Origin of the sequence: Bacillus sp. 105MF (assembly GCF_000374885.1) — a bacterium.
GTDB lineage: Bacteria > Bacillota > Bacilli > Bacillales > Bacillaceae_G > Bacillus_A > Bacillus_A pseudomycoides.
The window spans coordinates 230686-288356 of sequence record NZ_KB895568.1; the positions used below are offsets into that span (position 1 = coordinate 230686).

Consider the following 57671-nt stretch of genomic DNA (forward strand, 5'->3'; position numbering starts at 1 on the left):
CGCACAAGGAAACCCTTCGCCAATAAACCTAAATCATGCAGGTACGATAGAGCTGGCCATGGCTGCCGCATTTATATTGAGTATAGGGATCGTTTTCTTATTGGATTCCCTTGATGAAACAATTAAATCGGAACGTGATATTGAAAAGTTACTACCGATCCCTGTTTTAGGAAGTGTTTCCCAAATGAAAAAAAATAATATAGTAGATAAAAACAGTAAGAAAGAAAGTGTAATGGTAGGAGGAAAAACATTTGATTCTTAATAAAAAACAAAGTCGTCCTCTTGATAATAGTAATTTAATTGCGCATACAGCTCCGAATTCGAAGGTTGCTGAGGAATATCGAACAATTCGTACTAATCTTCAGTTTGTATCTGAAGCAGATAAAAAAAGAACTATAATAATTACTTCTCCTGGATATGGGGAAGGGAAAACCATTACTGTGGCAAATTTGGCGGTTTCTATGGCTCAGCAGGATGAAAGGGTCTTAGTCATTGATGCGGATTTAAGAACTTCAGAACTACATAAAATTTTTGGAATAGAAAATAGATCGGGATTAACAAATATCCTAGAGGGAAAAGTAACGCTAGAGAAGGCGGTAATTCAGACGGAAATCAAAAATGTACATGTTTTAACAAGTGGTTCTGAAGTTAATAATCCGGCTGAGCTGCTTAGCTTACTATCCATGCAAGATTTAATTAACAAAGTAATAGAACAATATGACGTTATTTTATTTGACTCTTCACCTCTTTTGGAAGTAACAGACACGAGTATACTAGCTAGTCAGTGTGATGGCGTATTGTTGGTATTAAGTTGCAATCAAACTGCTAGTGAAGCGGTAGTTGAAGCAGAAAGAGTGTTAGGTTTAAGCAACAGTAGGTTTCTAGGGGCTATTTTGAATAAAAAGGTATAAGAGATTTATTCAAATCAGTTATGCGGGCGATGCTCATACAGTACTTTTTAGCTCATAGGGTAAGGAGGAAGGACATTCTTCGGTACAGAATGAAAGGTCACCTATAAAAAAAGTATATGGTACGGTGATGTCTCCTTACCGCTATCAATGGAGGCACTCGATTATGCTGTGGGTTAAAACACCTTAGACGTTAGTCGTCAAGAGCGTGATGTGAGGGAGGGTTAAATGCCCGTGTTTATTTGAAGTTTCTGTCTAGAAAGTCTTTTTGAAGGATCTTGTAGACAGGAACTTTATATTAGTTAGTCATTTATTTCCTTCCTTAAATCTTTAGTTAGATATATAGATAAAAATATTAGTTACAAAAAATTGAGAGAGGGGCCTATTATGACGTATCATCAAAGATTGTTTCTATTAATTTTAGTAGATTCCTTAATTGTATTAACCACGATTTTCTTTAGTCGCTTTTTAGTAAGTGCTGATTTCCACGTTATAACATTGCCTATTGTAGCAAGTGCGATGACCTTGCTTCTTAGCCATCATATTTTTTCTTTTATTTATAAGCTATATAAAAAAGCATGGGAGTATGCAAGTATAGGCGAACTACTCATTATTTTGAAAGCAGTTACACTTTCTATTATCACAACAGCAGTAGTACAAAAAATATTACTCCATGATATTTATTTCCGTCTACTTGTTGTTACTTGGATGATCCATGTTTTATTGATCGGAGGATCACGTTTTTTATGGCGAATGTTCCGAGATGCTTATATCCAAAAGGGTGACAATAAAAAACGAACGCTAATTATTGGTGCAGGTTCTGCAGGTACAATGGTTGTACGGCAGTTGTTGAATAATAATGAAACAGAATTACTACCAGTTGCTTTTATTGATGACAATATAAAGAAACACGGACTGGATATACTTGGGATACCAGTGGTCGGGGGAGTGAATCGCATTGAATCTACTGTTCAGAAATTAGGCATCGACAGTATCATAATAGCAATTCCTTCACTTAGTAAGAAAGAATTAAATATGATTTTCCAAGAGTGTTCTAAGACAAAAATGAAAACACAAATTCTTCCGATGTTAGAGGATTTAGTGACTGGAAAGGTTTCAGTAAATGAATTTCGTGATGTTCAGGTAGAAGATTTATTAGGGCGTGAGCCGGTTGAATTAGATATTGAAAGTATTTCAGATTTTATAACTAATAAAGTTATTTTAGTAACTGGTGCAGGTGGCTCAATTGGGTCTGAAATTTGTCGTCAAATCGCACATTTTAACCCAAAACAACTGATTTTATTAGGTCATGGTGAAAATAGTATCTATTCCATTGAAATGGAATTAAAAGAGCTATACAGTGACACCGATATTATCTTTACTACAGAAATTGCTGATGTACAGGATGATATGAAAATGATGTCAGTCATGAGTCAATATCATCCTCAAGTTGTTTATCATGCTGCTGCACATAAGCATGTACCCTTAATGGAACGTAATCCTGAAGAAGCGATAAAAAATAATTTGATCGGGACAACAAACGTAGCAACAGCAGCAAGTTGGCATGGAGTTGAGACGTTTGTAATGATTTCTACAGATAAAGCTGTGAATCCTACGAGTGTAATGGGAGCGACAAAAAGGCTTGCTGAAATGGTAATCCAAAACTTAGATAAAACAAGTAGTACGAAATTTGTGGCTGTACGATTTGGAAATGTATTAGGAAGCCGTGGTAGTGTTATACCACTGTTCAAAAAGCAAATTAAGCAAGGGGGACCAGTGACTGTCACTGATCCAAAAATGATTCGTTACTTTATGACAATTCCAGAAGCATCTAAACTTGTAATACAGGCTGGGGCATTAGCTAAAGGTGGGGAGATATTCATTTTGGATATGGGTGATCCTGTCAAAATAGTGGATCTTGCGAAAAACTTAATTACATTATCAGGACATTCATTAGATGAGATACAAATAAAGTTCACTGGAATGAGACCTGGAGAGAAGCTTTTTGAAGAATTGCTGAAAAAAGAAGAAGTGCATGAGCAACAAATCCATCCTAAAATTTACATAGGTAAAACATCAAATCTTTATATAAAAGAAATTGAAGAAATTATTCAAACATACCCTAATCTTGAGAAATTAGAATTGAGAGAACAGGTATTGGCATTGGCAAATAACCGTATAGCTTCGCAAAATATAGTGTGAATGTCGATTTGAATACGTGCGTTTAGATACGTATTTTACTATTTAGAAAAATGAAGTATGTACAGGTTACAGACTGGTTAGACAGATTATAACGAGTGTAGGGTGATATATGTGGGAAATAAAGTATTGTTCTGTGCAACAGTAGATATTCATTTTAAAGCATTTCACTTGCCATATATGAAATGGTTTAAAGAACAGGGATGGGAAGTTCATGTTGCTGCTGCCGGCAACATGGATCTTCCATACGTGGATAAGAAGTATGAACTTTCTATTCAAAGATCCCCTTTGCAGCCCAAGAACATTAAGGCTTATAAAGAGTTGAAAGCTATCATTGATAAAAATGGATATAAAATTATTCATTGCCATACACCAATGGGGGGAGCCCTTACACGTTTGGCAGCAAGAAATGCTAGAAAATATGGAACAAAGGTTTTATATACTGCTCACGGATTCCACTTTTGTAAAGGTGCCCCGCTAATAAATTGGTTATTATATTATCCTATTGAAAAAGTAATGGCAAATTACACAGACTGTCTGATCACAATAAATCAAGAGGATTATGATTTGGCTGTTCAGCGGCGTTTCAAAGCAGTTGAAATTGAACAAGTACACGGAGTGGGAGTAGACACAGAATACTTTAAACCAGCTGATGAGATTCAAAAGCTTTGTCTGAGGAGTGAGATGGGATATAAGCCCACTGATTTCTTGATGTTCTATGCGGCTGAGTTTAATAAAAATAAAAATCAACAATTTTTGATTCGATCATTGGCTTTAATAAAGGATAGTGTCCCAAACGCAAGGCTTCTATTGGCTGGAAACGGTCCCTCACTAGAGGATTGTAAAGATTTGGCTAAACAAATTGGCGTATTTGAAATGGTGGACTTCCTTGGTTATCGGAATGATATCTCGAAAATTTTATCCGCCTGCGATATTGCGGTTGCATCGAGTCTTCGTGAAGGTCTGCCGGTTAATATTATGGAGGCCATGGCTTGTGGGTTACCGATAATTGCAACTGAGAACAGAGGACATTTGGAACTTGTAGAAGATAAAGTAAATGGCTATATCATTTCCAATCAAGATGCTCAAATGTTTGGTTTAAGAGTACTAGAGATGAACAAATCAAAAGACTTACTTGTAAAAATGGGTATTGAAAGCAAAAAGAAAATGCATAAATATTCGATTATTCAAGTTGAATCTGAATTGAGTTCTATTTATGGGAAATACATTCTGGAGGAAACAGATGAAACCGAAAATCAGTATAATAGTTCCTGTCTATAATGTTGAAACTTTATTAGGAAGGTGTTTAAACAGCCTAACGTCACAAACACTTGAAGATATCGAAATCATTATGGTAAACGATGGCTCAACAGATAAGAGTGCAGGTATACTTAATGAGTACGCAAAGAAAGATAAAAGAATTATAGTGATTGAAAAAGAAAACGGTGGTGTTTCTTCAGCAAGAAATGCAGGTATTCAAACCGCGAGCGGAGAATATATTGGGTTTGTTGATCCGGATGATTGGATAGACATGGACATGTATGAAACCTTGTATCAGGAAGCAGTTCAAGGTAAGGCAGACGTTGTTATGTGTACATATACTCGTGAATTTGGAAGTCATTCAAAAGAGAAGAAATTTGATCTTCCTGAAACAGTTTGTTATGAAGGCGAAGAAATTAAAGCAAACGTAATGAGACGTTTAATCGGTCCTATAAATGAAGAAATAGGAAATCCAGAATTCTTAGATGCTTGGGGAACTGTTTGGTCAAAGCTTTATCGTTCTGAAGTTATTAAAGAAAACGCGATTCAGTTTGTGGATTTAAGTTTTATTGGTACAAATGAGGACTCATTATTTAATATACAGACATTTTATTATGTTGATAAATTTGTTTTTTTAAATAAGCCTTTTTATCATTACTGGAAGACAAATGCAGCTTCCGTCACGTCTAATTACAAACCGGAATTGATGAACCAATGGTTTAACCTTTATGACATAATCGAGCAATTTTTAGAAGATAAGCAGCTATCAGGAAATTTTCGATTAGCCTTAAATAATCGTATTTGTCTTAATACACTCGGACTTGGCTTAAATACAATGAGTAAAAGTAATCGCATATCTCCATTAACGAAATTTAACAGATTAAGTAAAATACTAAATGATAATCGGATAAGGCGTTCTTTTAAACAATTAGAGATGAATCACTTCCCTATTGTTTGGAAGGCGTTTTACTTTTGCGTAAAATATAGGTTTACCGCAGGGTATTATTTTATGTTAGTGGCAATAGATTCACTCAGAAAGATGATGAGATAGGAGTGGTACTCTTGAAACCTATTCGTATACTTCAAGTAGTTACCGTCATGAATCGCGGCGGGCTTGAAACTATGTTGATGAATTATTATCGAAGAATAGATCGTAGTAAGATTCAATTTGATTTTATGGTACATAGAACAGATAAGGGACATTATGATGATGAAATAATGAAGCTTGGCGGGAAGATTTATCGAATGCCACAGATACGACCTGGAAATTATCGCTGTTATTTTAAATTACTCAAAGAGTTCTTTGCTACTAATCCTGAATATAAAGTAGTACATTCCCATATCAATGAGAACAGTAGTTTTGTATTAAGAGCAGCGAAAAATGCAGGTGTTCCATGCCGTATTGCGCATAGTCATTTAAGTGATTTAGGTATTGATATAAAACTTCCTTTTCGACTATATGCAAGATTTATGATGAAAGACAATCCGACTGCATATTTTGCATGTTCGAAAAAAGCAGGAGAATGGTTGTTTGGAAAGAAACAGACAAATTCTAATGAAGTAACGGTTCTAAATAACGCAGTGAATGTTGAAGAATTTAAATATAATGAAAGTAAAAGAAATAAAGTAAGAGGAGAAATTGGGGCAAATGATAATACGTTAGTTATAGGGCATGTAGGAAGATTTAATAAGCAAAAGAATCATGAATTCTTAATAGATATTTTCCATGCTGTACATAAAAAGAACCCAGAATCTATACTGACTCTCATAGGAGAGGGTACCCTACGTGCAAGCATTGAAAAAAAAGTCGCTGACTTAGGGTTGTCTTCTAAAGTCAGATTTCTAGGAACTAGAACCGATATCCCGCAATTGATGCAAGGATTTGATATTTTTCTTTTTCCTTCGCTTTTTGAAGGCTTGCCAGTTGTACTAGTGGAAGCACAGGCTGCAGGTTTAAATTGTGTGGTGTCTGATGCAATTACTAGTGAATCTAACTTGACTGACCGAATGAAATTTATGAGCTTAAAGAGTTCAACGGAATTATGGGCAGATTATATTCTTTCCTCATCATTGGAGCATGAGGATACAACAAATGTAATGCAAAATAGTGGCTATGATACGGCTACTATGGCAAACTGGTTGACAGATTACTATTATGCACATGCCCATAAATAATAAAAATTTGATGCAGGAGGGTTTGCAATGACGCCACTCTTAACCGTTTTTACGCCTACATATAATCGTGCATATACCCTTCATTTATGTTATGAAAGTTTAAAGAGGCAAAAATGTAAAGATTTTATTTGGTTAATTATTGATGATGGCTCTAATGATAACACAAAGGAACTTATTGATACTTGGATTGTAGAAGATGTCGTTCCCATTCGTTATCATTACCAAGAAAATCAAGGTATGCATGGGGCACACAATACCGCTTATGAATTAATTGATACAGAATTAAATGTGTGTATAGACTCGGATGATTATATGGCTGAAGATGCTGTTGAAAAGATTGCTTCATTTTGGAAGGCACATGGAAGTAAGAAGTTTGCTGGAATAGTCGGGTTGGATGCGAAACAGAATGGAGAAATCATTGGAACTAAAATGCCATCTAATATTAAATCTTCCACACTGTCAGGTTTGTATGGTCTTCATGGGGTCAGAGGCGATAAGAAACTAGTTTATCGTTCGGAATTGACAAGAAATTCTTTGCCATATCCTATATTTTCAGGAGAAAAGTACTGTCCGCTCAGTTATAAGTATATTTTAATTGATCAACAATGTCCTTTACTTATTATGAATGAAGTCTTATGCCATGTGGAATATTTAGATGATGGTTCGAGTATGAACATGATTAAACAATATAAGAAAAATCCGCGTGGGTTTTTATTCTTCAGAAAGGTTGCTATGCAGTATGCTCCTTCTTTTAAGGAGAGATTTCGAGAATCCATACATTATGTATCTAGTAATCTGATGATTAGAAATTATGCTTTTCTTAAAGAATCACCATGTAAGGGTACTACTTTCCTGGCGATACCTTTCGGGATTCTTCTCTATCTTTATATACAGAATACAAGTAATAAAACCGTTTCGAAGCGCCATTAAGAAGCTGAAGGTATACCGGTAATTGTTGTGTAAGCTTGCAATAATTGGCTAATGAATCTGTTAATATATTTATGTGTAAATATATCTATTTTCTTCAGTGCTTTTGCATGTCTAAGTTACTTGCTTGTTTGCTGTGTGGAAGGAGTTATGGAATGACTATATTATGGATAAACCTTTTTGTAGTTTACATTTTATCTTTTTTTTCAAGATATTCTGCAAAGAGCATGAGCAATGGGATCGTTCCAGTTCAACCAAATAAAATGCTTAGTTTCTTGGCAATGGCATCGCTTGTTATTGTATCGGGACTTAGAAATAATATTGGTGATACTTATTTTTACATGTATTCCTATGCCCACAATGAATTCAGTTGGAGCAATATTGATTTCTCAGGGGATTTTGGGTTTGATCTTTTACAGATGTTTCTGCAACACTTCTCAAAAGATCCGCAGATAATGGTATTTTTTGTCGCCTTAGTGACAAATGTATTAATTGTAATAACTCTTTATAAATACTCCCGGATGCTTGAATTAGCCTTATTTGTATATATTACAGGTGGAATGTATTTAGTATCCATGAATGGAATCAGGCAGTTTTTAGCAGCATCTATTGTCTTTCTGGCCACAAAATATATTTTTAATGGAAATTGGAAAAAATATATTTTAATTGTACTTTTAGCAGCTATGATTCATAAGTCAGCGCTTGTTTTAATCCCAATTTATTTTTTGGTTAGGAGAAAGGCTTGGGCATGGGATACGTACGTATTGCTGTTCTTCTCGGTCATTATAGTAATTGGATTTAACCAATTCTCATCAGCTTTGTTCTCGGCATTAGAATCAACTCAGTATGGACACTACAAGGACTTTGCAGAGGGAGGAGCAAATGTATTACGTGTTGCAGTTAGTGCTGTGCCAATAGTTCTTGCATATCTTGGAAAAGAAAAATTAAGAGAAGTCTTTCCGAAAAGTGATTACATTGTAAACATGTCTTTAATTGGTTTAGTGTTCATGATTATTTCAACGCAAAATTGGATATTTGCAAGATTCACCATTTATTTCAGTTTATATCAATTAATTTTAATTTCATGGATTGTTGTATTATTTTCTAAAAAGGATAGGAATTTCGTATATTACGGACTTTTATTGTGTTATCTCATTTATTATTTTTACGAGAGTGTAATAAGTTTAGGTATCATTTATACAAGTAAATATCTATCTTTATAGATTTTTCAGTAACACTACTTCTAAGTATAAATTTAAGCATATCGGGGGGAGCGTGTATCAATTGGAGAACGTGAGGAAAATTCCATCAACCATACATTATTGTTGGTTTGGTGGTAGAGAGAAACCTGAGATTGTACAAAAATGCATAGATAGCTGGAAGAAGAACCTCCCAGAATATGAAATTATTGAGTGGAATGAAAATAATTTTGACATAGAATGTAACTTATATGTCAAAGAAGCCTATGATTCGAAAAAATTTGCATTTGTAAGTGATTATGTAAGGGTATATGTTCTTTATAAGTTTGGAGGTATTTATTTAGATACCGATGTAGAGGTATTCAAACCTTTTGATAATATGCTCCATCATGATTCATTTTGGGGATTTGAACAAGAAAATTACATAGCGACAAGTACTATAGGAGCAATGAAAGGAAATAAGCTGATCAAAATGTTTTTGGATTCATATGAAGGAAAAGGATTCATCAAAGAGGATGGAAAACATGATGATTTAACCAATGTGGCGGTTGTAACTAATATACTAAAAAATGCAGGATTGAAATTAAATGGAGAATATCAAGAAATAAGCGGTATGGGAGCTTTTTATCCACAAACTTATTTTTCCCCATATGATTATATCAATTGCAGAAAATTTATAACTGAAAATACATATGCAATGCATCATTTTTATAAAAGTTGGTTGCCTCCTAAAGTAAGAATCAAGAGTAATATAAAATTGATTTTAGCGAAAATCATAGGTGGAAATAACGTTGCTAGGCTAAGAAAATATGTGATGGGAAAAGAAGCTTTTAAGGAGAATACACATGATTAAGGTATTCAAGAAAATAGTTCAAACGATAGTTGCAGAAAGCCGTAATAGAGGACTGTACTTTACTATACTAATGAATATTTCGCATGTAATTGGTGCATTAAGAGGTGCCTTCTATAAGGTAATATATTTTCGTAATATAAAGTGTTCAATCTTTTTTCTTCAAGCAAATAGCAAGATTGAGATTTTCAATAAGCGTTCAAAAGTCAATATTGGAAAGTTTGTATTTGTAAGAAAGAATGCCAGCATTAGACTGGATTTTGACGGAGTATTAGATATAGAAGAAAAAGTATTTATTAATGATAACTGTAATATCAACTGTGTAAATAGAATATCGATTGGAAGAAGTACAAAAATAGGGCCAAATGTGAGTATTAATGACCACGATCATAATTATAAAAACCCTGCAGATAGCCATCTGGTAAAAGGTGAGGTAAAGATAGGGAAGAATGTTTGGATTGGTTCTAATGTAGTTATATTGAAGGATACTGTTATAGGTGATAATACCGTAATAGCCGCCGGAAGCGTTGTAAAAGGGCATATTCCTTCTAATACGTTATTTGTGAATAAAAGAGAGAATATGTGTATTGATCGCACTAGTTTAAGCAGCTAATAAAAAGTTTATTCCATATGAATTCATATACTGCGATTGCTTTCATTTACTTACATCAAAACAAAACATGAACGTGAGGAAGCGTATGAAAAAAAATGTTTTAATCTCTATCTATGATATGGAAATTGGTGGAGTAGAAAGAAGCTTAATTAATATGCTGGAAAGCTTCGACTATGATACATACAACATAGATTTATTGATATTTAATCATACTGGAGAGTTCTTAAATTTAGTACCTAATAAAGTTAACGTACTACCACAGATAGGTGGATATACCGTCTTTAGGAAGTCAATTGTGCAATGTATACGTGAAGGATATTTTGGGGCAGGAATCACAAGAATAATAAGTAAGTATATGGCAGGGAGAATATCGAAAAAAAGACAGTTAAAGGAAGGTTCGGGATATATTCAGATGCAGCTTGTGTCAAAGTATGCAGCATATTTTTTGCCTAAACAGAAAAAAAAGTATGACTTTGCGATTAGTTACGCATGGCCACATAATCCTTTAGCTGATACTGTAAGTGCTGATAAGAAGATAGCTTGGATTCACACAGATTATAGCACACTAGAAATTGATAATAAAATTGACTTTGCTATGTGGAATAAATTTGATTACATAGCATCTATATCAGATGAATGCACAAAAGCGTTTTTAACTGTATATCCATCGCTAAAAGATAAAATTTTACAAATAGAAAATATTACTTCACCCAAATTTATTGAGAAGATGGCTGAAGATACTGTAAGTTTTAATAAACAAAGTAACAGTGCTTTTAATATTTTATCGGTTGGAAGGTTGTCATATGCGAAAGGGTTTGATGTTGCTATAAAAGCCCTTAAAGCATTACATAATAAGGGGTTAAACAATATAAAATGGTATGTCATAGGATACGGATCGGATGAATCTAATCTTAAGGAATTGATAAAGGAACAACAGTTAGAAGACAGTTTTATACTATTAGGCAAACAAACTAACCCATATCCGTATATGAAGTTATGTGATTTATACGTTCAACCGTCCAGATATGAGGGAAAGGCAGTTACGGTTACGGAAGCTAAAATCCTTGAAAAGCCTATATTGATAACTAATTATCCTACTGCAGCCAGCCAATTGGATGATGGAATTGAGGGCATTATATGTGATTCAAGTGTAGAGGGGTTAGTCGAAGGTATCGAAAATTTATATAGAGATGATGAACTAAGGAAAACATTAATTAATAATTTGCGAGATAGAGATTACAGTAATAACGCTGAGTTGAATAAGCTATATAAAATTATCCCGCATTAACGGGTAGTAAGACCTCCACCTCAAAGTTCGGCGAAAACAAAGGAGTTAGGTGGGGGATCAACTGCTCGTAAAAGCCCGATTCGTTCAACTAATTAAAGTTTCACTTTATAGGCGCCTAAACAATCAATACATCAAGTATAGGAGACAACAATAAAGGTGTATTTATGATGATAGCGTAAGAGATTTCTCGTAAAGGTGTGATTTAGGCATGAGCCAAAAAGTAAGTGTAATAATACCAGTTTATAATGCAGGGAAATATATCACTCGGTGCATAGAGTCACTTTTAAATCAGACACTCCAAGAGTGTGAGTTTATATTTATTAATGATGGCTCGATAGATGATAGCAGAGAAATCATTGAGGGATATAAACAAGTAGATGACAGGATAATACTTATAAATCAAGTAAATCAAGGTGTAAGTATTGCAAGAAATAAGGGCTTACATTTAGCCGCTGGAGAATATGTGGGATTTGTTGATGCTGATGATTGTATAGAAAAGGATATGTATGAAACACTATATAACTCAGTAAAACAAAGTAATTGTGATGTAGTTATATCAAATTTTAAGGGCGAGACGGAAGAGCATAAGGTAATTACAACATATCCATTTCCTATAGATATTGTTCTTGAAAAAGATTATATAGAGCAAGAAGTATTACCTTATTTCCTTAAGGCAGATAATTTAAATACTGTTGTAAATAAGATCTATAGAAATAATTTAATTAAAGAAAATAACGTTAAATTCCCAAGCGGAATTGCATTGGGGGAAGATGGAATGTTTAACGTTGCATTCTTTAGTGGTGCAACTCGTATGAAATATGTAGATTATGTAGGTTACCATTACAAGGAGGTAGCTGGTAGTGCTACCAGAAACATATCCGAAAAAGATTATTTTCAGAGGGCTGTAGAAGTATATACTATGGAATTACCCCAAATATATACTGATAAAATTGATAGAGTAAGAATAAGTAAATTAAGGTCAATAAAGTTTATTAATAGTGTAATGTCCTATATACATGTTTATTTTACACCATCTAAAGATGTAAGTTTCAATAAGCGGTATAAATACGTAAAAAGTATGATACGAAATAAACATGTGAGAGAGGCACTACCTATATATTATAGTGAAATTTATAACAAGCTAGGAAGATATGAGCGGTTAATAATAAATTTAATAAAGAGACAATCAACTGTTGGGCTGTATTGCGTTACAGCTTACAGTAGATTCAGAAATAAATAATAGTGAGGGAGTTTAAGTATGAAAATTATGATGTTTGCCCATGGTGGAAGTCTTAATAGGGGATGTGAGGCTATTGTTCGTTCCTCTACTAATATCATAAAAGAAAAGGTAGATGAAACAAAGATATATTTGGTATCAAGTAAGCCTGAAACAGATAAGATTATAACAAAGTTAGATGGAATATATGATGGTTCTACTAAGAATATAGCGAAGTACTCATACGATTGGTGGATGGCTTTACTTAAAGTAAAATTGTTTAATGATGAATCTTATGCAATAGCTAAAATGGAAGATAATATAATTAAACATATAAAGAATATGGATGTATGTTTATCTATAGGTGGAGATAATTATTGTTACGGGGAACAGCCTGCATTGTATGAAATAAATAAAAAAGTAAAAGCAGCAGGAAAGAAGTTAGTGTTATGGGGATGTTCTATAGGTGAAGAGGATATGTCTGAGAGAAAGTTAGGAGACTTAAAACAGTTTGATTTAATATTAGCTCGTGAAACTCTTACCTATAATATGTTGAAAAACAAGGGACTTAATAACGTTAAATTGTGTGCAGATCCTGCATTTACCATGGAGAAAGAAGAGTTGGAATTACCTAAAGGATGGCAAGATGGCAATACAATAGGTCTTAATTTTAGTCCACTTGTATGGAATAGAAACAAGGATTCACAAGTTGCAGTAAGAGATTTAATTAACCATATACTAGATACTACAGATTCAACGATTGCTCTCACACCGCATGTTATGCAGGATGGGAATAACGATTATGAAGTTCTGTATACATATTATGAGGAATTTAAAAATACAGGTAGGGTAATTATATTACCAAACAATTTAAATGCAATACAATATAAAGGGTATATAGCTAGGATGCGATTCTTTATAGGAGCTAGAACACATGCCACGATAGCGGCTTACTCAAATTGTGTTCCAACTATGGTATTGGGATACAGTATAAAATCGAAGGGAATAGCTAAAGACTTATTTGGAGAAGAGAAATTAGTCTTAAATATAGAAGAAATATCTAATAGTAATAAATTAAAAGCTAAATTCGATGAGATGGTAAGAGAAGAAGATCAATTGAAGAGCAAACTAGAGCAAACTATGCCTAATATTAAAAAAATGTCATATAAAGCGGTAGAATACTTACAAGAATTAGCTAAGTAAATCGAGGTATATTATGAAAAAAAATTTATTATTTGTTATGCCTAGTCTATCTGCTGGTGGTGGAGAAAAGAGTCTAGTAAACTTATTATCTCAAATAGATTATCAGTTATATAATGTAGATTTATTTTTGTTTAACCATGAAGGTATATTTATGGAATTTGTACCAAAAGATGTACAAATTTTACCTATACCAGAAACATATAAGACGTTTACTTTACCTTTGTTTAAATCGGTCAAAACGTTTTTATTAAAAGGAGAAATATCGCTAGCCTATAATAGATGTATGTTCACCATAAAGAATAGAGCAGGAAAAAATACATCGATAAAGGAACAATACAGCTGGAAATATATCGCTAAGTCTTTAAATGAAATTGAGAAACAGTATGATGCTACTATAGGGTTTTTAGAAAAAACCGCTACATATTTTTGTGTAGATAAGGTGAAAGCACATAAGAAAATAGGATGGGTACATATTGACTATAATAAATTAGGGATGGATTCGAACTTTGATGCTTTGTACTTCAGAAAGCTAAACAATATAGTTACAGTATCGGAAGAGTGTGCCAATATTCTAAAAAACAGATTTCCTAATCAAAAAGATGAGATAAGCGTTATTTATAATATTGTATCACCGACAATGATACATAAAATGGCTAACCAGGAAAATAAGGATGTTTATACTAAGAAAGATAATGAAATTATTATACTTTCAGTAGGTAGGCTGCACTACCAAAAAGGCTTTGAAATGGCTATAGAATCCTGTAAGAAACTAATAGATAAAGGGTATAAAGTAAAATGGAATATTATAGGAGAGGGCGAGGAAAGAGAACAACTGACTAATTTGATAAAAGCAAATAAATTAGAAAACAATTTCAAATTGTTAGGATTAAAATCTAATCCTTATCCGTATATAAAACAAGCAGATATTTATGCACAGACATCTAAATTTGAAGGGAAATCTATAGCAATTGATGAGGCGAAAATATTGAATAAGCCTATACTTGTTACTGATTTTAGTACCGCGAAAGATCAAATTGACAATGAAATAAATGGATTAATTGTAGATATGAAGCCGGAGGCTATTGCAAAAGGAATTGAGAGGCTTATAAAAGATACAGAATTAAGAAAAAAATTAGTAAATAATCTTTCGAAAGAGAAATTAGGAACGGAAGAAGAAATATATAAGTTATATGAAATTCTATAATGGGTGAGGTTCATGAAAAAAAAAATATTATTTATAATGAATAATTTAAATTGTGGTGGGGCTGAAAAAGCCCTAATTTGTTTATTGGGCGTTATAGATTATTCTAAATACAAAGTGGATTTATTTTTATTTAAGCATGAAGGAATATTTATAAATAAGTTACCAAAAGAAGTCACTCTATTACCTGAACCAATAAAGTATAAATATTTTGATATGCCTATAAAAAGGTCTTTGACAGAATTAATGAAAATAGGAGATTTTAAAACGACATTTTCTAGAGGAGTATTAGGGTATCTGGCTAAGACAGAAACGAATGGAGCTATAATCGAACAAAAAATATGGAAATACATGTCGAAATCAATAGATGAAATCAATAAGGAATATGATGTAGCGATAGGATTTCAAGAAAAAAACCCTATATATTTCTGTGTAGACAAGGTAAAAGCGAAAAAAAAGATTGGATGGATACACACGGATTATAATAAATTAGGGATTGATTATAGTAAAGAAAAATTTTATTTTGGTAAACTAGATCATATAGTGACTGTATCAGAAGAGTTAGTTAATATTTTAAGGGATAATTTCCCTGAACATAGAAAGAAAATTGGATGTATACACAATATAGTTTCTTCAAGAATGATAAGGAAAATGTCATTAGAGAAAGTTGATTTTAAAGAAGAGAACGATAGAAGTATATCATTAATTTCGGTAGGAAGATTGGCTAAAGAAAAGGGATTAGATATCTCTTTAGAAGCATTTAATATACTCGTAAAAAAAGGGTACGATCTTAAATGGTATTTGATTGGAGAAGGCAACGTAAGAGAAGAACTTGAAAGACGTATAAGGGAAGAAAAACTAGAAAAAAGAGTAATTTTATTAGGTATAAAAGAAAATCCATATCCATACATAAAGCAAGCAGATATATATATACAGACATCCAGATATGAAGGTAAATCTATTTCTATAGATGAGGCAAAAATACTGGCAAAACCAATATTAATTACTAATTTTGAGACAGCTAATAATCATATAAGAAATAATATCAATGGAGTAATTGCAGAGATGAACCCTATGTCAGTGGCAAATCATCTTGAGTTATTAATAAAAGAAGAAAAATTAAGAAGTAAGTTTATCGATAATCTCAAGAAAGAAGAATTAGGGACAGAGGATGAAGTGAATCATTTGTATAATTTAATAAACAGTTAAGTGTAGCGTTTAAAAATAAGTTAAATAATGAAATACATTCACTGGAGGCAATTATGTTTAATCGGATAAAAAAATCTTTAATGGTAAGATTAGGAATGGTATCTCTTGAGGATTTAACGGTAGAAGCGTGTTTGCAAAGAGGTATGAAGGTAGGGAAAAATTGTAGTGGATTAGCTGGAAGTACAATTGACTATGCTCATTGTTGGCTAATAGAAATAGGTGATAATGTTACATTTGCACCTCAAGTCTATCTCCTTGCACATGACGCCAGTACGAAACGGTATTTAGATTATACAAAAATAGCAAAAGTAAAAATAGAAGACCATGCATTTATAGGGGCAAGGGCTTTAATTATGCCGGGGATTACAATAGGGAAAAATGCTATTGTGGCCGCGGGGAGTGTAGTAACAAAATCGGTTCCTGAAGGGTGCATAGTTGGAGGAAATCCCGCGAAAATTATAGGGAAAACAAAGGATTATATCAATAAGCACAAATTAAATCTAAAGACAGCAAATCGTTATGATAAAAACTGGACGATAGGTGAGAATATCACACCAGACATGTGTACTAAAATGTCAGAAGAATTAGGTAGTACTGTTGGATATGTTAAATGAGTATTTAAATTATTTTCACGTTGAAAGGGCAATATAAAGATGATATTTCAAATTTTGAGCTATATTGTAATTTTTATTATTTTAATGGTTATTACCATAGACTTAGTACCTGTAATAAAAGATTGGGTACTGAGAATTCATATGGGGAGATATGAAGATAAATCCATATGGAATGAGACTATAACTAAAAAAGGGTCTAAGTGGTTACTAAACACACCAAAAATAAAAGTAACAGACAATACAAGATTAGTTGTAATAGATATGTTGAAAGGGAATTATACGAAAAGCACGATACAACATTGGCAAGAAGCATCATTAGTATTAGGCTTATCTGAGTATTTAAAACATAATGATGATAAGGAAATGAAATCTGAGATTGAAAAATTTTTGAATTCGAAATTTGATAGTAATGGTCAATGGTTAGAAAAACCTAAGCATATAGACGGAGCTATACTTGCTTACGCTATTATGAAGTTGGAATATATTGATATAAACAAATACAAAAAAGCATTAGATTATACATGGGAAATGATTAAGGATCATATAGGTGAGGACGGCACAGTAGAATATAGGAAGTTTATGAAAAGCTACAGATATGTAGATACTATAGGGTTTATATGCCCCTTTTTAGTTTGTTACGGTACTAAATTTAACAAAGATGATTGTATAGATTTAGCAGTGAAACAAATTAAAGAGTATGAGCAATATGGAATGTTAGACAAACATTCACTACCATGTCATGTTTACAAGATTGAGAATAAAGTTCCTCTTGGATTATACGGATGGGGAAGAGGACTTGGTTGGTTTGCTATAGGTCTTATAGATGCGTGGAATGAATTGCCACAAGATAGTAAATATAAATTTGCTTTCGAAGAAAGTGTTAAAAGATTCGCGGAAGCTGCAATGAGCTTTCAACAAGATAATGGTAGTTGGAATTGGACTGTAACTAGAAATGAGAGTAGGTCCGACTCTTCCGCTACAGCTACGCTAGGCTGGTTTATGTTAAATGCCTCAAAGATAGAGAAGGTATCAAAAGAATGCCTAGATAGCACAGAAAAGGCTATGAGTTATTTAATGAAAGTTACGAGGAAAGATGGGGCAGTTGACTTTTCTCAAGGCGATACAAAAGACATAGGGGTGTATTCCACACTGTTCAATATATTGCCGTTTACTCAAGGGTTCTGCATTAGGTTAATCAATTCATATTTAAGTAGGAACTAAACCTTCATCCCCTTTACTCATATTTGTATGAGGCAACTTTATTGATAAAGAAAATAAATGATTTGAAAATTCGAACCGTTTATTTTTTGGGAAAATGAGAAAGGTGGGAATCATATGTTAAACTCTTTAACGTCATTTAGGTTTATTGCTGCGCTAATGGTTTTCTTATTTCATATGGGTGTGTTTAGCCAATATCAATTAGGTTCAGCGGGCGTTCAATTCTTTTTTGTTTTATCTGGCTTTATTTTAGCTTATAACTATCATTCTAAATTTACAGAGCTAAATAAACACAGTATCAAAAAATTCTATAAAGCAAGATTTTCTAAAGTATATCCAGTTCATGTATTAACCTTTCTTCTTTCTGCACCATTAGTTATTTTATACTTTCACCCTAATAGTTTATATTTTATAAAACTTGCTTTTATGTCAATCATTAATTTGCTATTGATACAAAGCTTCGTACCTAGTCAGGGTACTTATTTCAATTTTAACGGCGTTTCGTGGACATTATCGGTTGAAGCTTTCTTTTATGTTATGTTTCCTTTTCTGCTATGGGTATTTATGAAACTTAAAGTTAAAAAGAACATCATTACATCCATATTGGTATTCTTGGTAGTATGGATAATTTTATTTCTATTGAATAAAAACTTGGATGAAGATAATCCATTTTTTATTTGGATATTACATATTTTTCCGGTTACTAGATTGTTCGAATTTTCAACGGGTATACTTTTGGGATTGATTTATATTGAAAAATCCGATAAAGCAAACTTTAACAAAAACATATTTACTGTTTTAGAACTACTATGTTTACTTTTATCCATTGCTTTATTATCGTATTCGATAAAATTAGATGTAGGAATTGTTCGTGGTGTTTATTTTGTTCCACTATGGTGCTTGTTAATTTTTACCTTTTCATTTCAATGCGGTATATTTTCAAAATTATTATCACAAAGGCTATTTGTTTACTTAGGTGAAATTAGTTTCTCATTTTATATGATTCACCAAATAGTGATACGATACTTGGATTTCTTGAAGTTAGAAAATACATATAGTTTTGTGGTTTGTTTAATAGTTTCTTTATTGTTAAGTGCAGTAATTTATCAATTTTATGAAGAGCCGCTACGTAAGAAAATTCGTTTTGGTTTTCAAAAAAAACATCAAAAGATACAAGTGTCTTTACCAAAAGAATTCCTTAAATAAGAGATTTTTATAAAAGATTATTGTTAAATGTAGTCCCAGAAAACAAACATTTTCTTCTTCATAGCTCGAAAAAATTAATATCTAAAGATAACAAGTAGAATAAAGTGTAATAGATTTAGTACGTAAACGAGAGGGAGTATAAATGGATTTTCTTTTTGTAATATTAAAAGATATATTTTCATTTGTAGAAGTTAAGTCTTGAAATAGGCAAATAATTAACTGAAATGATTACTGTGAATAGATGGAAAGAAAAAGTTAGGATAAAAATGAGGGGATTAAATGAGAATAACAGTATTCACTCCAACATACAACAGGAGTTATATCATAGAGAAATTATATAGATCGTTACAAGAACAAACATATACGGATTTTGAATGGCTAGTTATTGATGATGGGTCAAGTGATAATACAGAGGAATTATTCAAGATGTGGAAACTAGAAAAAAACCCATTTCCCATACGGTATTATAAAGTCAAAAACGGAGGGAAACATAGAGCGATTAACAGGGCTGTCGATTTGGCTGAAGGTGAAATGTTCTTTATAGTAGATTCTGATGATAATCTTACAGAAGATGCTTTAGAAAGTATAGTAAGTTGGGAAAATAGCCTAGAAGATAAAAAGCTATTTTGTGGTGTTTCGGGTAATAAAGGGGGGAGTATTGAGGACCTCGTAGGGACAACATTTGAAGGTAAATATATTGATGCAACTTCACTTGAACGGAATACATATAATATAACGGGAGATAAGGCTGAGGTTTTTTATACCGATATATTAAGGAAATACAAGTTTCGTGAGTTTGAAGGGGAAAAATTTATGACAGAGGCTACAGTATGGAATAAAATGGCTTATGAAGGTTATAAAATAAGATGGTTTAATAAAACAATATATATATGTAATTATCTAGAGGATGGTTTAACTCAAAATATGAAGGAGATATTCGCCGGAAGTCCTAAAGGTACAGCATATTATATGAAGCAGCAAATTGAATTTTATAAGTGTGGTCCAAAGGGTAGATTATCCTATTATAATTTATATTACGATTTTGTTAAGTCTAATTTAAATGTAAAGAAGGCTGCAGAATACTTAGGTATTCAACCGGTTACTTTAATGGCGGCTATCTTTTTAGCTAAATGTAAAAAAATTATATCAAGAAGGTCTTAAAATGAGGATAAAAAACTCCATAATTAATATATCTGCTGGGATCGGAAACCAAATCATTGTTACATCTTTAAGCTTCATTTCACGAACTGTATTTATCAATAGTCTAGGTATTGAATATCTAGGTATAAATGGATTCCTTACTAATATATTATCCATGCTTTCTTTAGCTGAGGCAGGGATAGGTGCTAGTATAATGTATAGTCTTTATAAGCCGGTTGCAGAGAACGATCAAGAAAAGATTAACGTACTTATGAGATTGTATCGGAAAGCATATATGGTAATCGCCTTAATTGTCTTGTTACTTGGATTGTCCTTGATGCCATTTCTTGGTTATTTCATTAAAGATTCGAATGTCGAAAATATCCATTGGATTTATCTTATTTTTCTATTCAATACAGTTGTACCTTATTTGTACATGCATAAGAATTCATTCTTAAGTGTTTCGCAAAAGGGTTATATTGTAACAGGAATATATTCTATATCTTCAATTGCATCTGCTTGTCTCAAGATTGGAATACTTCATTTTACAAAAAATTATATTCTATACTTAGTTATTGATAGTGTGATAACAGTCGCTACTAGCATTGTTTTGGCAATTATAGTCAACCGGATGTATCCATTTTTAAAAGAGAAAGTTTCGGGTGTATTAGATGCTGAAACTAAAGAGAAAATTGTTAAGAATGTGAAAGCAATTGTACTACAAAACATAGGGAATTATTTAGTATTGGGTACTGATAACATTATTATATCTTCATTTATCAGTGTGGCGGCAGTCGGATTATATTCTAATTATAATATGTTAATAGATATTTGTAGAAACTTTACTTATCAAATCTTTAATAATACATATCATAGTGTAGGAAATTTAGTAGCAGAGGAAAGTGTAGAGAAGGTTTATAGTGTGTATAAAGTCTATATGCTTTTAAATTTTTGGTTATACTCATTCTTCTCTATACTTTTATGCATTACAATAGAACCTTTTATCACTTTATGGATTGGAACTGAGTATCTTATGAGCAAAAGTGTGTTGCTTGTATTAATAATTATTTTTTATGAAAGGGGCATGAGGAATTCCATAACGACTGTAAAAACTACAGCGGGTGTTTTTCATGAGGATAGATATGCGCCTTTGGTTCAAGCTGCTGTTAATTTAGTAATTTCTATTGTATTAGTTAAGTATATGGGAATAATAGGTGTCTTTATTGGTACACTTGTAAGTGTGCTTGTTGTTCCTTTCTGGATTACTCCTTATTTAGTATACAAAAATGTATTTAATAGGTCTGTAATGGATTATTTCTTGAAATACTCCTACTACGCAGCGATAGGTATAGGAACGTATTTTATTACAAGTTTTTTGAGCAATTTCACATTATCAAACCATTTCTTGGAGTTATTGTTAAAGGGAATGATTTGTATCATAGTTCCTAATGTGATTTATATATTGATTTTTCATAAAACAACAGAGTTTAAATATTTATTTGGGATTATTAGAGGGATTTCACAAAAGTTATTAAAAAAATTCAATTTAAACAAGAAAATTTCTTATTAATTTTGACTAAGATATTGTTAAATTCTATTACCATACGTTTTAGGGAAAGCCCTGTGAACTATAGACTATGGAATGAAGCCCTTCTTAGTTCATACTGATTGATTAGGGAGAAGATGATGACTAAGGTCAAATATGTATTCAATGATGTATCTATTGATGCAAGTACAAATGCTAGATTAATAGATGATACTATCATTAACTGAATGTAGAAATAATAAACCGCTATCTTTGTATAAAAATATAGCGGTTTTATTATGGGCTTAGGCGTCCGGTACTTTAGGAAACGAAGGATTGTATCTATAGCATACTGAGTGAAGAAATTTATAGAAGAATATACACTGCAAATGACTTTCATGTTATGTATATGAAACTGAGGGTAGGATTAAATTGGAGAGAATTACTAAAAAGTAATTAGAAGATTGGAATCCTGTTCTGTGGGGAACTCTCCAAAAAATTTTCGATTGGAGTATAATTATTTATGAAAAGATTTTTTGATTTATTCGTTTCTTTATCATTATTGGTGTTACTGTTAGTTCCTATTAGTATAGTAGCCGTATTAGTTAGATGTAAGTTAGGTTCCCCCATCATATTTAAGCAGCAACGCCCGGGATTACATGGTGCGTCTTTTTCTCTTTATAAGTTTAGATCTATGACTGATGAGAAAGATAGCAACGGCAATCTGTTGCCTGATGATGTAAGGTTTACTAAGTTTGGGGGATTTCTTAGAAAGTGTAGTTTGGATGAGTTGCCACAGTTATTCAATGTTATAAAAGGCGATTTAAGTTTAGTAGGTCCCAGACCACTATTAATGGAATATTTGGAGTTATATACAGAAGAACAATCTAGGCGGCATATGGTAAGACCAGGAATTACAGGGTGGGCTCAAGTGAATGGAAGAAATGCAATTTCATGGGAAGAGAAATTTGATTTTGATGTGTGGTATGTCGATAATAGGACTTTTTGGCTTGATATGAAAATTTTGTTGTTAACGGCAAAGAAAGTATTTAAGTCAGAAGGAATCAATCAGGTTGGGCATGTAACTGTGGAAAAATTTAATGGTACAAAGAATTCTTGAGGAGGTGAGATGGATGCGAATAATTATGATTGGGGCAGGTGGTCATAGTAAAGTAATCCGAGATATTATCCTATCGTATGGAAATTATGAAATCATTGCGCAATTAGATGATGTGTATAAAGAGTTAAAAGTTGAGGATGGCGTTTATTTTGGCCCTATTTCTGCAGCTGTAAAGTTAATGGATGAGCATGTAGATACAAAGTTCGTGATAGCTATAGGAAATAACAGAACAAGAAAGATAATTATGGAGCAGTTAGAGATTCCCAGTCATCGCTATGCGACACTTATACATAAACAATCTACTGTTAGTTTAAGTGCAAAGATTGGAGCTGGTACGGTTGTGATGCCTGGTGCAATTATTAATGCAGATGTTGAAATTGGGAATCACGTTATTGTCAATTCAGGCGCTATTATTGAACATGATAATAAGGTAAAAGATTTTGCACATATTTCCCCAAATGCAGTGCTTACAGGATCCGTTACTGTAGGAACAGGAGTACATATAGGAGCAGGAGTTAATGTAATTCCAAATATTACAATTGGCGATTGGTCCGTTATCGGTGCCGGAGCAACAGTGATCTGTGACATTGTAGCGAATTGTAAAGCAGTTGGCATTCCAGCTAGAGTAATAAAAAAAGAATTATAGGAGAGTGTTTAAAGTGGTATATTCACAGGAAAAAACAAGAATCTATCTCTCCGCTCCACATATGAGCGGTAATGAACAAAAATATATAGGGGAAGCATTTGATATGAATTGGATTGCTCCACTTGGTCCAAATGTAGATGCGTTTGAAAGTGAACTTTCATCCCATGTTGGAGTTCTTGATGCGGCTGCAGTTAGTTCAGGAACCTCTGCTATCCATTTGGCACTTCGCTTACTGGATGTAAGAGATGGAGATACGGTATTTTGTTCGAGTCTTACTTTTATAGCGAGCGCAAATCCAATTCTATATTTAGGGGCTAAACCAGTATTTATTGATTCTGAGCTTGAAACATGGAATATGTCGCCACAAGCTTTAGAACGTGCATTACGTGATGCAAATGAGAAAGGAATACTTCCGAAAGCAGTCATTGTTGTAAATTTATATGGACAAAGCGCTAAAATGGATGAAATTCTTTCGTTATGTGATACATATAATGTTCCAGTAGTAGAGGATGCAGCGGAATCACTTGGTTCTTCCTACAAAGGTAAAGCGAGTGGGACATTCGGAAAATTCGGTGTTTATTCGTTCAACGGCAATAAAATCATTACAACTTCAGGTGGAGGTATGCTTGTTTCGAATGATGTCGAAGCATTGAGAAAAGCAAGATTTTTAGCTACTCAAGCAAGAGATCCGGCTCCACACTACCAACATAGTGAGGTTGGATATAATTATCGTATGAGTAATATTTTAGCGGGTGTAGGTAGAGCGCAGCTGCAAGTCTTACGGGATAGAGTACAGGCAAGGAGAAAAATATTTGATAGATACTATCAAGAATTATCTCATATTCCAGGGGTACAGTTTATGCCTGAGTTAGAGGATACTTATTCAAACCGATGGCTTACAGTTCTTACTGTAGATGAAGAAAAAATAGGAGTATCGATTCAGACATTACTGAAACAACTGGAAAATGAAAACATTGAGGCGCGTCCTGTTTGGAAACCTCTTCATATGCAACCGCTATTTGAGGGAATAACTTATTATTCTCATAGTGAACGTGAAGATATTGCTAGAAAACTATTTGAAACCGGTCTATGTCTTCCATCTGGATCAGGTATGACAGAACAAGATCAGACAAGAGTTATTACATGTATTAAGAATATATTGACGGTAAGTGCTGGCATGTAAAGATAAAAAATAGAAAGAGCTTCAATTAAGAAATGCGTTAATGAACTAGGAGGATTTAATATCTTATTCAGTGCCGTTTTTGTGAAATTTCATTTTACGGAAAAAAATTTTTTTTGAATGAAAGTCACGGCAATCCCTATAAAGAGTGAAATAGTAAGCGTACATAATCTTGTGGTAAATGCGAATTATATTCTTTGCTAGCATTATTAGTGGTGAACGCATATTATATCATCCCCTTTGTGAAAATGGTATAAATATAAAAAGGTTATTCTCCTGTTTCGATTAAAGAAGCAGAAGAATAAAGTAATAGAGAACATAAAATATAAAAATCAACTTTAATTAATAGGTTAATAATAAATTATATAAAATATCATAGCACAGAAATTTTTAAAATATAAAAAGATGAAAATTTTGCTGTGTATTTGTAAGATATAACGTTTATCCTGCTATTTGTGAACATTAAGAGCACTACCTTAAGATTTTAGGGGAACTAAGAAGATAGATGGAATGTTCGTAAAAGCTCGATTGGTGAGGTTAATAGTCGGTAGGGATGTAGAGTCTCCTACCGATTAAAGTTTTACTGTATTATTTGTTCTGACAGTTACTAAAAAAGATACATAAATATTCATTTTTTTGAGTATATAGATGCTTGACAATACAATAGTGAAATGGTAATCTGATTTTATATTCTTTATAAAGAATATAAACGTTTTATTGATATATTAAATTCAAGAATTTTTATTCATATAAAATTCAGATGGTAATATTTTGATTCGGATTAAGAAGATCACACCTTTGTTCTTTTTTTGAGAAAATTAAAATGCAAGGGTTTACATTAGGATAGGTAGCCTGAAAGCTTGAATACTTCAACTGAAAAAAGATTTAAGGCTATAAAATTGGGTTTTAAAATCTGTTATGCGTAAACGAGGTAGTTTGAGGAAAGGGTTTTCTGGTATATTAATAACATTTTTTTGATATATCTGGTAATTTGCTTATCCATCGGGTTTTCCCTTAATTGTCTCGTAGTGGGAGGAAAAAAATGAGTGCAATAACCGGAATTTATCATTTAAATGGAGAACCGATACCGCCTGAACATAGGATTGGAATCATGAAGGATTTATCTCGTTATCCAGGTGACAATACCGATATATGGCACAAGGAAAATATTTTTTTGGGCTCCCATGCAAAATGGATAACATCTGAATCTATTAATGAACAATTACCTTACTATGATTATGAAACACAGTTGGTTATAACTGCTGATGCTATTATTGATAATCGCAATGAATTATTCGATAGATTGCAAGTAGAAAAGGTACATAGAAGAGAGATGCCTGATAGTAAGTTGATTTTACTCGCTTATCAAAAGTGGGGAGAGCATGTACCAAAGTATCTAATTGGTGATTTTGCTTTTATGATTTGGGATGAGAGAAAGCAATTACTTTTTGGTGCACGTGATTTTTCAGGAAGTCGCACTTTTTACTTTTACCGCAATCAAAATCAATTTGCTTTTTGTACTAGCATACAACCGCTGTTTTCTTTACCGTACGTCGGGAAGGAATTGAATGAGCAATGGTTAGCTGAATATTTAGCAATACCTAATATGCTTGATACAATAGATGCATTTTCAACAGTGCATAAAAATATAGAGCAAGTCCCCCCTTCTCATACTATCTCCGTAGTTAAGGGAAGAGTTAGTATTGCGAAATACGACACGTTATTTGTAGAGGAGCAGTTGCAACTCAAATCAAATGAAGATTATGAAGAGGCGTTCAGGGACGTATTTGAAAGCGCAGTAACATCAAGGTTACGTACTCATCGTAATGTTGGTTCTCATTTAAGTGGGGGATTAGATTCAGGAGCTGTTGCTAGCTTTGCTGCGAGAGCTCTGCAAAAAGAGAACAAAAAATTATATACATTCAGCTCAGTACCTGCAGAAGGATTTACTGATTGGACTCGTGGCCATACGATTGCTGATGAAAAGCCATTTATCCAAACTACAGTACAACATGTAGGAAATATTAAAGGGAATTATTTGAATTTCCCGGGAGAAAATTCTTTCTCAGAAATTGATGATTGGCTTGAGATTATGGAGATGCCATATAAATTTTTCGAAAATTCCGTCTGGGTGAAAGGAATTTATGAAAAAGCCCAACAACAAGGGATTGGGGTGCTCTTAAATGGAGCGAGAGGAAATTTCACAATCTCTTGGGGGCCAGCTTTAGATTATTATGCGACTTTACTTAAAAAATTCAGCTGGTTGCAGCTTTATCGTGAAATTGATTTGTATGGTAAGAACGTTGGGGTCAAAAAATCGAGAATACTGAAAGTTGTAGGGGAGAAAGCATTTCCATCGATAAAAAACATGTTTTCCTCGGAACAGCAATACGAACTGCCAACGTTAGTTAGTCCAGAACTCGCAAAACGTACTGATGTATTCAGAAAGCTTGAAGAACATGGTGTGAAAGTAACAGGGGCTTCTATCCCAAATATATATGAAATAAGGCAGAAACATTTTGAACAGCTAAACTTGTGGAATACAACGGGTACAAGTGGAACAAAGCTCTCCTTGCGCTATGGTTTACAAGGGCATGATCCAACGAATGACTTACGGGTAATTCGATTCTGTTTATCGTTACCACTCGAACAATTTGTTCAAAATGGCTTAAATCGTGCACTTGTCCGGAGGTCCACAAAAGGATTTCTTCCTGACAAAGTAAGATTAAATCAACGTGTGCGGGGAATACAGGCAGCTGATGTGGTTCATCGCATGATTCCTTCATGGAAAATGTTTATCGAGGAACTTCAGCAGCTTAGTAAAGACCCAGTGGCCTCTAACTTTTTTAATATAGAGATTATTAAGAGTGCGATTTTGAAAATTCAAGGAGAACCACGAGTAGAATACGTGTTTGATCCGGATTTTAGAATTTTAATGCGTAGTCTTATTGTCTATCGATTTATCAAAAAATATATTTGAAAGGGGGTGAAATTATGAAACAAGAATGGCAATCACCAGTATTAGAAGTGCTTGATATCAACATGACAATGGCTGGACCTGGAAAGAGACTTGTTGACCAAGTTTTTGAAGATGAGGATGAGCAAGGCGCACTTCACCACAGCTAATGCACTAATATTTAAATGAGATTTATATGCTTTACAGCCCTTATATAGTTTAATTACGGTATAAGGGTTTTTTTTAATCAATTTTTCAACTATTTGGAGTGAGAAAGATGATACATACTGTAAAGAAAGAGATTTACAAAGCCTTCGGATTAGCCCTATTAAGTGAGATTCCCCTGCCGGAATTACCTCAAGTAAGTAATTACGAAAATGAAGTAGACGTAAAAATAGAAACTGCAGATTTGTCCCAATTATGGGGAGAGTTATCTTCTCCGAAGTCAGTATTTGTAGTTGAAGAAGAATTAATTATGTTTCAAATCCCCGAAACTGCTACGTTTTGTATTCAAAATGGAGAAAAAATTATTGTTTCACCTATGAAAGGGTCTGATCAAGATAAGATTCGGCTTTATATTCTTGGGACTTGTATGGGGGCATTGTTGATGCAGAGAAAAATACTCCCTCTGCATGGAAGTGCAATAGCCATCAATGGAAAGGCGTATGCTTTTGTAGGAAGATCGGGAGCTGGAAAATCAACTCTTGCATCAGCCCTTTTAAGCAAAGGCTATCAGCTTTTAAGCGATGATGTAATTGCTGTGTCTCTTTCTGAGGATAATACTCCTTTTGTTACACCATCTTACCCGCAACAAAAGTTATGGAAAGAGAGTCTTGATCAGTTTGGAATGGAGACAGCGCATTATCAGCCATTATTTGAAAGGGAAACTAAATATGCTGTCCCCGTTACAGCTAACTTTTTCGAGGAGCCATTGCCATTGGCAGGTGTATTCGAATTAGTGAAAGTAGAAAATGGGGATGTTGAACTTCAGCAGATTGAAGGACTGGAGAGGCTACGCACATTGCTGCGTCATACATATAGGAATTCATTAATCCCACGATTGGGGATGATGGAATGGCATTTTATGCATTCTACAAATATCGTAAACAAAATAGATATGTTTCAATTGAGACGTCCTATTTCAAAGTTTACGGCACATGATTTAGTATCCAAAATTCTAGAGTCTTTAAAAGAGGAGGAAAAATAATGAGTAGTAAACAAACAATTTCATTACACAGTTTTGTTGTACAAGGTCAGGAAAATGTAGTGAGCGATATGGATGGGGAGAAAGTGATGATGAGCATCCATAACGGGAAATACTATAACTTGGGAGGTATAGGTGGTGAAATTTGGAGTTTAATTAATGAATTAATATCTGTCAATCAAGTGATTGATATATTATTGTCTCGATATATGATTGAAGAGGCAGAATGTAAGGAACAAGTACTCTCTTTCTTAAATCATTTGTATGCAGAAGGGTTAATTTCGGTTGATGAAAAACTTTGATTTTTAATTGAACGTTCCAGATTTAATAGATTAGGAGTAGGATCGATGAATATCATAAATAAAGCCAAAGCTTTCTTGTCGTTCGATATGGGAACAAAATTATTACTTATAGAAGCTTTCTTTTATTTAGGCTGGGCTCGTATTCTTAAAAGTATACCGTTTTCTAAAGCTGCTCCTATATTAGGAATTCATATGGCAGAAACGTCTTTAAGCCATGATGAATCGGAAAAGGTTACGTTAAGGAAAATTTCTCAAGCAGTGCATATGATGAGCCGTTATACATTTTGGGAAAGCCAGTGTCTCGTTAAAGCTATCGCTGCAATGAAAATGTTAGAGAAGCGTCAAATTGAAAGTACCCTTTACTTAGGGACCGCGAAAGATGAGACAGGAAATATGATTGCCCATGCGTGGTTACGTAGCGGGCCCTTTTATATTACTGGCGTAGAAGAAATGAAGAGGTTTACTGTTGTTGGTAAATTTGCAAAAAGGATAGGGTAAAAAAATCTTGAAGGAGAATGAGATGTATACCGGTTGTAATCTTGATTTGAGTCATTTACCTAAAGAACTAAAATTGTTACTTAAAATTATAAAGAAGGAAGATAAAGAGATACAAGAAATCCCGGGAGACTGGTTCATAAATATTGATTGGAACAAATTTTTGAAACTGGCGCTGCATCATCGTATGTACGCGTTCATTTATCCAAAAATGAAATCTATTGATAAACAGTTAGTTCCATCAAATGTTGTGCAAGTATTAAGTACATATTTTAAAAGGAATACATTCCATATGCTTCATTTAAGTGGAGAAATGGGAAAGGTAAGTAAATTATTTGCTGAAAACCAACTTCGACTTCTATTTTTGAAGGGCCCTATTCTTGGCGCAGATCTATATGGAGATGTTTCTCTTCGAACATCAGGGGATCTGGATGCCCTTGTTCCTATAGATGATCTTGGAAAAGTGAACGAATTACTTGTAAAGAATGGTTATGTCAAAGAGGATGATTTTCCGACGGTTATGAATGAATGGAAGTGGAGACGCCACCATACAACTTACATGCATCCGATAAGTAAGGTGAAATTGGAGATTCATTGGCGACTACACCCAGGACCGGGAAAGGAACCACGCTTCGATGAATTATGGGGGCGAAAGAGGACGAGTCCTGTCACAAATTATCCTGTCTATTTTTTAGGTAGAGAGGATTTGTTTATGTTTCTTGTGACTCATGGGACTAGGCATGGTTGGTCCAGGCTTCGATGGTTAACAGACATTGACCGTATGGTAAGGCAAGAAATAGATTGGAAAGAACTCACTGTTATGTTGGAAAGATATGGATGTAAGCAACTGGTAGGCCAGGCGCTTATTTTATCTTCTGAGCTTTTAGATACTCTTATAATAGAAGAAGAGGCAAAAGTATTAATGTCAGGGAGAAGGGCAACGCAATTAGCGCAGCTTGCTATATATTACTTGGAAAATATGATTAACTTGCATACAGATCCCGTTCCAGAAGAAGTTTCAAAATATCATGAGCGATATTTATATTTGTTAAAGACAAGCTCTCAAAAGCTACTGTTTCATCTTAGTTGGTTGTATCCTTATCCTCAGGATGTGGAAACTTTACCACTGCCAAAACAACTGCATGTTTTATATTTCCCTTTGCGGCCGGTTTTATGGATTTGGAGGGGAATGAGGTACCGTAAGGAGAAGTGAAAATGAGAAATATTTTATATTTTACAAAGCAGTTATACTCTTTTACTGGAAACATTCTCATTGTTAATCTCTTGGGAATGGTATTGGTCAGTCTTGTAGAAGGGATCGGTATTTTACTATTAATCCCTATGATAAGTATTAGTGGTATTGCGAAGATGAATGAACAGGCAAGCCCTCTTTCAGGGGTTCTTGGATTCCTAGGTGAGTTTCCAACTACTGTAGGATTACCACTTGTATTAGGAATATATATTATATTGGTCGTGGGACAAGCGCTTTTGCAAAGGAATATAACAGTTCGTAATGCGAAAATCCAGATACGTTTTATTAATCATTTGAGATTGGAAACTTATCGTGGATTGTTGCAGGCCAACTGGAGTTTTTTTGTGAAAAAGAGAAAATCAGATCTTATCAATTCCTTGACAACGGAATTAGGGCGTGTTAGCGCAGGCACTAATTTATTTTTACAGTTGCTCACTTCTTTAATGTTTACATTTATACAGATTGGTTTCGCTTTTTGGTTAGCGGCAGATATAACAATTTTTGTACTATGTTGCGCTGTGCTACTTGCCTTTCTTTCACGAAGATTTATTAAAAAATCAAAAAGATTAGGTGGTCGAACCTCAGAGAATTCAAAAGCGTATCTTGCAGGTATAACTGACCATTTTAATGGAATTAAGGATATTAAGAGCAATACACTAGAACGATCTCGTTATATGTGGTTACGTAATTGGGTGGAAGATGTGGAACGTGAACAGTTTGCATATATTAAGGTGAGAAATAATTCTCAACTCTTTTATAAAATTGCATCAGCTGTTTTCATTGCTCTTCTTATCTTTCTATCTGTTAAGTTGTTTCAGACGAAAACGGAGCAATTATTATTAATTATTCTTATATTTTCTCGTTTGTGGCCACGATTTGCAGGTATACAATCAAACATGGAACAAATTGCAGCGAATCTTCCCGCTTTTAAAGATTTGCTGCAATTACAGGAAGAGTGTAAGAAAAGTATAGAATTGCAAGATATAGAGCAGGATTATGATTGTATAAATCCTATGCAGATAGAACAATCTATCGAGTGTCAGAATATCTCTTTCCGCTACAATAAAGAAAATGCTGTGTACTCACTTAAAAATATTAATTTGTGTATTCCTGCAAATTGTATGACAGCTATCTCAGGGCGTTCTGGTGCTGGAAAGAGTACATTAATTGATATCATAATGGGACTTATGCAGCCAGAGAGCGGTCAGCTATTAATAGATAACAAACCGTTGATAAGTAAGGACCTATTATCATTGAGAAAATCTATTAGCTATGTTCCTCAAGATCCATTTCTATTCAATGCCAGTATAAGAGACAATTTGAGAATGGTTGAACCAAATGCAAGTGAGGAACAGCTTTGGGAAGCTTTGGAATTTTCTGCTTCCGCTGAGTTTGTTAGTAGGCTCTCACAAGGATTGGATACAATGATTGGCGATAGGGGAGTCAAACTTTCAGGGGGAGAACGACAACGTCTTGTTCTGGCTAGAGCGATACTTCGAAAGCCTTCTATTTTAGTATTAGATGAGGCAACAAGTGCGTTGGATGCTGAAAATGAAGCGAAAATACAAGAAGCATTGGAAAGATTGAAAGGAAGCATGACAATTATTGTCATTGCACATAGACTATCTACTATACGTAAAGCTGACCAAGTAATTGTAATGGATCAAGGACAAATTATTCAACATGGTAGTTTCACACAACTGGCGAAAGATGAAAGTGGTTTGTTTAGTAGCCTACTTGGACAACAGGCCAAAGTAAACATTTAAATATGGCTTGTTATAATTGTTTTTTATAAATTCACGGAATACACTGCCTTTATTTCTTTCGGGCCGGTAACATAATTTGATTATTTATGGTTTGGGGTATAATTGGTATTTGTGTACTGGTCTTTTTATGGAAATATGAGCTTAATTTAATTGTGTGACCAGTAAAAAAATGAGAAATACTTTTTGTGACTTATTAATATACCATCTATATACATGTATAAATATCCGTGTTATAATTTAACATGGAACCTGATTTTATTTATACCATATAACAAAAGCAGCGAGACCCCTCGTCTTTAGGACTAGGGGTCTTTTCTATTTTTGTATATAAAGGTTTATTAGTGTAGTTGTGATAATATATTTTGAAGCACCTTGTAGACATTTTTATGGTCAGTGATTAATGAGAGGTAGTGCCTACTGAATTGTTGGTATTTTGAATTGCTACTAATTTTATATAAGTAATTAAGAAGGGAAACGATTTGAGGAGATGAAAGAGAGATAGTGAAGAATATTATATAAGTATTTCTTTTTATTTCATTTGAGTTTTTCTCTCAAATCCTTCAGGATGCCTTAGTTAACAGATAAACAAGGAAAGTAACAATTTCTTAATTAGTTATATATTATTTCATGTATTGTTAAATAGATTTAAAAGAATTTATATGTGGTATTGGATATTTCTATAAAATGTAAATATATCTTTTGTGATGATATTTTATAGGATTTTTATTAAAGGCTAATTCACGAAGATTTATTTTTTTATAAAGCATAGTGTTCTGGATTGCGAATCTTAATTTCTAGATATACTATTTAAGATAATATAAGAAAAATGAAGAAAATTGTAGAAAATTGTAGAAAATTAAGGCTATAATGGTAAAAAGCAGTAAATATTAAATTTTTCTTTCTTATTTTTGTCCTTTATAATGAGCTATGAATACGACACATGAGGCAAATAATGTATATTGCCTCTCCCTAACTTTGATATACACCTTTTTCCAACCTCCGTGTTAATTGCTATTATTTTGTTATACCGATTAGCGAAGGGAAAAGGGTGTATCTTTTTTGTATGAATAGTCCTAATAGATATTTTGGGTAGAAAGCATTTCTTGTTTTTCGTGACAAAAACAATAGAGAATGGGATAATAAGGACAGTGTGTTGGTGGTATGACCAATTTGGTATATAAGGAGAGAATGATATGCTAGATATTCAACAGATTAAAGAAATTATTCCACATCGTTATCCATTTCTACTAGTCGATCAAATTCTAGAAGTAGAAGAAGGAAAGCGTGCGGTTGGGATTAAAAATGTAACGGCAAATGAGGAATACTTTAATGGACACTTTCCAGATTATCCTGTGATGCCAGGTGTTCTAATTGTAGAAGCATTAGCGCAGGTGGGTGCTGTTGCGGTATTAAAAAAAGAGGAGAATCGTGGACGCCTCGCATTCTTCGCTGGTATTGATAACTGCCGCTTCAAGCGTCAAGTACGTCCAGGTGACCAACTTCGTTTAGAAGTGGAAATGACACGTGTACGTGGACCAATTGGTAAAGGAAAAGCAGTCGCAACTGTAAACGGTGAAATTGCTTGTGAAGCTGAGGTTACATTCGCGCTTGGTGATAAGAAAGAATAAAGATATGATAAGTTGGGAGGTGAATGAAAATAAACTTTTCATTCACCTCCTTTTTAATAAAAGAAAAGTAAGAGAATTTGTTGATAGGTAGGTTCTCTTTATTTAAACAAACGTTTGATTAAATAACATAAGGGATTTTCGGGAAAACTTTCTCAACTTAGCGTCTAGAAACGCTGTTGAAAAATAGAATGAAAATTTATAATGGAAAGTGTTTTTTAAACGAGTTATTATAAATATACAGGTGAATTTATAATATATTCACTAATAATACTAACTACATTCACATATTATCAATATATGGTAAATGTAAACCCATACCCGACAAAGGATATCTAAATTTGTCGAATTTGTCATTATAATATTTGTCAATTTATTAAATGAATTTCTCAACCATTATTGTTATACTAATGTAAGTTATGTAATATGTTAAATAGTTGTCTAGGACTAAACATGATTAGGACTAGATACTAGATTCTTATTGTCAGCCGCAAATCTGACATTTTATTTATTTATAAAGTAATTTATGACAAATTATTGGAAGCTGGAGGAAGGCATGGAAGAAACAATAAGTTTGAAAGAACTATTTACTATTTTAAGAAAACGTTTAGTTATGATCATCGCAATTACGATTGGGGCAGCTCTTGTAAGCGCAATTGTAAGTTTCTACTTTATAACGCCGATTTACCAAACTTCAACGCAAATTCTTGTTAACCAAAAGAAACAAGAGGGTGTTTTCCAACCTGGGGAAGTACAAACAAGTCTTCAATTAACAAATACATATAAAGTTATTGTGAAAAGCCCAGTTATTTTAGATCAAGTGAAAGAAAAGTTGAAACTGAATATGTCAACTGGAGCATTAAATAACAAAATTAACGTAGCTAATGAGAAAGATTCGCAAGTTATTGCGGTTACAGTACAAGACAAAGATGCAAAATTAGCTCGTGATATCGCAAATACAACAGCGGAAGTATTCAAAAGTAAAATTGCAAAAATTATGAGTGTAGATAATGTAACAATCCTATCAAAAGCAGAAGTGGCGGAAGGGCAATCTCCAATTAAGCCTAATAAGATGTTAAATGTAGCTATTGCATTTGTCGTTGGCTTAATGGCTTCTGTCGGACTTGCATTCTTACTAGAATATTTAGATAACACATTCAAAAAAGAAGAAGATATCGAAAAATTTCTAGGTCTACCAGTTCTTGGAGTGATTTCTCATATAGAAGAAGATAATGTGAAAAGCAGAAGTCCGTCAAGGGCAAAGAGAGTAGGAGGGCATACAATTGGTTCTTAAGAAAAAAGCATCACGCGCACGTCGTCGGCTTATTGCATATGAACAACCGAAATCATTTGTTTCGGAACAATATCGAAATGTACGAACAAATATTGAATTTGCATCCGTTGATAAAAAAATTCGTTCTCTTATAGTTACATCCGCTAATTCAAGTGAAGGAAAGACAACAACAGCTGCTAACATTGCAATAGTCTTTGCACAGCAAGGTAAAAAAGTATTACTCATTGATGCGGATTTACGTAAGCCTGCACTACATCACATGTTACAAGTTGAGAATGTTTTTGGCTTAACAAGTGTATTAACACGTAGTAAAAAACTTGAGACATGTGTAGAAAATACAAAAATTAGAAATTTAAACTTCCTGCCATGTGGGCCAATCCCACCAAACCCAGCGGAATTATTAGGGTCAAACTCGATGAAAGATTTACTTTCAGAAGCATATGGCATGTATGATCTCGTTATCTTTGACACATCTCCGATTTTACCAGTTACTGATGCGCAAGTCATGGCAAATCAATGTGATGCTTCTGTACTAGTTGTCCGAAGTGGCGTAACAGAAAAGGATACGGCGATTAAAGCAAAACAAGCACTTGATGGCGCAAAGGGTACATTACTTGGCGTTATTCTAAATGATAAAGAACAAACAGGATCTGAGTATTATTATTACAGTTCTAACTAAATAGATGAGAGGAAAGAGGAGACATCTTCTTTTCCTCTTATATTCACAATGTGAAGAGTAAATGAAGAATAGATAGAGAAGAGGTGTAAGGGAATGATTGATTTACATTGTCACATTTTGCCTAGTATCGATGATGGGGCACAATCAATCGAAGATAGTATCGCGATGGCAAAGGCAGCATGTAAAGAAGGTATTCATACAATCGTTGCCACTCCGCATCATCAAAATGGTGTTTATATTAATCCAGCAGAAGGCATTCTTCATCAGGTAAAGCAGTTAAATGATAGATTGAAAGAAGAAGACATTAATTTAACCATTTTACCTGGTCAAGAAATCAGGTTATATGGAGAATTGTTAGAAGACTACGAATTGGGTAAAATTGTTACATTGAATCGTACGGATAAATACATATTAATTGAATTCCCAGCAAATCATGTCCCGCGCTATGCAGAAAAAATGTTATATGAACTGCGTATAAAAGGAATCACGCCGATCATTGTGCATCCAGAGCGAAATACGGAAATCATCGAACGCCCTCAAGTATTGTATAAGTTCGTAACTCAAGGTGCACTCACGCAAATTACTGCAGGGAGTGTAACAGGAAAGTTCGGAAAGAAAATCAAGAAATTTTCGTTACAACTCATTGAACACCATTTAGCACATGTCATATCATCAGATGCCCATAACACAACAACGCGCTCATTTCACTTACAAGCAGCATATGAGGTAATAGAGAAGTCATTTGGGAGCTCTACACTTTATTGTTTCAAAGAAAATACATATTCACTAATAAGTGGGAAGATAATTTACCGAGAAGAACCAGAACAGGTGCGACGTAAGAAAATACTGGGTCTCTTTTAAGTATAAACATTTGGTGATGCCTCCTAACCAATATCAATGGAGACACTCGACTATGCTGTGGGTAGAGTAAGCTTTACCTTAGACACGCTTGTTGTCAAAAGCATGGTGTGAGGTCGGGTTAGATGCCCGTTATGATTATAAAATTGTTGGAACCTTTATTATATTTATATATAAATATAATAAAGAATAAGGGACAATACAAGTTGGAACAAGTAAAAAAAGCCATCATTCCAGCAGCTGGGCTGGGGACAAGATTTTTACCAGCGACAAAAGCAATGCCGAAAGAAATGTTGCCAATCGTTGATAAACCGACGATTCAGTACATTGTGGAAGAAGCAATTGCATCTGGAATTGAAGACATCATCATCGTAACGGGTAAAGGAAAGCGTGCAATTGAAGATCACTTTGATCACTCCTTTGAACTAGAACAAAATCTACTAGGAAAAGGGAAGTACGAAATGCTTGAAAAAGTACAAGCGCCTTCCCAAATTAACATTCACTACATAAGACAAAAAGAACCAAAAGGACTCGGGCATGCTGTATGGTGCGCATGTAAATTCATTGGCAACGAACCGTTTGCTGTATTACTTGGTGATGACATTGTTCAAGCGGAAACGCCATGCTTACGTCAATTAATGAATCAATATGAAGCAACGAGATCATCAGTAATCGGTGTACAAACAGTGCCGGAAAATGAAGCACATCGCTACGGTATTATCGATCCATTAGAACAAAAGGGACGCAGTTATCAGGTGAGCAGATTTGTGGAAAAACCAGCGCAAGGAACAGCACCATCGAACTTAGCGATTATGGGGCGTTACGTATTAACACCAGAAATTTTTATGTTCCTAGAAGACCAACAAACAGGTACGGGTGGAGAAATTCAGCTAACGGATGCGATTCAGCGACTAAATGAAATTCAACGTGTATTTGCATATGACTTTGAAGGTAAGCGCTATGACGTTGGGGAGAAATTAGGTTTTATTCAGACAACGATTGAAATGACGCTTCAGCATGATGAATTAAAAGATGAACTTGTGAAGTATATGAATGAACTTGTACAGAAAGAACTTTTAAACGTATAGATTGTATATAACTGAAAAATAGGCTGTTTTTAAATATAGGGCATGGTTTATAAAATGTTAGGTGTGGGAAGGACTCTTATTTTAAAGTTATATAAAAGAAAGGAACATGTGTCTTGAGTTATCAAAATAGGCTCTCATTATTAGTATTATTAGATTCATTCATTGTTTTAACATCGGTATACTTGAGTTACTGGTTTATTCATCCTAATGCATTAGACAATATTCCAACTACACTTATTATTAGTTCAATTACGTTACTTTGTAGTCATCATGTGTTTGCTGCAATTTACAAGTTGTACAAAAAAGCTTGGGAGTATGCAAGTATAGGAGAGTTAGAAAATATTTTCAAAGCCGTTACATTCTCTATTATCGTGACTGCAATCGTTCAGCAAGTTATTAATCACGATATTTATTTCCGCATCTTAGCAATCGCATGGATGTTCCATATGCTACTTATTGGTGGTTCACGATTTATATGGCTTATTTTCCGTGATACATACATTTCAAAGAAAACAGATAAAGCTCGTACATTAATTGTAGGAGCGGGTTCAGCAGGAGCGATGATTGTACGTCAGCTTCAAAAAAGTCATGAGGCACATTTAGAAGCGGTAGCATTTGTTGATGATGATCTAAGGAAACAAAGGTTAGAAATATACAATATCCCTGTTGTAGGAACAAGAGAAGACATTCAACGGGTTGTTGATCGTTATCAAATTGAACATATTATTATTGCTATTCCTTCCCTTAGTCGTAAAGAAGTGAATGGAATTTTTGAAGCATGTACAAAAACGAAGGCAAAAACACAAATTGTGCCAATGCTAGAAGATATTCTGGATGGGAAAGTTTCTGTTAATGAGTTTCGTGATGTACAAGTAGAAGATTTATTAGGACGTGAGCCTGTGAAATTAGATGATGCAGGTATTGGCGAAAAGATTACAGGAAAAACAATCTTAGTAACTGGCGCTGGAGGATCAATTGGTTCCGAGCTGTGTCGCCAAGTCATGAAATTTAAACCAGGTAAAATTGTATTACTTGGTCACGGTGAGAACAGCATTTATACAATTGAAATGGAATTGCGTTCACTATATAAAGATTCCATCGAAATTACAACAGAAATTGCAGATGTGCAAGACCGTAATAAAATGTTTGAAGTGATGAAGAAGCATAACCCATACATTGTGTATCATGCAGCGGCACATAAACATGTTCCACTTATGGAAAGGAACCCAGAGGAAGCTGTAAAAAATAATATTATTGGTACGAAAAATGTTGCGGAAGCATCGGCTACTTTTGGTATAAACACATTTGTTATGGTCTCTACAGATAAAGCTGTTAACCCAACAAGTGTAATGGGGGCAACGAAGCGTATTGCAGAAATGATTGTGCAACATATGGACACAGTCAGTAATACTCGTTTTGTAGCTGTTCGTTTTGGCAATGTACTGGGAAGTCGTGGTAGTGTTATTCCTTTATTTAAGAAACAAATTCAAAAGGGTGGACCGGTTACTGTTACACATCCTGATATGATTCGTTATTTTATGACAATTCCAGAGGCTTCACGTTTGGTTATTCAAGCTGGATCTTTAGCTAAAGGTGGGGAGATTTTCGTTCTTGATATGGGAGAACCTGTTAAAATTGTTGATTTAGCTAAAAATCTTATTAAACTATCTGGTTATCAGGTCGAGGATATTGGAATTAAGTTTTCTGGGATACGCCCTGGGGAAAAACTTTTTGAAGAATTATTAAAGGATGATGAAGTGCATAAAGAGCAAATTTATCCCAAGATATACATTGGTAAATCTAATCATGAATTAAGTGCCGAATTACCGTATTTAGTACAATATATTTCTAATTTAGAAGGTAATCATTTAAGAGATTTCTTATTAGATTTAACTAATAATCGTCAAAAAGTAATAGATAAAATGAATATTTAACAGCACTTGGTGGAAAAAAATATGATATTTATTAAAAAATTATTATCTTTGTGTTTAAGTTAGGTGAGAGGATACCTTGTATGATTACAAATTTAAAGCAAAAAGCATTTAGTGGAGCTAAATGGACTACAACATCAGCACTAATTGTTTCTAGTTTACAAATAATTCAATTGGTTATAGTATCTAGAATACTTCCGCCTGAATCATTAGGATTAATGACTACTATTATGGTAGTTGTAGGGTTTGCTCAATTATATTCGGATATGGGAATTACTAACGCTATAATTTATAAAGAGAATTTAACTAAAAAACAATTATCGAGTCTTTATTGGTTTAATATAATGTTAGGGTTATTATTAACTTTAGTTATTATTGGATTTACTCCAGTTATAGCATATTTTTATCATGAACCAAGATTAAGCATTTTATTATGCTTAATAGCAGTAATATTTTTGATTAATCCAATAGGCCAACAATCTATGGTTTTACATCAAAAAGAGCTTAAATTTGATATTCTAGCAAAGATAGAAATAATAGCGGCTATATCAGGTTTTTTATTAACCATAACTCTTGCTTATATAGGCTATGATGTCTACTCATTAGTTATTGGTCAAATATTTATTAACTTTATGAAAATGTGTGGATATGTTTTTATTAGTAAAAATGTATCGAAGCCTATGATGTACTTTAGATTTAGTGAAGTGAAATCTTTCGTAAGTTTTGGTTTATATCAATTAGGTGAAAGAACAATTCATTACATCAATTCTAATCTAGATTATATAATTGTTGGAAGTCTACTTGGTTCAAAAGCTCTAGGTTATTATACTATTGCTTTCAATCTTATAATATTACCTATTTCAAAGATTAATCCCATAGTGACAAGAGTGGCATTTCCTATATTTTCTAAGATGCAAAATGATATATCTTTGCTAAAAAAATCATACTTTAAAATCATTCGGATTTTGAGTTGTATAAATTCCCCTTATTTTTTTGGTTTATTTATATCTGCTCCAATTTTAGTTCCTGTTATTTTTGGAGAGAAATGGATGCCTAGTGTATTACTTATTCAAATACTCTCTTTTGTTGGAATAACAAGAGCTATTGTCAATCCAATTGGGGCATTAGTAATGGCCAGGGGAAGAGTAGATTTAGGATTTAAGTGGCACTTTTTTATGCTGTTTTCTCAAGTGCCCTTAATTATCACCGGAGCATATTTTGGTGGAATAACGGGAGTAGCTATAGGATATTGTTGCCATCAAGTGGTATACATAATTACAAATTACACATTTGTGATTCGAACATTAGTGGGTTCTTGTTTGAAAGAGTTTTTAGAAAGTTTTATGAGTTCTATAAAAGCTTCATTAGTTATGATGGGAACTGTATTGGTGATACTGAATTTTATAAAGCAGTTAGATATGACAATTCAGCTAGTTTTAGTGGTTTCGTTGGGAGCCGTGTTTTACATAACGGCTTCTTTGGTATTTCAACGACAACTAATTATAGAATTAAAAGAATTATTTTTAAGGAAAAGGATAAAAAACGTTAGTTAAGAGGTAAATTATACATGCTTACAACATTAGTTTTTTTAGTATTTTTTTATCTTATAGGCACAATCTTAACCTTAAGATTAGGACGTAAAGAGGTTAAGTTATTTCATATTATCTTTATTTTTAATGTCTTAATAAGTATTTTAATGTACTACATATATATAGATAGATATGGAGTACCTTATTATATTGGTGGAAGTGATGATTTAGTTTACGAACAACAAGCAGCATATGCGTATGAAAGTTTAGGTATTTTTGATTATTCTAGTCTTAAAGAAATTTTTTGGATGTCTAACTCGTTAGGATACACATACTTGGTAAGTATATTCTTTCGAATTGCATCTTTTTTTGATGGATACCATACATTAGTTCCTCGTTTTTTTAATGGTTTATTGCTGGCTTTTATTTCTGTATTTGTATATAAAATAAGTATGAATTACATGGGGTTGAAACAAAGGTTTGCTTTTCTAGCAGCAATAATAGTAGGCTGCTCACCCATAATGAGTTTTAATGCTGCGCATGTTTTTAGAGATATTGTAGTTACTTTCATAATGGTACTTGTAATATACCTTGCATTAGGTTTTTATAAATTTAATTTATGGGAAAAATCTATGGCTATTTGTGGAATGTTTATATTATTTGTAATACTTTATGAAATTCGTTATATGTCGGCTTACTTTTTAGTGATTCAGATAATATTTACAATGTGGGCAGCATACCGTAATTCGAAAAATAAACCATTAAAATTAAAAAATATAATGAGTATTTCTATAATTGTTTTGTTATTTATACTCATTTTTAATACTTCTTTAGTTAATACAATATTTAATTACTATGAAATTTATGCTGATTATAGAACGGAGAGAACTGATGGTTTAGCTCAATACGTTTTTAATGCTCCTTTATATGTGGGTTTTTTTCTAAGAGTTGTATATTTATCTATTACTCCTTTTCCTATTTTTTCATCTGAATTGGAGCGGAATTTTTTAAGTATAGGTACTATTGTGCAATTATTTTTGATGCCTTATGTATTAATTGGAATTAGGAAGTCTTTTTCAAATAGTAATGTAGCAACAATTATGTTTAGCTTTATTGTAGTTTATATTTCTGTAAGCATGTTATCTTTTACAATTAGACATATATGTTTATTCTATCCATTTATGATTTTGTTAGCTTTTTATGGGTATCAGAATGCAAATTTATATTTTAAACATAAGAAAATGCCATTGGCGATAGTTTATTTTATGATTTTAATTGGTATAACAATGTACAGTATTTTGAAATTTTATTGATATTTAAGGGGCTAAAGGGACATGAAGATTTTATTTATAGCAAATCACTTTCCGCCTATAAACAATTCTGCGAGTATTAGAATATTAAATTATGTTAATCATTTGCAGGTGATGGGGAATGAAGTGATGGTACTCACACCAGATTATCCTAAAGATTTTATAAATTATGATGAAGAGCTTTTATATAAAATAAATACAAACATTAAAGTAATTAGAGTAGATATGGGATCAATATATAAAAGAATTTATCCTAAGAAGAGTAGGCAGATTGGTAATGATTCTCCTGCGAAGGCTAGCAAAAAAAATATTTTAAAATCATCTATAAAAAGGAATTTAGCTATTCCAGATTCTTATATTGAATGGAAAAACAATGCCGTCAAGATAGGAGATAAACTAATAAAAAAAAATAAAGTAGATATCATTATTTCAACGCATGAAACCCCTTCTTGTCATTTAGCTGGCTTGAAATTAAAAAAAAATAACCCAGAGGTGAAATGGATAACATATTGGAGTGATCCTTGGACATTTGAATATTATAGATCCAGAGAAAGTTTATTAAAACGTAATGTTGAAAAGTGGTTGGAACGTAATGTTGTTAAAAAGAGTGATAAATTTCTATTTACTACTGAGGAAACAAGGGATTTATATATAAGTAGCTATAGTATACCTAAAAGTAGAACTGCTATTGTTTATAGGGGATTTGAAGAATATTCACGAGAAAACTCAAAGAAATTCATAGGTTTATTAAAAAAGGATAAAATTAATTTAGTGCATACTGGTGAAATATATACTGAGTTGAGAGATACTAGGCCTTTAATTGAAGCATTGAAAGCCTTAGAAGAGGAAGAGAAGGATATTTTTGATCAAATTAATATAGTTTTGGTAGGAGGAGTTGATAATTTAAAGATTAAAAAAGAATTAAAAGATATAAAATGTGTATCTCTTCTATCACGGGTTCCTTATGAAGAGGCGCAAGATTATATGCATAATAGTGATGGGTTATTATTGTGGGGCAATAAATATGGTTGTCAGATCCCTGGAAAAGTCTACGAGTATTTCGGAGTTAAATCACCTATTTTAACCATATTGGCTAATAATCAAGATCCAGTTGGTAAATTAATGAAGGACGTCGATAAGGGACCCATTATTTATAATAATGCGCAAGAAATTAAAGAAATGATAAAAGAGTTCGTTAAAAATAAAGATAAAAAAGAATATTGGTATGAAATCATTCCTAAGTATAAATGGGAAAATGTAGCTAAAGATTTGTTTTCTAAAATTTCAGATTAAATAATGGAGGAGAATGCATATGAATCAAGCTAAGAAGGTATGTATAGTTTCTCCTATACACGATTATAAGGATATAAGGGTATACCAAAAACAAGCAAAAACTATAGTAAATAGTGGTTATGAGGTTAGTTTGCTTGCTAGAAAAGATTATGATGAGAAAATAGGTAATATACAAATCTTCGCAATTCCAAAATCAAAAAACTTTTTAAGTAGAATTATCTTGCAACCTAAATTACTTTGTAAAATACTTAAGACAAGGTCTAAAATAGTTCATTTGCATAATCCTGACACGATATTATTAGGATTTTTGTTGAAAATGTTTAATAAAAAAGTTATTTATGATACTCACGAAGATTTTTCAAAAAGAATATTAATTCGGGAATGGATTCCCTATTCTTATAGGAAACTTATTGCTAAAGTAGTTACAGGTTTAGAGTTAATGGCATCAAGGTGTTTTGATGGATTTATTGTTACACAAGAAGGTTTACTTGCCAAATATAAAAATGCATTGTTAATTGAGAATGCGCCAATTCATCAGGGTGAATTAATAACGAGGGCTTATGAATTAAGTAAGCTAATCTCAAAGAGTAACTATATAAGGGTGGTTTACGTTGGTGGAATCAGTGAGCAACGGGGTTTGAGACAGATAGTACAAGCTTTAGAAGAAATAAATAAGACTTATAGTTGCAGATTATGGCTAATTGGTCCAGATTCAAAAGAAATAAATGAGCTTCAGAAATTGAATGGTTGGAAATATGTAGACTATTTAGGAAAGCTTCCTCAAGAGAAAGCTTTTTCATATGTAATAAAATCAGATATAGGTTTATGTACAATATTAGATGTTGTTGATCATGCTGAGACAAGCCCCAATAAGATTTTCGAGTATATGACTTTAGGTATCCCATTTATTGCAAGTGACTTCCCGAAATGGGAAAAGAAAATAGGGTGTAGTAATGCGGGATATTTTGTAGATCCACAAAATATAAACAAGATTGCAGATCTGATATTGAAGATTGGTTCGGATGAAAATTTGAAAAGTTATTTATCTAATAATGGAAAGAAATATATTTATGAAAAATTTAATTGGGAAAGAGAATCGGAAAAACTTATAGAGTATTATAAAAAAATAAATTAGTAGGAGCATAAAAATTATGAGGGTTTTATTACTTCATCAGTATTTTTTAGGAAAAGATGACCCAGGTGGTTCTAGATTTAATCAATTTGTTAAGTATTGGGAAGAGCAAGGACATGAGATTACAGTTGTGGCTGGGACTGTACATTACACTACGGGTAAAAAAGAAGAGAAGTATAAAGGAAAATGGATTGTAGCAGAGGAGTATTCCCCGAATGTAAAAGTACTAAGAACATATGTATCTGAAGCTTATAACAAGTCATTTTTTGGAAGGCTATGGGGGTACTTTTCGTTTACAGTTTCTTCATTAACAGCTATTCTTTTCAGGGTGAAAAGTCATGATATTGTAATTGTAACTTCTCCGCCGTTATTTGTTGGGGTTACTGGTATTTTTACAAAATGGTTTAAAAGAATACCGATGATATTTGAAGTTCGAGATTTATGGCCAGAATCGGCTATTGATACTGGGGTTTTAAAGAGTAAGCCATTAATAAAAATGGCTTTTTTTGTTGAAAAAATGTCTTATAAGTTTGCGAATAAAATCAATGTTTTAACTCCTGCGTTTCGTAATGTATTAATTGAGAAGAAACATATTTCTCCAGATAAAATAACTTTTATCCCAAATGGGGCAGATTTAGATATTTTCGAACCAGGTGAAAAAGATAACTGGGTTCGTGAAAAATACAGTTTGCAAAATAAGTTTGTCGTTACTTATATGGGAGCACATGGGTTAGCGAATAATTTAGATAGTCTTTTAAATCTTGCGAAGGCATGCGAAGAATATGAAGATATAGCTTTTCTATTAGTTGGAGATGGGATGGAAAAAGCACGACTGAAAAAAAGAGTTAAGAGTGAAAGGCTACAAAATGTTATATTTATTGACTCGCAACCAAAGGCAGTTATTCCTGATTTTTGTAATGCTTCAGATATTTGTACTGCAGTTTTGAAAAAGGTAGATACATTTAAAACAGTATATCCTAATAAAGTGTTTGATTATATGTCATGTGCAAAACCGATTTTACTTGGAATTGATGGAGCTGCTAGAGAATTAGTAGAGGAAAGTGGATGTGGAGTTTATGTTGATCCTGAAGATATTATCCAGTTTAAAGAGAAAATATTAGAATTCTATCATAATAGAGAACGATTAGATGAAATGGGTCTTAAAGGTTATAAATACGTGCAAAGGAAATTTAGTCGAAAAGCTTTAGCACATAAATACATTCAAGAAATTGAAAGTATAATCAAATAGGAGGAAATAGCAATGAGTAAAAATTTATGCGTAGTAGGACTAGGCTATATTGGATTACCCACATCAGCAATGTTTGCAAAAGCTGGTTATACTGTAACAGGTGTAGATGTAAATCCAATTGCGATAGAAATGATTAATCAAGGGGAAATCCACATTGAGGAAGTTGGTTTGGGAGAATTAGTTAAAGAAATGGTTGGGAAGGGAAGATTAAAAGCTAGTCTTCAACCAACTCATGCAGATGCATATATCATTGCGGTACCAACACCGCATAATGCAGATCATACTGCAAACTTAGATTATGTAATTGGGGCGACAAAATCTATTGTACCCTTTGTAAAACCAGGAAATGTAGTTATTGTTGAATCTACAATTCCTCCGAGAACAATTGATGATGTAGTGGCGCCAATTTTCAAAGAACATGGATGGATTGTAGGAGAAGATATTTATCTAGCCCATTGTCCAGAACGAGTGTTACCAGGACGTATATTAATTGAGTTAGTTGAAAATACACGAATTGTTGGGGGAATCAATGATATTTCTACTAGCAAGGCTGCAGAGCTATATCGTAGCTTCGTTACAGGACAGATATTAGAGACTACTGCTGTTACAGCTGAAATGTCTAAGTTAATGGAGAATACGTATCGTGATGTTAATATTGCACTTGCAAATGAATTGGTCAAAATTTCTCAAGAGTTAAATGTTGATGCATTAGATGTAATTCGTTTAGCTAATCATCATCCGCGTGTGAATCTACACCTACCAGGACCAGGTGTTGGAGGCCATTGTTTAGCAGTCGATCCTTATTTCATCATCGAAAAGGCACCAGAACAATCCGTACTAATCTCAAATTCTAGAGAAATAAACAATTCTATGCCGATATTTATTACAGATCAAATAGAAAAAATAGTTCCAAGTAATGGGAAGGTTGCTGTTCTAGGCATTACTTATAAAGGAAATATTGATGATGTTCGAGAAAGTCCTGCGATGACAATTGTAGATTTATTAACAGCTAAAGGATATGAAGTAGCGGTACATGATCCACATGTCCATCAACAACAAGTAGTATTTAATCTATATGGCTTTGAAGAAGCGATTATAGATGCAGATTGTGTACTTGTTTTAACAGATCATAATGAATTTAAGCATCTAAATGAGACCAGTATTTTAGAACATGCAAAAAAAACTGTTATCCTGGATACACGTAATTGTGTGAAATGTAAAAACCCAGAAATAATGTATATTAATTTTAATAATTTATATGAAATTAAAGGTTTAGAAAGTGTCAAGAAGCAATTAGTAAATAATTAAAGGCGTGTGATGGATATTATGAAAAGGGCTTTTGATGCTCTTACAGCAGTTTTAACTCTGATGTTGTTGTCTTTTATAATTTTAATTGTCGCTCTTCTTGTAAGGTTCAAACTAGGTAGTCCTATTATTTTCAAACAACAACGTCCAGGCTTACATGGAAAACCCTTCTATGTATACAAGTTTCGTACAATGACAGATGCAAAAGATGAAGAGGGTAATTTCTTACCAGATAATGTTCGTTTAACATCATTTGGTAAATTACTTAGAAAGTTAAGTCTAGATGAATTAACACAACTTATTAATGTAATAAAAGGATATATTAGTTTAGTAGGACCTCGTCCATTATTAATGGAATATCTCCCACTGTATACCTCCCAACAAGCTAGACGTCATGAAGTGCACCCTGGTATTACTGGATGGGCGCAAGTAAATGGACGAAATGCAATTTCTTGGGAAGATAAATTTAAATTAGATGTTTGGTATGTGGATAATCAGTCCCTTTGGTTAGATATAAAGATTTTATTTTTAACAGTTGCAAAGGTTTTTAAATCAGAAGGGATTAGTCAACAAGGTCATGTGACGATGCAGAAATTTACAGGATTAAACTCAAATAAAGAAGTGGTGAAATGAAAAAGATAGCTTTAATTGGTCAAGGTGGGCATGCGAAAGTTATTATAGATATGATTCATGCAAATACAGGTTATGAGATTGTTGCTATATTTGATGATAAATATGAATGTTTAAGTGAGGACCAGGGCATATGTTATGGACCAATCTCTTCTATTAAAGAAATAATAGAAGAGATTGGATTTAAACTTGTGCTTGCGATTGGACATAATGCTGTACGAAAAAGGATAGTTGAGCAGTTAGAATTGAAGGATGGAAATTATGAGACAATTATTCATCCAACTGCTGTAGTGAGTGAGTCTGCTTCCATTGGATTTGGAACTGTTATTATGCCTAAAGCAGTTATTAATGCGGATACTATAATTGGAAGGCATGTTATTGTTAATACTGCAGCAGTGATAGAACATGATAATCAGATTGGTGATTTTGCACATATTTCTCCAAATGCGACGTTAACGGGAACAGTCTTTGTTAATGAAGGTACACAAATAGGTGCAGGGGCAATTGTTATCCCGAATCGAAAAATTGGCCAATGGAGTATAATTGGTGCAGGAGCAACAGTCATTCATGATATACCATCTTCTTGTACAGCAGTAGGTTTGCCCGCAAGAGTTATAAAATAAGTTACGTTACCATAAGGAGTGTAATGGAAGCATGGAAAACAAAAGAATCTTTTTATCACCACCACACATGAGCGGAAATGAACAAAAATATGTAAATCAAGCATTCGAGCAAAACTGGATTGCGCCACTAGGACCTAACGTAGATGCATTTGAACATCAAATTGCAGAATATATTGGAGTGAAAAGTGCCGCTGCTGTTAGCGCAGGTACTGCAGCAATCCATTTAGCACTTCAACTGTTAGGTGTTAATAGAGATGATACTGTATTTTGTTCTTCATTAACGTTTGCAGCAAGTGCAAATCCAATTGCGTATCAAGGGGCCGAACCAATTTTCATAGATTCAGAGCCTGATACATGGAACATGTCTCCAGTTGCACTTGAGAAAGCTTTTGAAGATGCAAAAGCTTCAGGAAAACTTCCGAAAGCAGTAATTGTTGTTCATTTATTTGGACAAAGTGCAAAGATGGATGAAATTATGGATGTTTGTGATAAGTATGGTGTACTAGTTGTGGAAGACTCTGCGGAATCACTTGGAACAACTTATAAAGGGAAGCAAACTGGTTCATTTGGTAAGTTTGGTATTTTCTCTTTCAATGGTAACAAGATTATCACGACTTCTGGTGGTGGCATGCTTGTTTCTAATGATGAAGTGGCGATTCAAAAAGCACGCTTCCTTTCGACACAAGCACGTGATCCAGCAGTTCATTATGAACATAGTCATATTGGTTATAATTATCGTATGAGTAATATTGTGGCTGGTGTAGGACGAGCGCAGTTGGAAGTATTAAATAATCGTGTGCAAGCACGTCGTGATATTTTTACTCGCTATAAAACAGCTTTAGGTGAATTACCTGGAATTACATTTATGTCAGAATTCGAAGATGCCGTTCCAAATCGTTGGTTATCTACATTATTAATTGATGAAAAGGTAACAGGTGTTACGTATTTAGATGTGATTGAAGCTTTAGCGGCACAAAATATTGAAGCGCGTCCAGTTTGGAAGCCGCTTCATAGACAGCCTGTCTTCGCAGGTTCTAAATATTATACTCATGGTGACACAGATAGTATTTCTGATAAGCTGTTTAGTCAAGGTTTATGTTTACCTTCTGGTTCAAGTATGACAGTGGAAGATCAAGAAAGAGTTATCGCTACTGTTAAAGAGGTATTAGCAAAGCAAGTTGTAACGAAATAAATTATAAAAAGTGCATTCTTTTTTTGAATGCACTTTTTTATTTTAAGTAGGTAAGTGATACTGGTAATCGGCGGTGCGGGTTATATCGGGAGTCATGTTGTGAAAGAACTGCTATCACAAAAACATCGAGTTGTTATAAGGGATTTTACCACCGTTACTAACAATGATCACGTATCAAATTAAACATTTTGTTTTTTCATCATCTATATCAGTTCATGGTATGCCTTATAAAGATCAATTGCAGGAAATATATGTCCCATTCCCAGTTGTCTTTCAAGGGAATTCTAAGCTTATTATTGAACAGGCTTTAGAAGATTTTTATAAGGCATATGATTTGCGTTATATGTCTCTTCATTACCACAATGCTATAGGTGCTCATACAGATGGGAAAATAGGTGAAGACCATCGTCCAGAAACACATATTGTACCAAATGTTTTATTGCATATAGTAAAAAAACAAGAGGAGAGTTTTATGATAGACGGTGGATACGGTACAAAAGATGGTAGTGCGGTCGGTGATTATGTACATGTCATGGATGTAGCAAAAGCACATGTATTAGCACTGCATAGTTTATTAGATTCAAGTGTGTGAGGAAATAGCAGGTAAAAAGGTGAATATAGCGTTTAATGATTGTACAAAGAATGGGAACCATTCATTTTTTATATCTAGTAAAAAGATATACACACAATTAGGTTGGAAACCAATGTATTCAATTGATGAAGCTATTCATTCAGCTTGGAAATGGCATAGTAATCATCCGAACGGTTATGGGAATTAACTATTTCTATATCAGAAAATGTTTAGTTTTTAGACCTTGTGTAAGAGGTTCATCTTGAGAAATTGTAATTAGGTTGTCCTACATAGGATTGCTTATGATATATTTAAATTAATAAATTGTTATAAAAAGGAGAAATAGCCATGAATTTCAAAGGTGTCATGAAAACAGGCTCATTAGTCGCTGCACTTGCTCTCGGTTGAACAGCATTCGCTACACCGGCTGCACATGCAGCAAGGGTTAATGAGCTTAAAAACTGAGCAAAAAGTAGAAATGCTTCGCTTATTCTTGGATAGTGCGAAACTTGCACATCTACAAGTAGCACTTGTAGATGAAAAAGGAAATTCGTTGGATCTTTTAAACTATACAATTAGTAAGGATAATAACTTATTAATTCAATTAAAAGATTTAGATGGAAAGTTACTTGCGACAATTGACCCAACGAGAGAAATGGTACAAGCAGCTAACTTTAAAAGCTTGGTAAATTCATTGAAAGTTGTGATGGAAGCAAGGCGTGAGCTAAATGCAACTGGTCATTTTGTTCCAATGCCAAATGCGGAAATGCCAAATACAGCATCTAATGAACAAACTTACATGCTAATTGGGGGATTGATTAGCTGCATTAGTTCCAGCAGTACGATTAGCTCGTAAAGTAGAACAAGCGTAATACGCCCTATGGAAAAAAGAAAGAAAGTACATAAACGTAAGTCGAAATGGAGATGGGTAATCATCGGGATTCCTGTTTCCATTATTTTGTTAGGTCTTGGGATTATTGCTTTTTTCGGCTGGGAGCTTACAAAGCAAACAACATTGTTAGCTCATACAGTTGTTACACCGTATAAGCCTGCAGAGGCTGAAAAAGAGTTTAAACAAATTTGGTCTAAAATTCCTGATCCAGGAGAGAAGCTTGGTGAATTGAAGTTTCCTTCTCTTTCTTATGAGGTTCCTGTTGTAGAAGGGACGTACCCGAGAGAGCTGAAATCAGGAGTCGGACATTTTGCTGGGAGTACGTTGCCAGGACAAGGCGGGAATGTTGTGTTAAGCGGACACCGGAATACGAGTTTTCGTAAGCTGGAAGATGTGAAGAAAGGTGATCAAATCAAATTTGCAACGCCGTATGGTGAGTTTGTTTATGAAATAACAGATTTCAAAATTACGGGAGCGAATGATGAGACGATTATCGTTCCAACTGATTATGAGACATTAACGTTAACGACATATTATCCGTTTGAGTATATTGGTGATGCTCCGGATCGCTTTATTGTGTATACGAAGCTTGTGTCTAAGCCGGATTTAGAGAAATAGTCATGGCCTAAAGAAGGCCCAATTCCCTTTTATGCAATTGGGCTTTCTTGATGCAAAATGAAAAATAGGAAGTACATAGATATAATGTGTTGGAACTCATTCTGTTTGGAATTCACAAAGAGAAGTAATGAAAAGCTAATAAATAAGAAATAAATAACCCTGGGAGGTCTTCATTATGGCGATACTTGTAACAGGTGGAGCAGGATATATTGGTAGTCATACATGTGTGGAATTATTAAATAATGGTTATGATATTATAGTAGTTGATAACCTTTCTAATAGTTCAGTAGAATCGTTGAATCGAGTGAAAGAAATAACAGGAAAACAGTTTAAATTTTATGAAGAAAATCTTCTAAATCGTGATGCAATCGATGTGATTTTTAAAGAAAATACAATTGAAGCAGTCATTCATTTTGCTGGCTTAAAAGCAGTTGGAGAATCAGTAGCAATTCCGCTTACTTATTATCATAACAACATTACAAGTACATTAATATTATGCGATGTTATGCAGAAGCATAATGTAAAGAAAATGATTTTTAGTTCATCAGCAACGGTATATGGTCTTCCTGAAACATCACCAATTACAGAAGAATTCCCTTTAAATGCAACAAACCCATACGGTCAAACAAAGTTGATGATTGAACAAATGATGCGTGATGTAGTTGTAGCTGATTCTGAGTGGAGTGTTGTATTACTTCGTTATTTCAATCCATTTGGTGCACATGAAAGTGGGCGTATTGGGGAAGATCCAAATGGAATTCCGAACAACTTAATGCCATATGTAACGCAAGTAGCAGTTGGTAAGTTAAAAGAACTAAGTGTATTTGGAAACGATTATCCGACAAAAGATGGTACAGGTGTCCGTGATTATATTCACGTTGTTGATCTTGCGAATGGACATGTGAAGGCTCTTGAAAAAGTATTACATACAACAGGTGTAGATACATATAACCTTGGTACAGGTACTGGATATAGCGTGCTAGAGATGGTACAAGCATTCGAGAAAGTTTCAGGAAAGTCCGTTCCATATAAAATTACAGAGCGTCGTCCTGGAGATGTTGCTGTATGTTTTGCAGATGCATTTAAAGCGAAACGTGAATTAGGATGGGAAGCAAAGCGCGGGCTTGAAGAAATGTGCGCGGACTCATGGAAATGGCAGTCGAATAATAAGGATGGCTACCAAGAAGCAGAATGTATGGAGTGAATATGATCTTGTAAATGCTTTCTTTATGATTTGCTAGACATATCATCAATTTTTTTGAAGAAATAATGTAAACGTGAAAAAGCCGCGTCTTATCCTATGCTAGATAAGCCGCGGCTTTTTGTGTATGGTAAGGTATCTAATGAGAAAACATATATGTATGAAATTATAGAATAATTTGGATATAGAAACTAATCCCATGTATAATGGGTGTGGTACTTTATTCCTTAAAAACCTATAAAGCTGATTCAAGAAAGAAGGTTACATAATGAAAAAAATTCTATTTTGGATACTGGGTATTATCGGCGTTCTTGTCATTGCAGGAGGCGGTTATGCGTATTATCTGTACTCATCCGTTTCGGGGACAATAGATAAAGTGTATACGCCGCTTGAACGAGATCATTCTGAGAAACGTTCTACTGATGTGAAGTTAGGAAATAAACAACCTGTTTCTATTTTATTATTAGGTGCAGATGAGCGTGGGGCAGATAAAGGGCGTTCGGATTCGATTATGTTATTAACATTAAATCCGAAGCAAAGTTCGATGGAAATTGTAAGTATTCCTCGTGATACATATACGGAGATTGTTGGGAAAGGGAAGAAAGATAAAATCAACCATGCGTATGCATTTGGTGGAATTGATATGTCTGTGAAGACGGTTGAAAATTTTTTAGATATTCCAATTGATTATTATATTGAAGTAAATATGGAAGGTTTCCGTGATATTGTTGACGCTGTTGGCGGGATCGATGTGAATAATGACTTGGCATTTACGCTTGAAGGTATGTCATTTGAGAAAGGGAACATTCATCTAAATGGCGAGCAGGCACTGAAGTATACGCGTATGCGTAAGGAAGATCCACGCGGTGACTTTGGTCGTCAAATGCGTCAGCGTCAAGTGCTAGAAGCGGTTATTAGTAAAGGCGCGAACATATCATCTATTACAAAACTTGGCACGATGTTAGGTGCTGTTGAGAAAAACGTAAAAACAAATTTAAATCAAGATCAAATGTGGGATCTTCAAAGTAATTATAAAGCTGCGATGAATAAAAAAGAGGAAATTCAAATTCCTGGTGACGGTCATAAGCAGGATGGTGTTTGGTACTATTTCGTTCCTGATAAAGATCGTAAAGATTTGTCTAATAAATTAAAAGCTCATTTAGAGTTAACAAAATAGTAGTTGAGTAAAAGGAATAAGCTTAATGATCCTGTAATGGGACATTAGACTTTTTTTGATGTCTCATATATAAGCTGCTAAGAACAGCAAAAGGTGACCTGCTACTTGTTTTCTCTCTCTGTTTTTCCTTGGCATGGGGCAGGGAAAGGGTCTGACCGCTTCTATGCATGGCTGGATGCTCTCTCCCACCTGAAAAGAAGGATTTTATGTCGGTTTTTCAATTTGTATTTATATAGTAAATAATAGGCGCTACCTATCCTTTATGTATAAAGGATAGGTAGCGCCTTATTTTTGTCCAAATCTTATATGTGTAGCCTATCCAACTTTTAAATTTTGCATATGAGCTTTTTGTTTACTTTCTTCTGGTATTTGCATGTAGTCTCCATACATTCCTGATAAGTAGCGATCTGCATCATTTGGAACAGGGAACATGTGTCCATCGAAAATTCCTTCTTTTAACGGGAAGATTTCACTAAGCTCGAAGTTATGCCATCTGTAATAGCCGGTTTCCATTCCGTATGTTACAGTGTTTGTTTTTTTAAGGCCTTTTACATATAGTTTAAAGAATTTCGATTTGTTTAGAATTCTTCTTGCTACATCTGCAGGACCGTTTATTTTTGAAGGATAATTGATTGCGGCAAGTTTTCGGACAATTTTTTCTAACGGCGTTGCCGATTCTGAAACGTAGTCAAATGGGAAAATATCAATGGATATTCCTTTTCGGTGTGTACCATCGCTTTCTTGCCATTCAAAATCATCTAGATAGAGAATTTTCGTCCAGTTATGTTTGCCGTGTGTGTTTACTTTTTCTGTTTCTAGTTTATATGGCTCTGGTAAATGGTTTGGAATAATGCGCAAAAATTTATCGTAATCTTCTCTTAGCATAGCAAGATCTGCATCATCATCCCAAGGGATAAATCCTTTATGTCTAACAGACCCTAGTAAAGTACCGTCTGTGATCCAAAATTTAATATTATGTTCTTTACAGATTTTATGAACCGTTATGAGCATATCCAGCATCACTTTTTGAGCTTGCTCTAAAGGTGTTAACTGTGTTGAATCCAAAATAAATTCCTCCATTGTTCTAATCGATACGACAAATTTTTTATGGTTCAGATTGCATGGAAAGAGATTACAATCATAAGTTTAAGTATACATCAGTGATAAATTGACACGCAACTACAGTCTTTTTATATGTTGTTCCTTATACTTTTATTGATTATGTTTTTTCGTTAATATTATTCATAAAGGATGTTCTTTACAAAGCATACATTAAATTTACAAAATATTTACGTTTATGTCCATAGATGATATGATAATGACATGTTCAAAAAATGAACGGATGAAATCGGGTGATGGAGGGGAGCTCTATGCAACAAGTATTAAATATATTAGAGGTTATCAATCAAAATCCACAGATGAACCAAAAAAAGATTGCAGAGCAGTGCAATATATCTGTTGGTAAAGTGAATTATATTATGAATGATTTAACGAAGAATCAATACATCTATAGCAAAAAGTCAGGGAAGTACATGAATTATTATTTGTACCAGAAAGGCTTTGAATACATGCGACAGGAGCTAGCGGCTTACCAAGGGAAGAAGCTTAGAGTCCATCGCAAAGAGGGCAAGAAGGTTACGCAAGCTGTTGTTCTCGCGGCTGGTAAGCGTCATGAGTTTGGAAAACCATCTGGTTTGTTAACGGTTGGGGAAAAGCTTTTGTTAGATCGCAGTTTAGAAATCCTTAAAAATAATGGCATTGAAAAAATTGTGGTGGTTGTTGGCTATAAGAAGGAGCAGTTTGAAGGCTGGACAGGTCGTCATAATGTGCACTTTGTGGAAAATCCGAAATATAAGTGGACAGGATCAATGGCATCGCTAGCAGAGGTTCAGGAACTGATTACAGATGATTTCTTATTAATTGAAGATGATATTTTAATCGAAGAGAAGGCACTTGTGCAAGTGTTACATCATCCAGAACCGGACTGTGTACTCATTACAAATGAGAGTGGATCTGGTGATGAAGCGTTTGTTGAGATTCAAGATGGCTATCTGTATAAAATTTCAAAGGACATTCATCAGTTAAATCGTATTGATGGTGAGATGGTTGGGATTTCTAAAATCTCGTATGAAGTGTTCATGAACATGTTAGCAACATTCCGTCATAATCAAAATCCATATGTGAACTATGAATATTTACTTCTGGATGCTGCAAGGTTGTACGATGTCGGCTATGCAAAGTTACCAGATGTTGTATGGGCAGAGATTGATACACCGAAGCAATATGAAGTTGTGAAAAATAAAATCTATCCTCGCTTAGTGAAAAAAGAAGCAGAGTTTAAAGAACGACAAATTAAAAAATATGTTTCGGAAGCACTTTCTATTTCAAAAGATGAAATTACAGATATTCAGCCATTTGGTGGTATGACGAATACGAATTTCAAAGTAAGTGTTGGAAAATCCGAATATGTGCTACGTATTCCAGGAAGCGGTACAGAAGATATGATTAGTCGCCGTGATGAAATGGTAACTTCTAATTTAGCGAGCCAATTAGGAATTGATGCAGAACTTCTATACTTTAATGAAGAAACTGGTGTGAAATT

At 33.7% G+C, this 57671-nt stretch carries 54 protein-coding genes (2 of these 54 only partly in view); 53 read left to right on the forward strand and 1 reads right to left on the reverse strand.

Annotation, left to right across the window (positions count from 1 at the left end):
• From C564_RS0107985 to tagU, 52 genes are all read left to right on the forward strand, one after another.
• Positions 1-262 carry the 3' portion of a YveK family protein gene (locus C564_RS0107985; RefSeq protein WP_003202114.1) on the forward strand. Its footprint begins 437 nt before the window's first position, so only the last 262 of its 699 coding nucleotides appear in the window; its start codon lies beyond the left edge, outside the window; it ends in the stop codon at positions 260-262.
• Complete coding sequence (locus tag C564_RS0107990) at positions 252-911, forward strand: CpsD/CapB family tyrosine-protein kinase (protein WP_018764953.1); 660 nt, start codon at positions 252-254, stop codon at positions 909-911. Before C564_RS0107985 ends, C564_RS0107990 begins: the two co-directional genes overlap by 11 nt.
• 384 nt (positions 912-1295) lie before the next feature.
• Positions 1296-3110 carry a polysaccharide biosynthesis protein gene (locus C564_RS0107995; RefSeq protein WP_003202117.1) on the forward strand — a complete coding sequence of 605 codons (1815 nt, stop codon included), beginning with the start codon at positions 1296-1298 and terminating at the stop codon, positions 3108-3110.
• Positions 3111-3221: 111 nt separating this feature from the next.
• Positions 3222-4388 carry a glycosyltransferase family 4 protein gene (locus tag C564_RS0108000; protein WP_018764954.1) on the forward strand — a complete coding sequence of 389 codons (1167 nt, stop codon included), beginning with the start codon at positions 3222-3224 and terminating at the stop codon, positions 4386-4388.
• On the forward strand, positions 4351-5418 hold the full coding sequence (locus C564_RS0108005) for a glycosyltransferase (protein WP_018764955.1): 1068 nt from the start codon (positions 4351-4353) through the stop codon (positions 5416-5418). Before C564_RS0108000 ends, C564_RS0108005 begins: the two co-directional genes overlap by 38 nt.
• An 11-nt stretch (positions 5419-5429) precedes the next feature.
• Positions 5430-6542: a glycosyltransferase family 1 protein gene (locus C564_RS0108010; protein WP_018764956.1), complete on the forward strand. Its 1113-nt coding sequence runs from the start codon at positions 5430-5432 to the stop codon at positions 6540-6542.
• 27 nt (positions 6543-6569) lie between these two features.
• Entirely contained in the window at positions 6570-7472 is a 903-nt protein-coding gene (locus C564_RS0108015; protein WP_006096621.1) for a glycosyltransferase family 2 protein, read from the forward strand.
• Positions 7473-7624: 152 nt separating this feature from the next.
• A complete protein-coding gene (locus tag C564_RS0108020) occupies positions 7625-8692 on the forward strand; it encodes an EpsG family protein (RefSeq protein ID WP_018764957.1) in 1068 nt (355 codons plus the stop codon).
• A gap of 61 nt (positions 8693-8753) precedes the next feature.
• Entirely contained in the window at positions 8754-9521 is a 768-nt protein-coding gene (locus C564_RS0108025; RefSeq protein ID WP_026008498.1) for a glycosyltransferase family 32 protein, read from the forward strand.
• A complete protein-coding gene (locus C564_RS0108030; protein ID WP_018764959.1) occupies positions 9514-10131 on the forward strand; it encodes an acyltransferase in 618 nt (205 codons plus the stop codon). The genes C564_RS0108025 and C564_RS0108030 overlap by 8 nt, the downstream gene beginning before the upstream one ends.
• Before the next feature lie 85 nt (positions 10132-10216).
• Positions 10217-11419, forward strand: coding sequence for a glycosyltransferase (locus C564_RS0108035; protein WP_018764960.1), 1203 nt, complete (start codon positions 10217-10219; stop codon positions 11417-11419).
• A 208-nt stretch (positions 11420-11627) separates the two neighbouring features.
• Positions 11628-12659, forward strand: coding sequence for a glycosyltransferase (locus C564_RS0108040; RefSeq protein WP_018764961.1), 1032 nt, complete (start codon positions 11628-11630; stop codon positions 12657-12659).
• A gap of 18 nt (positions 12660-12677) precedes the next feature.
• Positions 12678-13838, forward strand: coding sequence for a polysaccharide pyruvyl transferase family protein (locus C564_RS0108045; RefSeq protein WP_003202141.1), 1161 nt, complete (start codon positions 12678-12680; stop codon positions 13836-13838).
• A 13-nt stretch (positions 13839-13851) separates the two neighbouring features.
• Positions 13852-15042: a glycosyltransferase gene (locus tag C564_RS0108050; RefSeq protein ID WP_003202144.1), complete on the forward strand. Its 1191-nt coding sequence runs from the start codon at positions 13852-13854 to the stop codon at positions 15040-15042.
• Between the two features lie 12 nt (positions 15043-15054).
• On the forward strand, positions 15055-16248 hold the full coding sequence (locus C564_RS0108055; protein WP_018764962.1) for a glycosyltransferase: 1194 nt from the start codon (positions 15055-15057) through the stop codon (positions 16246-16248).
• A 53-nt stretch (positions 16249-16301) separates the two neighbouring features.
• Entirely contained in the window at positions 16302-16862 is a 561-nt protein-coding gene (locus tag C564_RS0108060) for an acyltransferase (protein WP_018764963.1), read from the forward strand.
• Positions 16863-16901: 39 nt separating this feature from the next.
• A complete protein-coding gene (locus C564_RS0108065; RefSeq protein ID WP_018764964.1) occupies positions 16902-18083 on the forward strand; it encodes a glycoside hydrolase family 88 protein in 1182 nt (393 codons plus the stop codon).
• Positions 18084-18197: 114 nt separating this feature from the next.
• Positions 18198-19286, forward strand: a complete 1089-nt coding sequence (locus C564_RS0108075) for an acyltransferase family protein (protein WP_018764966.1) — start codon at positions 18198-18200, stop codon at positions 19284-19286.
• 279 nt (positions 19287-19565) lie between these two features.
• Positions 19566-20447, forward strand: coding sequence for a glycosyltransferase family 2 protein (locus C564_RS0108080; RefSeq protein WP_018764967.1), 882 nt, complete (start codon positions 19566-19568; stop codon positions 20445-20447).
• Position 20448: 1 nt separating this feature from the next.
• Positions 20449-21996, forward strand: a complete 1548-nt coding sequence (locus C564_RS0108085) for a lipopolysaccharide biosynthesis protein (RefSeq protein WP_018764968.1) — start codon at positions 20449-20451, stop codon at positions 21994-21996.
• Positions 21997-22474: 478 nt separating this feature from the next.
• Positions 22475-23071, forward strand: coding sequence for a sugar transferase (locus tag C564_RS0108095; RefSeq protein WP_003202160.1), 597 nt, complete (start codon positions 22475-22477; stop codon positions 23069-23071).
• Between the two features lie 13 nt (positions 23072-23084).
• Positions 23085-23717: an acetyltransferase gene (locus C564_RS0108100; RefSeq protein ID WP_018764969.1), complete on the forward strand. Its 633-nt coding sequence runs from the start codon at positions 23085-23087 to the stop codon at positions 23715-23717.
• Between the two features lie 13 nt (positions 23718-23730).
• On the forward strand, positions 23731-24900 hold the full coding sequence (locus C564_RS0108105) for a DegT/DnrJ/EryC1/StrS family aminotransferase (RefSeq protein ID WP_018764970.1): 1170 nt from the start codon (positions 23731-23733) through the stop codon (positions 24898-24900).
• A gap of 1039 nt (positions 24901-25939) precedes the next feature.
• The gene (locus C564_RS0108110) at positions 25940-27877 is read left to right on the forward strand and encodes a lasso peptide isopeptide bond-forming cyclase (RefSeq protein ID WP_003202168.1); all 1938 of its coding nucleotides are present in this window, start codon (positions 25940-25942) and stop codon (positions 27875-27877) included.
• Positions 27878-27891: 14 nt separating this feature from the next.
• A complete protein-coding gene (locus C564_RS36120; protein ID WP_000808480.1) occupies positions 27892-28023 on the forward strand; it encodes a paeninodin family lasso peptide in 132 nt (43 codons plus the stop codon).
• Between the two features lie 107 nt (positions 28024-28130).
• On the forward strand, positions 28131-29060 hold the full coding sequence (locus C564_RS0108120; protein WP_003202169.1) for a hypothetical protein: 930 nt from the start codon (positions 28131-28133) through the stop codon (positions 29058-29060).
• The gene (locus C564_RS0108125; RefSeq protein ID WP_000095761.1) at positions 29060-29359 is read left to right on the forward strand and encodes a lasso peptide biosynthesis PqqD family chaperone; all 300 of its coding nucleotides are present in this window, start codon (positions 29060-29062) and stop codon (positions 29357-29359) included. The genes C564_RS0108120 and C564_RS0108125 overlap by 1 nt, the downstream gene beginning before the upstream one ends.
• Positions 29360-29404: 45 nt before the next feature.
• Entirely contained in the window at positions 29405-29857 is a 453-nt protein-coding gene (locus tag C564_RS0108130) for a lasso peptide biosynthesis B2 protein (RefSeq protein WP_018764971.1), read from the forward strand.
• A 22-nt stretch (positions 29858-29879) separates the two neighbouring features.
• On the forward strand, positions 29880-31067 hold the full coding sequence (locus tag C564_RS0108135; RefSeq protein ID WP_018764972.1) for a nucleotidyltransferase domain-containing protein: 1188 nt from the start codon (positions 29880-29882) through the stop codon (positions 31065-31067).
• 2 nt (positions 31068-31069) lie between these two features.
• Positions 31070-32872, forward strand: coding sequence for an ABC transporter ATP-binding protein (locus C564_RS0108140; RefSeq protein ID WP_018764973.1), 1803 nt, complete (start codon positions 31070-31072; stop codon positions 32870-32872).
• Positions 32873-34065: 1193 nt separating this feature from the next.
• On the forward strand, positions 34066-34500 hold the full coding sequence (fabZ, locus tag C564_RS0108145) for a 3-hydroxyacyl-ACP dehydratase FabZ (protein ID WP_003202177.1): 435 nt from the start codon (positions 34066-34068) through the stop codon (positions 34498-34500).
• A gap of 553 nt (positions 34501-35053) precedes the next feature.
• On the forward strand, positions 35054-35791 hold the full coding sequence (locus C564_RS0108150; protein WP_018764974.1) for a YveK family protein: 738 nt from the start codon (positions 35054-35056) through the stop codon (positions 35789-35791).
• On the forward strand, positions 35781-36470 hold the full coding sequence (locus C564_RS0108155; RefSeq protein ID WP_018764975.1) for a CpsD/CapB family tyrosine-protein kinase: 690 nt from the start codon (positions 35781-35783) through the stop codon (positions 36468-36470). The genes C564_RS0108150 and C564_RS0108155 overlap by 11 nt, the downstream gene beginning before the upstream one ends.
• Positions 36471-36563: 93 nt before the next feature.
• Positions 36564-37331, forward strand: a complete 768-nt coding sequence (locus tag C564_RS0108160; RefSeq protein WP_003202182.1) for a tyrosine-protein phosphatase — start codon at positions 36564-36566, stop codon at positions 37329-37331.
• Between the two features lie 203 nt (positions 37332-37534).
• Complete coding sequence (gene galU / locus C564_RS0108165) at positions 37535-38416, forward strand: UTP--glucose-1-phosphate uridylyltransferase GalU (protein ID WP_018764976.1); 882 nt, start codon at positions 37535-37537, stop codon at positions 38414-38416.
• A gap of 113 nt (positions 38417-38529) precedes the next feature.
• Positions 38530-40350: a polysaccharide biosynthesis protein gene (locus C564_RS0108170; protein WP_018764977.1), complete on the forward strand. Its 1821-nt coding sequence runs from the start codon at positions 38530-38532 to the stop codon at positions 40348-40350.
• 80 nt (positions 40351-40430) lie between these two features.
• The gene (locus tag C564_RS0108175; RefSeq protein WP_018764978.1) at positions 40431-41900 is read left to right on the forward strand and encodes an MOP flippase family protein; all 1470 of its coding nucleotides are present in this window, start codon (positions 40431-40433) and stop codon (positions 41898-41900) included.
• Between the two features lie 14 nt (positions 41901-41914).
• Complete coding sequence (locus C564_RS0108180) at positions 41915-43189, forward strand: hypothetical protein (protein WP_018764979.1); 1275 nt, start codon at positions 41915-41917, stop codon at positions 43187-43189.
• Between the two features lie 21 nt (positions 43190-43210).
• Positions 43211-44479 carry a glycosyltransferase gene (locus C564_RS0108185; RefSeq protein WP_018764980.1) on the forward strand — a complete coding sequence of 423 codons (1269 nt, stop codon included), beginning with the start codon at positions 43211-43213 and terminating at the stop codon, positions 44477-44479.
• A 19-nt stretch (positions 44480-44498) separates the two neighbouring features.
• The gene (locus C564_RS0108190; RefSeq protein WP_018764981.1) at positions 44499-45614 is read left to right on the forward strand and encodes a glycosyltransferase; all 1116 of its coding nucleotides are present in this window, start codon (positions 44499-44501) and stop codon (positions 45612-45614) included.
• Positions 45615-45630: 16 nt separating this feature from the next.
• A complete protein-coding gene (locus tag C564_RS0108195; RefSeq protein ID WP_018764982.1) occupies positions 45631-46860 on the forward strand; it encodes a glycosyltransferase family 4 protein in 1230 nt (409 codons plus the stop codon).
• Between the two features lie 12 nt (positions 46861-46872).
• On the forward strand, positions 46873-48168 hold the full coding sequence (locus C564_RS0108200; RefSeq protein WP_018764983.1) for a nucleotide sugar dehydrogenase: 1296 nt from the start codon (positions 46873-46875) through the stop codon (positions 48166-48168).
• A gap of 9 nt (positions 48169-48177) precedes the next feature.
• Entirely contained in the window at positions 48178-48798 is a 621-nt protein-coding gene (locus tag C564_RS0108205) for a sugar transferase (RefSeq protein WP_018764984.1), read from the forward strand.
• Positions 48795-49418, forward strand: coding sequence for an acetyltransferase (locus C564_RS0108210; RefSeq protein WP_018764985.1), 624 nt, complete (start codon positions 48795-48797; stop codon positions 49416-49418). Before C564_RS0108205 ends, C564_RS0108210 begins: the two co-directional genes overlap by 4 nt.
• Positions 49419-49449: 31 nt before the next feature.
• Positions 49450-50610, forward strand: a complete 1161-nt coding sequence (locus C564_RS0108215) for an aminotransferase class I/II-fold pyridoxal phosphate-dependent enzyme (RefSeq protein WP_018764986.1) — start codon at positions 49450-49452, stop codon at positions 50608-50610.
• Positions 50611-50664: 54 nt separating this feature from the next.
• Positions 50665-50793, forward strand: coding sequence for an NAD-dependent epimerase/dehydratase family protein (locus C564_RS38405; protein ID WP_080740107.1), 129 nt, complete (start codon positions 50665-50667; stop codon positions 50791-50793).
• A complete protein-coding gene (locus tag C564_RS34505) occupies positions 50774-51202 on the forward strand; it encodes an NAD-dependent epimerase/dehydratase family protein (RefSeq protein WP_018764987.1) in 429 nt (142 codons plus the stop codon). The genes C564_RS38405 and C564_RS34505 overlap by 20 nt, the downstream gene beginning before the upstream one ends.
• A 19-nt stretch (positions 51203-51221) precedes the next feature.
• Positions 51222-51389 (forward strand): hypothetical protein, encoded by a 168-nt coding sequence (locus tag C564_RS36125; RefSeq protein ID WP_155896281.1) that lies wholly within the window; start codon positions 51222-51224, stop codon positions 51387-51389.
• 240 nt (positions 51390-51629) lie between these two features.
• On the forward strand, positions 51630-52037 hold the full coding sequence (locus C564_RS33350) for a hypothetical protein (protein WP_231382307.1): 408 nt from the start codon (positions 51630-51632) through the stop codon (positions 52035-52037).
• A 24-nt stretch (positions 52038-52061) separates the two neighbouring features.
• Positions 52062-52691 carry a class D sortase gene (locus tag C564_RS0108235; protein ID WP_018764988.1) on the forward strand — a complete coding sequence of 210 codons (630 nt, stop codon included), beginning with the start codon at positions 52062-52064 and terminating at the stop codon, positions 52689-52691.
• Between the two features lie 175 nt (positions 52692-52866).
• Complete coding sequence (gene galE, locus C564_RS0108240) at positions 52867-53895, forward strand: UDP-glucose 4-epimerase GalE (RefSeq protein ID WP_018764989.1); 1029 nt, start codon at positions 52867-52869, stop codon at positions 53893-53895.
• Positions 53896-54160: 265 nt separating this feature from the next.
• Positions 54161-55069: a polyisoprenyl-teichoic acid--peptidoglycan teichoic acid transferase TagU gene (tagU, locus tag C564_RS0108245; protein WP_003202214.1), complete on the forward strand. Its 909-nt coding sequence runs from the start codon at positions 54161-54163 to the stop codon at positions 55067-55069.
• Positions 55070-55384: 315 nt separating this feature from the next.
• Here tagU and C564_RS0108250 read toward each other — a convergent pair whose 3' ends face one another.
• The gene (locus C564_RS0108250; RefSeq protein ID WP_003202215.1) at positions 55385-56149 is read right to left on the reverse strand and encodes a LicD family protein; all 765 of its coding nucleotides are present in this window, start codon (positions 56147-56149) and stop codon (positions 55385-55387) included.
• A gap of 290 nt (positions 56150-56439) precedes the next feature.
• Between C564_RS0108250 and C564_RS0108255 the strand changes: the two genes are divergently transcribed.
• Positions 56440-57671, forward strand: the 5' portion of a protein-coding gene (locus C564_RS0108255; protein ID WP_018764991.1) for an NTP transferase domain-containing protein. Its footprint extends 616 nt past the window's final position; only the first 1232 of its 1848 coding nucleotides appear in the window; the start codon lies at positions 56440-56442; its stop codon lies off the right edge, out of view.

Excerpts from the sequence above, each read along its gene's own strand:
- C564_RS0107995 (WP_003202117.1), top strand. The coding sequence starts at position 1,296 with ATGACGTATCATCAAAGATTGTTTCTATTAATTTTAGTAGATTCCTTA.
- C564_RS0108005 (WP_018764955.1), top strand. The coding sequence starts at position 4,351 with ATGAAACCGAAAATCAGTATAATAGTTCCTGTCTATAATGTTGAAACT.
- C564_RS0108015 (WP_006096621.1), top strand. The coding sequence starts at position 6,570 with ATGACGCCACTCTTAACCGTTTTTACGCCTACATATAATCGTGCATAT.
- C564_RS0108020 (WP_018764957.1), top strand. The coding sequence starts at position 7,625 with ATGACTATATTATGGATAAACCTTTTTGTAGTTTACATTTTATCTTTT.
- C564_RS0108030 (WP_018764959.1), top strand. The coding sequence starts at position 9,514 with ATGATTAAGGTATTCAAGAAAATAGTTCAAACGATAGTTGCAGAAAGC.
- C564_RS0108035 (WP_018764960.1), top strand. The coding sequence starts at position 10,217 with ATGAAAAAAAATGTTTTAATCTCTATCTATGATATGGAAATTGGTGGA.
- C564_RS0108040 (WP_018764961.1), top strand. The coding sequence starts at position 11,628 with ATGAGCCAAAAAGTAAGTGTAATAATACCAGTTTATAATGCAGGGAAA.
- C564_RS0108045 (WP_003202141.1), top strand. The coding sequence starts at position 12,678 with ATGAAAATTATGATGTTTGCCCATGGTGGAAGTCTTAATAGGGGATGT.
- C564_RS0108050 (WP_003202144.1), top strand. The coding sequence starts at position 13,852 with ATGAAAAAAAATTTATTATTTGTTATGCCTAGTCTATCTGCTGGTGGT.
- C564_RS0108055 (WP_018764962.1), top strand. The coding sequence starts at position 15,055 with ATGAAAAAAAAAATATTATTTATAATGAATAATTTAAATTGTGGTGGG.
- C564_RS0108060 (WP_018764963.1), top strand. The coding sequence starts at position 16,302 with ATGTTTAATCGGATAAAAAAATCTTTAATGGTAAGATTAGGAATGGTA.
- C564_RS0108065 (WP_018764964.1), top strand. The coding sequence starts at position 16,902 with ATGATATTTCAAATTTTGAGCTATATTGTAATTTTTATTATTTTAATG.
- C564_RS0108075 (WP_018764966.1), top strand. The coding sequence starts at position 18,198 with ATGTTAAACTCTTTAACGTCATTTAGGTTTATTGCTGCGCTAATGGTT.
- C564_RS0108080 (WP_018764967.1), top strand. The coding sequence starts at position 19,566 with ATGAGAATAACAGTATTCACTCCAACATACAACAGGAGTTATATCATA.
- C564_RS0108085 (WP_018764968.1), top strand. The coding sequence starts at position 20,449 with ATGAGGATAAAAAACTCCATAATTAATATATCTGCTGGGATCGGAAAC.
- C564_RS0108095 (WP_003202160.1), top strand. The coding sequence starts at position 22,475 with ATGAAAAGATTTTTTGATTTATTCGTTTCTTTATCATTATTGGTGTTA.
- C564_RS0108100 (WP_018764969.1), top strand. The coding sequence starts at position 23,085 with ATGCGAATAATTATGATTGGGGCAGGTGGTCATAGTAAAGTAATCCGA.
- C564_RS0108110 (WP_003202168.1), top strand. The coding sequence starts at position 25,940 with ATGAGTGCAATAACCGGAATTTATCATTTAAATGGAGAACCGATACCG.
- C564_RS36120 (WP_000808480.1), top strand. The coding sequence starts at position 27,892 with ATGAAACAAGAATGGCAATCACCAGTATTAGAAGTGCTTGATATCAAC.
- C564_RS0108120 (WP_003202169.1), top strand. The coding sequence starts at position 28,131 with ATGATACATACTGTAAAGAAAGAGATTTACAAAGCCTTCGGATTAGCC.
- C564_RS0108125 (WP_000095761.1), top strand. The coding sequence starts at position 29,060 with ATGAGTAGTAAACAAACAATTTCATTACACAGTTTTGTTGTACAAGGT.
- C564_RS0108130 (WP_018764971.1), top strand. The coding sequence starts at position 29,405 with ATGAATATCATAAATAAAGCCAAAGCTTTCTTGTCGTTCGATATGGGA.
- C564_RS0108135 (WP_018764972.1), top strand. The coding sequence starts at position 29,880 with ATGTATACCGGTTGTAATCTTGATTTGAGTCATTTACCTAAAGAACTA.
- C564_RS0108140 (WP_018764973.1), top strand. The coding sequence starts at position 31,070 with ATGAGAAATATTTTATATTTTACAAAGCAGTTATACTCTTTTACTGGA.
- fabZ (WP_003202177.1), top strand. The coding sequence starts at position 34,066 with ATGCTAGATATTCAACAGATTAAAGAAATTATTCCACATCGTTATCCA.
- C564_RS0108150 (WP_018764974.1), top strand. The coding sequence starts at position 35,054 with ATGGAAGAAACAATAAGTTTGAAAGAACTATTTACTATTTTAAGAAAA.
- C564_RS0108160 (WP_003202182.1), top strand. The coding sequence starts at position 36,564 with ATGATTGATTTACATTGTCACATTTTGCCTAGTATCGATGATGGGGCA.
- C564_RS0108175 (WP_018764978.1), top strand. The coding sequence starts at position 40,431 with ATGATTACAAATTTAAAGCAAAAAGCATTTAGTGGAGCTAAATGGACT.
- C564_RS0108180 (WP_018764979.1), top strand. The coding sequence starts at position 41,915 with ATGCTTACAACATTAGTTTTTTTAGTATTTTTTTATCTTATAGGCACA.
- C564_RS0108185 (WP_018764980.1), top strand. The coding sequence starts at position 43,211 with ATGAAGATTTTATTTATAGCAAATCACTTTCCGCCTATAAACAATTCT.
- C564_RS0108190 (WP_018764981.1), top strand. The coding sequence starts at position 44,499 with ATGAATCAAGCTAAGAAGGTATGTATAGTTTCTCCTATACACGATTAT.
- C564_RS0108195 (WP_018764982.1), top strand. The coding sequence starts at position 45,631 with ATGAGGGTTTTATTACTTCATCAGTATTTTTTAGGAAAAGATGACCCA.
- C564_RS0108200 (WP_018764983.1), top strand. The coding sequence starts at position 46,873 with ATGAGTAAAAATTTATGCGTAGTAGGACTAGGCTATATTGGATTACCC.
- C564_RS0108205 (WP_018764984.1), top strand. The coding sequence starts at position 48,178 with ATGGATATTATGAAAAGGGCTTTTGATGCTCTTACAGCAGTTTTAACT.
- C564_RS0108210 (WP_018764985.1), top strand. The coding sequence starts at position 48,795 with ATGAAAAAGATAGCTTTAATTGGTCAAGGTGGGCATGCGAAAGTTATT.
- C564_RS0108215 (WP_018764986.1), top strand. The coding sequence starts at position 49,450 with ATGGAAAACAAAAGAATCTTTTTATCACCACCACACATGAGCGGAAAT.
- C564_RS34505 (WP_018764987.1), top strand. The coding sequence starts at position 50,774 with ATGATCACGTATCAAATTAAACATTTTGTTTTTTCATCATCTATATCA.
- C564_RS33350 (WP_231382307.1), top strand. The coding sequence starts at position 51,630 with ATGAGCTTAAAAACTGAGCAAAAAGTAGAAATGCTTCGCTTATTCTTG.
- C564_RS0108235 (WP_018764988.1), top strand. The coding sequence starts at position 52,062 with ATGGAAAAAAGAAAGAAAGTACATAAACGTAAGTCGAAATGGAGATGG.
- galE (WP_018764989.1), top strand. The coding sequence starts at position 52,867 with ATGGCGATACTTGTAACAGGTGGAGCAGGATATATTGGTAGTCATACA.
- tagU (WP_003202214.1), top strand. The coding sequence starts at position 54,161 with ATGAAAAAAATTCTATTTTGGATACTGGGTATTATCGGCGTTCTTGTC.
- C564_RS0108250 (WP_003202215.1), bottom strand. The coding sequence starts at position 56,149 with ATGGAGGAATTTATTTTGGATTCAACACAGTTAACACCTTTAGAGCAA.